Raw genomic sequence first — 57,598 nt, forward strand, 5'->3', positions numbered from 1 at the left:
GTGCCCGCCTCGCCCCCGCGCCGCCACGGAGCCGCTGGTCCAGGCGGGATCGCGACGCGCGGTGCGGGCGGCCTCGGCGCCGGGCCGGTGCTGGCTCGCGCCGGCGCGCCGGCGGGCGGCGTCGACCCCCGGATCAGGCTCCGCTCCGGCGGCGCCGGCCGGCTGACCCACTAGCGTTTTCTCCCGGACCGGTCCCGGCGTACATGTCGGGACCGGTCTGACGCGTCCGGCCGCCGTCCGGCGACCGCCACGCCCTGACGGACGCCCTGACGGGCCCGCCCGGTACGCCGCACCACCGATGACGGCCCCCGACCGGCCCGCGGGCCACTCGACGCCGGCCCGCCCGGCCACCGCGCCACTCGATGCGTTTGGTTCCCGTTGTTTTTCTGGGCGGCGTTGGTGGTCGCGCCGGTCGGGTCCGGGTCCGCCGGTCCGACCCGCTCCGGTCGGCCCGCGTGGTTCCGGTAGTTCTTCTGTTGTGATTTTTTGGCGGCTCGGCCCGGCGGTCCGGGGGGTGTGGCCCGGCGCTCGTGTTACCTCTTGTTACCGGCCGCCGATGTCGAGGAATGCACTTCTTTCGCCCTGCTGCCTTTCCGGTCCGATATTCCTCCCGGGCATACGGTGAATTCTCTTGTCGTTGATGCGCTCGCGGGAGCGTTCACCGTCGGGACGCCGTCCCGGCGAGTTTTCTGCGGATTTTCTCGGAGTCGGGGGTCCGGGACTCCTTCCGGAGGCCCGCGCAACTGCGCTGCCCAATCATCTGGGCGGATGCTCGGCATACGGATCGATCAGTCCCCCGCACCCGGTGCCGCGCGCCGGGTGCAGGCCCGACAGCGGGGGTCCGTAGGCTGGACGGGTGCTCGTCCTGGCGCTCGACACCTCGACGGCGGCCTGCGCGGTCGCGCTGGTCGAGCTCGGCGCGCCGCCCGCCGGGCCGTTGGTCCGTGCCTCCCGGGTGGTCTGGGACGCCCGCCGCCACGGTGAGCTGCTGGCGCCGATGATGCGCGACGTGCTCGCCGCGGCCGGCGTCCGCCCGCCCGAGGTGCGCGCCGTCGTCGTCGGGGCCGGCCCGGGCCCGTTCACCAGCCTGCGGGTGGGCATGGTCACCGGGGCCGCGTTCGCCGCCGCGCTCGGCGTCCCGGCCTACGGCGTCTGCTCCCTGGACGGCATCGGGGCCGCGACGACCGGCCCGGTCGGCGTCATCACCGACGCACGGCGCCGTGAGGTGTTCTGGGCCCGCTACCAGGACGGAACGCGTGTCGGCGAGCCCGGTGTGGGAGCCCCGGCGACCGTCGCCGCGGATCTGCGCGCCGCCGGCGTCGAACGGGTGACAGGGCCCGGGGCCGGTCTGTACCCGGACGCGTTCGCCGGCTTCGGCACCCCGCCCGCCGGCGGTCCGGGCGAGCTGACCGGTTCGGGCGAGCAGAGCGGCTCGGACGCCCAGGGTGGTTCAGGCGCCCAGAGTGGTTCGGGCGAGCCGAGTGGTTCGGGTGGGTTGAGTGGAGCCGAGCCGGAGTATCCGGCGCCGGAGGTGCTCGCCCGCCTCGTCGCCGCGGACATCGTTGCCGGGCGTGATCCCGGGCCGCTCACCCCCCGCTACCTGCGGCGGCCCGACGCCGCCGAGCCCCGGGGCCCCAAAGCCGTCACCGCCTCGCGCCCGGAGCCGGCGCGGTCGGCCACGGCCGCCACCGGAACAGCGCCGGCCGGAACAGCGCCGGCCGGAACAGCGCCGGCCGGAACAGCGCCGGCCGGAACAGCGCCGGCCGGAACAGCGCCGGCCGGAACAGCGCCGGCCGGGACGATGCCGGTATGAGCGCCGCTGCCGTGGACCCGACGCCGAGCGCGGGCGACGTCGACCTCGTGCCGATGCGCTGGTGGCACCTGGGCGAGATCGCGACCCTGGAGCGGCAGGTCTTCGACGTGGACCCCTGGTCTGCCGAGCTCTTCTGGTCGGAGCTCGCGCAGGGCGACAACCGGCACTACCTGGTAGCGGTCGCGGGCGGCTCGATCGTCGGCTACGCCGGGCTGGCGCTGCAGGGCGACGAGTCCTACATCCAGACGATCGGGGTCGTCCCGGCCATGCGCGGGCGTCACCTCGGATCGCGGCTGATGATCGCCCAGCTCCGGGAGGCGCGGCGGCGTGGCGCCCGCAGCTGCGGGCTCGAGGTGCGCACCGACAACCGGCCGGCGCGGGCCCTCTACACCCGGCTCGGGTTCGTCGATCTCGGCGTCCGTCGCGGCTACTACCAGCCGTCGGGCGGCGACGCCTACGTGATGCGCGTGCGGCCGATCGACACCGTTGGTTACGGGACGCTGCTGGACCGGGTCGAGGCGGCCGTCCTGCGGGACGCCAGGGCCGCCTCGTGAGGGCCCTCGGCACCGTCGTGAGGGCCGCCGGCGCCGCGGCGGGGGGTTGGACATGAGGACACCGGCCCGACCGCTGGTGCTGGGCATCGAGACCTCGTGCGACGAGACCGGCGTCGGCCTCGTCCGTGGCGGCGAGTTGCTCGCCGACGCGCTCGCCTCCTCGGTCGACGAGCACGCCCGGTACGGCGGCGTGGTGCCCGAGATCGCCGCGCGGGCGCACCTGGAGGCGATGGTCCCGACGATCGAGCTGGCGTTGGACCGCGCCGGCCTGCGCCCCCGGGACGTCGACGCCGTCGCGGTGACGTCCGGCCCGGGGCTGGCCGGCGCGCTGTTGGTCGGGGTCGCCGCGGCGAAGGCGTACGCGCTGGCGCTGGGCGTCCCGCTGCACGGGGTGCACCATCTCGCCGCGCATGTCGCCGTTGACACGCTTGAGCACGGCCCGCTGCCGCGCCCGGCGGTGGCGCTGCTGGTCTCCGGTGGGCACAGCTCGTTGCTGCTGGTCCCCGATCTCGCGGCCGAGCCGGTCGAGTCGCTGGGGGCCACGGTGGACGACGCCGCGGGGGAGGCCTACGACAAGGTCGCCCGGTTGCTCGGCATGCCGTTCCCGGGTGGCCCGCCGATCGACGCGGCGGCCCGCGAGGGCAGCCCGCACATCCCGTTCCCGCGCGCCAAGGCGGGGGACGGCACGTTCGACTTCTCCTTCTCCGGGCTCAAGACCGCGGTCGCCCGCTGGGTGGAGGCCCGGCGGCGGGCCGGCGAGCCCGTGCCGGTCGCGGATGTCGCGGCGTCGTTCCAGGAGGCCGTGGCGGACGTGCTCACCGCGAAGGCGGTCGCGGCCTGCCGGGCGCACGGCGTGGACACCCTGGTGGTCGGGGGCGGTGTCGCGGCCAACAGCCGGCTGCGCGCGCTCGCCGCGCTGCGCTGCGAGGCGGCGGGCATCACGCTGCGGATCCCGCGGCCGGGGCTGTGCACCGACAACGGCGCGATGGTCGCGGCGCTCGGGTCGCTGCGGGTCGAGGCCGGCGTCGAGCCCTCGCCGCTGGACCTTCCCGCGTCCTCCACGCTCGCCCTCTGACCGTCTCCACCCGCCGACGTCTCCACCCGCCGACCGTCTCCGTCCGCTGACGGCCTTCGTCCGCTGACCACCTTCTGACCGCCTTCGCCGGCCCGGGACCCGTCACGGGTCCCGGGCCGGGCGGCGCTCAGGCGGCGGCGCGGTCGCGGGCCGCCTGCTCCGCGGCCGTCCGGGAGGCCTCGAACACGTCGGTGAACGCGGCGAGCGCCGGGTTCACCTTCGACAGCGTCATCACGACGGTGATGAACTCGATGTTGTCTGCGCCGAGTACCTCGAAGGCGTGGCGCAGGTAGGGGACCTGGTGGTCCCAGCCCTCCTTGGGGGCGCCGGGGGCGTAGGAGCCCCCCTGCGCGGTGATGACGGTGACCTTCCTGCCCGCCAGCACGCCGTCGCCGGCCGTCCCGCCGGCCGTGCGGCCCATGACGATGACCTGGTCCAGCCAGGCCTTGATCGTCGACGGGTAGGCGTAGTTGTACATCGGCACCGAGATCACGTACTCGTCGGCGCTCTCGACCTCCTCGAGGTACTCCTCGCGGATCTTCACGGCCTCGGCCTGCTCGGGTGTGCGCTGCTCGGGGGGTGTCTGGCCGCCGGACACCAGCGCCCAGTTCAGGTGCGGCGGCGGGCTGGTGGCCAGGTCGCGGTGGGTCAGCGTCCCGTCCGGGTGGTGCTTGCGCCAGGACTCGGCGTAGGCCTCGGCGACCCCGCGGGAGACGGAGCCCTCCGGGGCGAGGCTGGAGTCGATGTGCAGCAGGTGGGGCATCGGAGCTCTCCTTGATCACGATCGGGAGGCGGGTGCCGGTCTCGGCGCGCGCCGCGGGAGGGAGGGTGCCGATCCGGCCGATCCGGCGCTGGCGCCGTGTGCGTCCCGTCGACTCCCCGTCGACTCCGGTGATTTTGGTGTGCGAACAGATGGTCGTACTGAGCAATAATCTCTGTCAACACCTATCTGTTTCGCAGATTAGTTCATGATGATCGGGGTACTGTGTTCGGGTGGAGCGGTCCTCGGGCGCGTCGCCGATGCCGGCCTCCGTCGTGCTCCGGCCCGCCTCCCCGGCGGCGGAGCGACAGGATGAGCCGTCGGCCGCCGCTGGCCCGTCTGCCGCCGGCTGTCCGTCCGTCGCCGCCGACGCGGAGCTCGAACTGCCCGACGAGGTCCGCGACGACCTGTGCTGGATCGTCGGTCAGATCCAGCACGGGTACCTGGCCGCGTCCGCGAGCGCCGTCGGTGGCCTGCCCGGTGGTCTCAAGGGTTTCTACGTGCTGGACGCCGCGGTCGGAGGAACGGCTCACAACCAGATCGAGGTCGCCCGCCGTTTCTCCATCGACCGGACCGTGATGGTCCGGCTGGTCGACGAGATGGAGCGCGCCGGCCTGGTCGAGCGCCGGCCGGACCCGGCGGACCGCCGGGCGCGAATGATCATCGCCACCGAGCGGGGAATCCAGGAGCACGAGCGGGTGCGGCGGCAGCTGCGCGCCGTCGACGACCACGTCCTGGCGCCGCTGGCGCCCGCGGACCGGGAGGTCTTCACCGGGCTGGCGCGGCTCGTCGCGGCACACCTGGTCGCGATGGATCCGACCAGGGGTGCCGCCGCGTGCGCCACGGCCGAGGTCACGCTGCAGAGTGCCACCACCGGTTGTGACGGCCCCGGTGCCTGCGCGGGTGTCGCCGACGCCACCGACGTCACCGGCGGGCCCGGTGCCGGCCGCGCCGAGCCGGGCTGCTGACCGGGCGGGTCGGGCCGCGATGACGGTCACGTGGATGTGGGAGGCGAAGGCGGCCCCCGGCCAGGCCGCGGAGCTGGAGCGATGGGCCCGAGCGGCGGTGCGCGGGCGGGATGCCGAGATCTATCTCGGCCGTGGGCCGTCCACGGGCCTCGTGGTGGTCCTCCTGCACCTCGGCGTCGAGGAGTCCACGAGTGCCGCCGGCGACCCGCCGCTCCCGGACCCCCCGGATGGGCTCATTGCCGGATCCGCGCATGCCTGGCAGTTCGAGCGTGCGTCGAACCGTCTTGACAGATCCGACCTTCTTGGTTGACGTGTGTGGTGCGGGTGCTAGGTTGGCACTCGGCACTTGAGAGTGCCAGCGACAGGCGCCTGTTCACCCGCGACGGCAGGCCGCCAGGGTCGCTCTCTCATCCAGCGAAGGAAGGGGGAGGTCGATCGTGACGACCGCCACCAAGGTTGCAATCAAGCCGCTCGAGGACCGGATCGTCGTCCAGCCCTCGGACGCCGAGACGACCACCGCGTCCGGCATCGTGATCCCGGACACCGCCAAGGAGAAGCCCCAGGAGGGCACCGTCCTTGCCGTCGGCCCGGGTCGGTTCGAGGACGGCAAGCGCGTCCCGCTCGACGTCAAGGTCGGCGACGTGGTGCTCTACAGCAAGTACGGCGGCACCGAGGTCAAGTACGCCGGCGAGGAGTACCTGGTGCTCTCCGCTCGGGACGTCCTGGCGATCATCGAGAAGTAGACCGGACGCCGGTAGCAGCAGGCAGGGCGTGTCCCACCGGTGGTCCCCTGGTTTCCGCCGGGGGGCCGCGGTGGGGCGCGCCCTTCTTGTTTCGCCGGGCCGCGGTGTCGGGAGGACACACAGGTATGCCGAAGATTCTCACGTTCAACGAGGACGCCCGCCGCTCGCTCGAGCGGGGCGTGAACGCCCTCGCGGACGCGGTCAAGGTGACGATCGGCCCGCGCGGCCGCAACGTCGTCATCAGCAAGTCGTACGGCGCGCCGACGATCACCAACGACGGTGTGACGATCGCGCGTGAGGTCGAGCTGGACGACCCCTACCAGAACCTGGGGGCGCAGCTCGCCAAGGAGGTCGCCACCAAGACCAACGACGTCGCCGGCGACGGGACGACGACGGCCACGGTGCTGGCGCAGGAGATGGTGCGCCAGGGCCTGCGGCAGGTGACGGCCGGGGCCGCCCCGCTCTCGCTCAAGATCGGCATCGAGGCGGCGGTCGTCGCTGTCTCGTCGGCGCTGCTGGAAGCCGCGATCGAGATCGGCTCGAAGGAGACCATCGCGCAGGTCGCCGCGATCTCGGCGCAGGACGTCCAGGTCGGCGAACTCATCGCAGAGGCGATGGACAAGATCGGCAAGGACGGTGTGATCACCATCGAGGAGAGCCAGACCATGGGTCTGGACCTCGAGCTCACCGAGGGGATGCAGTTCGACAAGGGCTACATCTCGCCGTACTTCGTGACCGACCAGGAGAGCATGGAGGCCGTCCTCGAGGACGCCTACGTGCTGCTGCACCCTGGCAAGATCAGCGCGCTGAACGACATCCTGCCGATCCTCGAGCAGGTGGTGCAGGAGCGTAAGCCGCTGCTGATCATCGCTGAGGACGTCGAGGGCGAGGCGCTGTCGACCCTGGTCGTCAACGCGGTGCGCAAGACCTTCCAGGTCGTCGCGGTGAAGGCCCCCGGCTTCGGTGACCGCCGCAAGGCGATGCTGCAGGACCTCGCGGTCCTGACCGGTGGCCAGGTCGTCGCCACCGAGGTGGGTCTCAAGCTCGACTCGATCACGCTCGCCGAGCTCGGTCGGGCGCGGCGGATCGTCGTCGACAAGGACCTCACCACGATCGTCGACGGTGCCGGCGACGCCGACGCGGTCGCCGAGCGCGTCCGGCAGATGAAGGCGGAGATCGAACTCTCCGACTCGGACTGGGACCGCGAGAAGCTCCAGGAGCGCCTGGCCAAGCTGGCCGGCGGGGTCGCCGTCATCCGCGTCGGCGCCGCCACCGAGGTCGAGCTCAAGGAGAAGAAGCACCGTCTCGAGGACGCCGTGTCGGCGACCCGGGCCGCGGTCGAGGAGGGCATCGTGGCGGGCGGCGGCAGCGCGCTCGTCCACGCGGCCAAGGTCCTCGACGGTGACCTCGGCCTGACCGGCGACGAGCGTTCCGGGGTGCGGGTCGTGCGCGCGGCGCTCGACGCGCCGCTCACCTGGATCGCGCGCAACGCCGGCCTCGAGGGCGCGGTGATCGTGTCCAAGGTCCGCGAGGGCGACGTCGGCCGGGGCTTCAACGCGGCCACCGGCGAGTACGTCGACCTGGTCGCGGCCGGCGTGGTCGACCCCGTGAAGGTCACCCGCTCCGCGGTGGCGAACGCGGCCTCCATCGCCGCGCTGCTCATCACCACCGAGAGCCTGGTGGCGGAGAAGCCCGAGGAGGCCGAGGCCGGCCACGGCCACGACCACTCGCACGGCGGCCACGGCCACGGCCACTCGCACGGGCCGGGTTTCTGAGCCGTCGGGTGAGCAGAGCCGTCTGAGTGAGCTGAGCCGTCGGGTGACCGGCGGTGCACTGCCCGGCACCTGTGGCGGGTAGTGCGGTGATTCGGCAGGTGAGGCCCGGTCGGTCCGCGGACCGACCGGGCTTTGTCGTGCCCGGGGCCGTGACCCGCCCTGGCCCGGGGTGCGGGTATCGCCGGCGCGCGCGGCGCCACCCGAGGTCAGGGATCCGACAGCGGCCCCGGGGCGCTCACCCGTCGCGGGTGGTCGCCGGGGATGGGGAGACATGCCCGCATACGGCTGCGCGAACCGGCCTGCTGGCGGGAGCGGCGCCGGCGGGGAGACACCGGGAACACGAGCCCCGGTGCTCGGCCGGCGGCGCGCGTACTCCAGGCAAAAGAAAAGATCCCCGGGCCCGTACGTCCCGGAGCGGGAGTACGGGCCGGGGGATCTTCGCATCCGGCGGCCGGTTTCAGCAGGCCGGGGCGAGCCCCGGCCGGGCGGGCGTGTGACGGGCGGTGCCCCTGCGGGTGCGCCCGGTGAGGACCGCCTCCCGCTCGGACTCGCTCATTCCGCCCCACACGCCGTACGGTTCCCGGGCGGCGAGGGCATGTTCCCCACACGCCCGGATTACCGGGCAGCGTGCGCAGATCGCCTTCGCCGCCGCCTCCCGCGCGGCTCTGGCCGGGCCGCGTTCGCCCTCGGGATGGAAGAACAGCTCGGTGCTCTCACCTCGACAGGCGCCGTGGAGCTGCCACTCCCACTTCTCCGCGCCGGGGCCTGGAAGTCGTCGGACGTCGGTCATCGGCCTGACCCCCCCTTTCGACCTGAGCGGCTGGCGCCGCGACTACCCGGTCACCGTAGCCGCTCGCCATCGACTGGAGATCTTGGAATTTCACCCGGTCGACCGGCGCCGCCTCCCCGGTGAGGTCCCTGCCGCCCGGTAGGTTCACCGAGAGGCCGGGACACCGTGGATGCCGTCCACCGCTGACGGACCGCGCTACCGGCGCAGGCTCGCGCAGACAGCGGGCGGGACGGCGCGACCAGATGGAACCGTGGACGTCCGACCGCCGGTGTCGACGCGTGCGGATCACCGCCGGTCACGGGTGGTGCGCGTCCCGCCGACAGTCCCTCGCCTACCCGCCGCCGGTGCGGGTCACACGAACCGACATCGAGTTTCCCCACACGCTCGCCGCGGCGGGCTGTGCGGGGCGGGGCGAACGGCCGCCTCCGGCGCCGGCCCCGGCGTCGGTCGCCGGAGCCGCGGGCGGGCAGGGGTGCCCGGCCCGTGTCGGCCGGGCCGGGTTGTAACGGCTGGTGAGAGCCGGTCGGTCAGCGGGTGTCCGCCTCGGAGGCGGCTGAGGCCTCGTACACCCCGTCGGCGAAGCCGCGGGCGTACTCCCAGCTCACGTAGCACGCCGGATCCGGGGCGAAGGCAGGCTCGTGCACCCGTGTACGGCCCTCGTCCAGGAGGTGCCGTAGGTTGCCGGCCAGCAGGTCCCAGTCGAAGTAGTGCGGCTCGGCGCACCCCTCGCAGTCGACGACGAGACCCCGGTAACCACGTGGTTCGAGCAGGGTCCGGAAGACGTCGAGGTCGCCCAGCTCGGCGAGGATCTCTTCCCGCTCGCGTAGGGACAGCGGTTCGAGTAGTTCCAGATCCTCGGCGGAGTCGAGCTGCGCGAGCTCGGCCGCCGGGTCCTCGGGGTCGCCCGCGAAGGGGTCGAGGGGCTCGTTGCTCACGAGGAACACGCTACGCTCGCGGCCCAAGCTTAGTGGTCCCGATACGGAGTCCGGCACTGACGTGCGGGGCTTTCGCTCCAGCATGCCCCAATCTGTCCCAGCCTGGACGGCTTCCCTTCGTGCCGGGTCAGCTCGTCTGGTGTGGCAGTGACGGGTCGCGCGCATGGTCCGTGCTCCACGCGCCGGTTGTCTGTGACCCATTTATGTGATTCCGGATCCGCGACGCCGGCCCTCGTGGTAGCAGCTGGTCCGTTTTGCACCTTTGGTGAGCGTTGTTTGGACGGGGTGCCCACGGACGGGTGCGCCCCCGGCCCCGGCGCCCGTCCTGTGGCATGCGTGGTGCTCTCGGTCACGCCGGGGAGTTCGGAGCCGTTGCCGGGCCTCTACGATGGAGTATCACCGTCGCCCGACCGGCGGGCCGCGCGGAGCCCAGCATGCTTCACCCGCCTGCCCGGGCAGACCGGCTCGCGCCGGTTCCCGGGCGCGGGACTCCCCGGACATCGCGGGGACGCTCCCGCCGGCGCCGGGCCGATGCGAACGGAAGGTGCCATGGACGGTTCCCCCGCCAACCCGACGACCTCGATCACGCGCGCGACCGGGGAACCCGACCTCGACCAGTCGCCCGGCCGGCCCGGCGCCGTTCGGCACGTTGCTGACAGCCTGGGCGCCGAGGGGCCGGCGCTCCCGCCGAAGCTCGCGATGCTCGGCCTCACCTTCGACGACGTCCTGCTGCTGCCGGCGGCGTCCGAGGTGGCGCCGTCGGGCGTTGACACGACCACGCGGCTGTCCCGCAACATCTCGCTGGCGGTCCCGCTGGTGTCCTCCGCGATGGACACCGTGACCGAGGCGCGGATGGCGATCGCGATGGCCCGCCAGGGCGGCGTCGGCGTGCTGCACCGCAACCTGTCCGTCGACGACCAGGCACAGCAGGTCGACATGGTGAAGCGGTCCGAGTCTGGGATGATCACCTCCCCGATCACCTGCGGGCCGGACGCCACCATCGAAGAGGCGAACGTGCTCATGGCGCGTTACCGCATCTCCGGCGTCCCGGTGACCGAGCCGGACGGCCGCCTCGTCGGGATCGTGACCAACCGCGACATCCGCTTCGAGCGGGACTACACCCGCCGCGTCCACGAAGTGATGACCCGCATGCCGCTGATCACGGCACCGGTCGGGGTCTCGGCGGACGACGCGCTCGCTCTGCTGCGGCACAACAAGGTCGAGAAGCTGCCCATCGTCGACGGGCACGACCGGCTGTGCGGGCTGATCACGGTCAAGGACTTCACCAAGCGCGAGCAGTACCCGCGGGCGACCAAGGACGCGGACGGCCGCCTCGTGGTCGGCGCCGCGGTCGGCGTCGGCGAGGACGCGCTGAAGCGTGCCCAGGTCCTCGTCGCCGCCGGGGTGGACTTCCTCGTCGTCGACACCGCGCACGGCCACCACCATGCCGTCCCCGACATGATCGCCCGGATCAAGGCCGACATGCCCGCCGGGGTGGACGGCCGTCCGCTCGACGTCATCGGTGGCAACATCGCCACCGCGGCCGGGGCCGCCGCGCTCATCGCGGCCGGCGCGGACGCCGTCAAGGTCGGGGTCGGGCCGGGCTCGATCTGCACGACCCGGGTGGTCACCGGCGTGGGCGTTCCGCAGGTCACCGCGATCTACGAGGCGGCGCGGGCGGCGCGGGCCGCCGGCGTGCCGGTCATCGGCGACGGCGGGCTGCAGTACTCCGGTGACATCGCCAAGGCGATCGCCGTCGGAGCCGACACCGTGATGCTCGGCAGCCTGCTCGCCGGTGTCGACGAGAGCCCCGGAGAGCTCATCTTCATCAACGGCAAGCAGTACAAGTCCTACCGGGGGATGGGCTCGCTCGGCGCCATGCGCAGCCGCGGCGACACCCGCTCCTACTCCAAGGACCGCTACTTCCAGGACGACGTCCTCTCCGACGACAAGCTCGTCCCCCAGGGCGTCGAGGGCCAGGTGCCCTACCGGGGCTCGCTGGCCGGGATGGCCCACCAGCTGATCGGCGGCCTGCAGGCCGCGATGGGGTACACGGGTGCCGCGACCATCCGTGATCTCCAGGAGAACAGCCAGCTGGTGCGGATCACGTCGGCCGGCCTGACCGAGAGCCACGCGCACGACGTCCAGATGACGGTCGAGGCGCCGAACTACACCCGGTGAGCCGTGGTCGGTGGTCGGGAGGTCTCTCTCCGCCACCGGCCGCCAGCCGTTCCAGCGGCCGCGCGGCGCTCGTCGTTCCGTATCCCCGCCGCCGGACGCCGACGTACCAGGCAGGATGGTCGGCGGGACCAAACGGGCTGACCAGGAGGCCGGGACACGGTGGCAGACGTCGAAATCGGTATCGGGAAGAACGTGCGAGTGGGCTACGGCCTTGACGCCGTTGGCATCGTTCCCTCGCGGCGCACCCGGGACCCAGCCGACGTGTCACTCGCCTGGGAGATCGACGCCTATCACTTCGATCTGCCGATCGTCGCGGCGCCGGCCGACGCGGTGACCTCGCCGGAGTCCGCGATCGCCGTCGGGCGCCAGGGTGGGCTCGGTGTGCTGCACCTCGAGGGGCTGTGGACCAGGCACGAGGACCCCGAGCCGCTGCTCGACGAGGTCGCGGAGCTGGGCGCGCGTTCCGGTGCGGTCGCGGCGACCCGGCGCCTGCGTGAGCTCTACGCGGCGCCGGTGCAGCCCGAGCTCATCGGGGCGCGGCTGGCGCGGATGCGGGAGGCCGGCGTGGTCACCGCCGCCGCGCTGCGCCCGCAGAAGGTCCGGGCACTGTGCCCGCACGTGCTGGCCGCGGGCGTGGACCTCCTCGTCATCCATGGCACGGCGGTGTCGGCCGAGCACCAGTCCAGGCGCACCGAGCCGCTGAATCTCAAACAGTTCATAGGACAGCTCGACATCCCGGTGATCGTCGGTGGCTGTGCATCCTTCTCCACGGCACTGCATCTCATGCGGACGGGCGCGGCCGGCGTGATCGTCGGAGTCGGTGCCGGCCTCGGCGACGACACGGCCGAGACCCTCGGAATTGGTGTTCCGCTGGCGACCGCGATCGCCGACGCGGCCGGCGCCCGGATGCGGTACCTCGACGAGTCCGGCGGCCGGTACGTCCACGTCATCGCGCATGGCGACCTGCGCACCGGCGGGGACGCGGCGAAGGCCGTGGCCTGCGGAGCCGACGCCGTGATGGTGGATTCGCCGCTCGCGCAGGCGGTGGACGCCCCTGGGCGGGGCTCGGTCTGGTCGATGGAGATCCTGCACTCGGACCTGCCGCGCGGGCGGTGGGCGCCGGTCGAGACGTCACGTACCGTCGCCGAGATCCTCACCGGGGGCGAGGTCGCGGCCGAGGACGGTGTGGCGAACATCGCCGGGGCCCTGCGGGCGGCGATGGCCACAACGGGCTACGCGACGTTGAAGGAGTTCCAGAAGGCGGAGATCATGATCGCTGCCGGGCGCTAGCGGAACGGGCCCGGAGAGCCAGCGGTGTGCGTCGGTCGTGCTGCCGACCCGGACGCCTTGGGTGTAAGTCCGCCGTGGCACCCTTGGAGCCGTCCGTCTCCGGATCGAAGGATGACCGATGCGCCTCGACGAGAACGGCCGCTGGGTCAGCGACGACGGCGCCTATGTCTGGGATGACGCGGCCCAGACCTGGCGGCTGGCGAATGCCACGTCGCCGTCCGCCATGCCCGCGACCGGCTCGAGCCGGACGGCCTCGGGTCAGACCGGTCCGGGCCACACCGGTTCGGGCCAGGCGGGCCCGGGGCAGGCGGGCTCCGGCCAGACCAGCTCCGGCCAGGCGGGTTGGACACCGCCGCACACGGGTCCGCTGGCCCCGAGCTCCGGCGGCTCCGCCGGCACCGGGGCGACCGGGCCGATCTACACCGGGCAGGCGTACGCGGGGCCGGCCGACACAGACTCCTCCTACGGCGGCCGCCCCGGCTCCGGCTACCCGGACCCGGCACGGTCAGACCCGGGAAGGTCAGACCCGGCGCGGTCAGATCCGGCATGGACGGGCCCGGTGCGGGCGGGCCAGACGCCGGCCGCGCGGGAATCGGGCCGGCCCACAACGACCGGCCCGTTTTCGACCGGCCCGTTTCCAGCTGGGCAGCTTCAGACCGGGCCGATGCCCACGGGGCCGATGCCCACGGGGCCGATGGCCACCGGGCCGATGGCCACCGGGCCGATTCCGACGGGGCCGATGCCAACCGCCCGGACAGCCACGGGCGCGTCCGGGAGCCGGGCGGACTCCGCCGTGGCGCCGAGCGATCCTGCGGAGAACACGACGGGCATCCCTCGCCGGATGACGCGGCCGCGGCGGCCCCGGCCGGCCGGGCAGCTCGACGTGGCCGACACCGATCTCGACGACGCCGATCTTGACGACGCCGATCTCGATGACACCGACCTGGACGGCCCGCACCTGGACGACGCCGACCCGGACCGCTGGGCCGGTGACGATGACGAGGATGAGGCGGGCCTCCGGGGCCGCGGTGCCAGGCCGGGCGACGGCCACGGCCCCGAGGGCGGGGGAGCGCGGCGGTTCGTCAGCGGGCTGCGGGCGTCCGCACTGGATCCCCGGGCGCGCTGGGGCGTGGCGGGCCCGGGCGGGACGTCCGACAACGGCGGCAGGCCCGACGGCTACCCGGCGGCCGAGGACCCCGCCCGCGGGATCGCCGCGATGCTGCGCCGGCCGACCGTGCTCGCGGTGGCCACGGCGTTCGCTCTGGTGGTCGCGCTCGGCGTGGCCGGGTTCCTCGTTCTCGGCAGGGGCGACGACAGCGGTTCGGCCGCCTCCGCGTCGTCCGCCGGGGTGGGCAGGTACGACGCGGCCGTCCGGAAGGACTACATCGACGCCTGCCTCGGCGTGAGCGACGGCAACGAGCGCTACTGCACCTGCACGCTGGAGAAACTCGAGGCTGACTACACCCAGGAGCAGTATCTGGCCTTCAACAGCGACGTCGAGTCCGACAACTCCCAGCGCATCGTGCGCGAGATTTACGCGGCCTGCCGCAATCTCCGGTGAGAGCCCCCGTGTACAGTGGGATGATCCCGTTTGCGACCGATTCGTGCTTTCCGCCCGCAAGGGCCAGGGCAACGGCAACGGCGAGGCTGCCGTTGCGAACGGGGAGACGGGCGCATCCAGATCGGACTCGTCCGGAGCGTGTGCGTCGCGCACGGGTTTCGTGCGGGGTGCCCGGATCGGTCGGTCACCCGCCGGCCGGCGCGTGGTGTGTCCGCAGCGGCGGGTCCGGTCCCGGTGAGCGGTCTCGTGTTCGGGTGGCGTCGACTTTTAACGGCGCGACAGGAAGCGGCCAGCGTGAATTCGGCCAGTACGTTCATGGCCGGTACATTCAGACGGCTGACCGCCTTGGGACGCTGATCAGAGAGGCGGGCGATGCTCACCGGCGAGTGTGGTCGATGAGCATGGTCGACGTCCCGGCGGCAGCGCGACGTGGGTTCGGTGCCGGGACGTGGGCATCCGGCTACCTCGGCGGCAGGTGGGTGATCGCTCCGTGACCGTGGACGGCACCGACCGACCCACTGGCGGTCGTCGTGACGACGACTTCTTCGCGGTCGAACGGGTCGGCGAACCCGACGACACCGCGGTCTCCCGCCCGGCCCCCGCGGCCGACGGCGGCTGGGACGTCACCCCGTGGCCGGCCTCCGACCTGGACGTGAGCGCCGGCAGTGGTCCGGCCCGTGGCGTCGTGGGTGGTCCGCTGGTGGACGGCCCAGTGCTGGGCGGCCCGGCCGTCGGCGGTCCGACCGTGGGCGGCGGGCCGTCGGTTGGCGACGATCCGTTCGACGTCAGCTCGACCTGGAACGGGCCCGCCCCGGTCATCGGGGGGCCGCCGTCCGACCTGGGCCGCGCCGCACCCGACGTCCAGCCCGCGCCGCACTCCCCGGCACCGCACTCCTCAGGGCCCTACTCCCCAGGGCCGCACACGCCGGCGCCGCACCCCGCGGCACCACACACGCCCGTCCCGCCCGCCTCGGCGCCGCAGGTGGGCCTACCGCCGGCGGGCCCGTCGGTGACGGGCGGCTTCCGGGTCCCGACGGGGTACGAGTCGGCCCCGCCCGCGTCCCCGCGCTCCTACGTGGAGCCGACACCGCCGCCGAGGTTCCCGACCGAACGCGGGTCCGCCCCGCCGGGCCGCGCCGGGGGCCCGGACACCGGTTCGGTCCGCATCGGCGGCCCGGATACCGGCTCGGCGCCCGGCTGGGGCCCCGCGAGCCCGGGCGCGGGCGCGCCCGGCATCAACCCGGTGACCGGCAGCTTCCCACTGCCACCGACGAGCCGGACGCAGCCGCCCGCCGCGAGATCCGGGGGTGCTCCCGGGCCCAGCGCCTACCAGGGTTATGACCCGGCGCGTCCGCAGAGCACGCCCCCGCCGCCGCAGTCGGGCGCCGGCCATCCGGGTGGCTCCGGTCTGCCGCGCCCGGACCAGACCGGCGGGTTCGCGCGCCCCGGCGCCGCCTACCCGAGCCGGCCCGGCGAGCCCGAGCGGCCGGCTCCGCGGCCGGTCGACCCGTGGAACGGCCACAGCACGGGCTCCGGGCCACGCCCCGACCTGTCGCTGCCTCCCCGGGCAGGCACGCCGTCCACCGACCGCGGCCGGGACGACCAGCGGCGCAACGGCTACGACTCCCATGGGCACAGTGGCTACGAGGTCCGTCCGGACCAGTCCCGTGGCGACCACGGCGCGGCACGCGCCCCGGACGGCTACGGGGCGAGCGGCCCGACCACCGGCGGCTACCGCGTCGGTGACCCCGGCAGCGGCCCAGCACCTCTCGGCGGCGCTGGTTCTCCCGGCGGGCCAAGTTCTCCTGGTGGGCCTGGTGCTCTTGGCGGTATGTCGGCACCCGGTGGTGGCGCGACCCCGGGCGCGGCCGCGCTGCCGCCCGGCTCCTGGTCCGGGTCCCCGAGCGGGGCGCTTCCGATCGACGGGCGTCTGAACAGCGGTCGGCACGCAGCGGACCGGCCCGGTTCCCCGAACGGCGACGCGTCCGGCCCGTGGCGGTCGCCGCACCGGGATGATCCCGCGGCCTTTCCGCCCGATCGCCCTCGCGGCGCCGGCCTCCCGCCGCTGGCGAACGATCCGCTCTCCGGTCCGCTGCCGGTCGCCGCTCTGCCGCCGGGACGTCCCGAGCCCGGACGCCCCGGTGGCCGTCCGGAACTGGGCCGTCCGGAACTGGGCCGTCCGGAACTGGGCCGTCCGGAACTGGGCCGTCCGGAACTGGGCCGTCCGGAACTGGGCCGTCCGGAACTGGGCCAGCCGGAGCTGGGTCGACCCGAGCTGGGCCGAGCTGAGCCGGGCGGCCGAACCGGCCCTGCCGGGGCCGCGCGCGCGGAGCCGCTCGCCCCGGGGACGGCGCCGTCCGGGCCGTGGCGTTCTCCGTCGCCCCGCGCGGCTGTCGAGGACACCATGACCACCACGCGCTCGCCGTTCCGCGGGTCGGGGGCCCTGCCGGCGCTGCCCCCGGGCCGTTCGGCGGCGCCGGGCGCCCCGGGCGCCGACCAGGCACCGGTTCCAGGCACGCCGCCACCGGCGCCCGGTGCCGGGACGGGCCCGCGCACCGCGACCGGCCCGCGCGCGCTGCCCGGACCGGCCGCGGCGGGTGCCGCGCCGGGTCGGCCCAGACGTCCTGAGAGCGCGGCGGAGATGACCTCCCTGGTCACCCGCCGGGGCCGGGCGGGTGCCGCCGGCGCGGCCGACCGGGGAGACGACTCCGGCTGGCAGCCGTCCCGGGGGGCTCGCCGGACGGGTGCCCGTGGGGTGCCCGCGGACCGCAGGCGCACCCCGAACCCGACCACGGACACGAACAGCCTCCAGGCCGTCTCCGCGCCGTCGGCGCGGCGCACCACGCCACGGCCCGCCGACGCCCCCGAGGACACCGGCTCGACTGGCCGGTCGAGCCGGTCGAGCCGGTCCCGCGCGGACCGGCCGGGCCGGGGAGGCACGGACGTCGAGGACCTGCACCCGGAGAACCGCCGGTCGGCGGCGCGTGGCGCTGGCCTGGCCGGGTCAGGCGGCGGGGGCGGAGCCCGTGGTAACGGCGGCGGCGCCGGTGGCCGCGGCGGGCGTGGCCGGGGTGCCGGGGACGACCGCCCGTCGACCCGCGCGGTCGGGGTGCTCGAGCCGGCCGAGGTGGACGACGAGGCGGACGACCAGCCGTCCACCCCGGACCGGCTGGCCTGGCTCAAGGAGGGCTGGATCGGCCCGCTGGCCATCGCGCTGGTGGTCTCCCTGTTCGTGGTCGGCGCCTACACCCTGCTGACGGGGGACGGCGGCGACAAGCCCCCGACCGAGCCCACGGTCACGCAGTCCGAGCCGCCGACGCCGACCAATCCGGAGGCTCTCGCGGGCAAGGCGCTGGTCAACGGCACCTGGCGCTGCCGAATTATGGTGGTGGAGGGGGGGGACACCCGCACCGGTGACCTTCTTCCCGACAAGCTCGTCGTCGATCCGACGGGCCTGACGTATCGCTGGAACGACGGTCAGGGCGTCTACACCATCACGCCGAAGCAAGGCGACGCCGCGGCGGCGGTGATCGCCGAGGTCCAGTTCACCAGCGGTCCGCTGCAAGGAGTCACCGGCAAGAGCCTTACCACCGCCAAGGAAAACAGTGGTATTGCGAGTGGCACGCTGCTGCTCGACGCCATGCCGAACGTGTCCGCCCGGAGTTGCTTCGTGAACTGAACCACTTCGCGTAATCCCCCGCGGGACAGCGGCGGTTGCGCATGAGCGCTGTCAGCGCGACGGATCTGGTTCACTGCGCTCCGTGAGCATGTATCGCTAGAATTCCGGCAAATGGTGTCGGAGAAGATCCGGCTCGCTTCCGCGGGGCGCGGTGTTGGTGGACCCGGTGAGATGGTTTTATTGGCCATGCGGCAGGATCGGGTGTCATGTTCTGGTCTGACCGTGTTGCGGGTACCAGGCGGCGGCAGGCCGCCCACGAGGTCTCGAACCACGGAGGCCGCGGCCTCCTTCATCCGGTTCGGCCCGACCCGGTAACGGCGGCGCAGAGCTCTCCGGAGGCATCGGATTCCGTGGCCGCGGCGAGCTCCCCGGTAGCGCGGGGCCCCCTGGGCCCGCGGGTGGAGACGCGGCCGGAGGGGTGGCGCCTGGTGGATCGCCGCGGCCTGCTGAAGGCCGCCGGGATGGCCGCCGTCGCGGCGCCCGCCACGAGCCTGCTGGCGGCCTGCGGGGGCGGTGGCTCCGGTGGTTCCGGCGCACGCTCGGTGCGCATCGGCATGGTCAGCCCGCGCACGGGCTCGCTGCGGCTCTATTCCGAGGTCGACGCGCATGTCGTCGAGACAATGCGCACGATCTTCAAGGATGGCATCCGGGTCGGCCGGAGCACCCTGCCGGTGGAGATCTTCGTTCGGGACGGCCAGTCCGACCGCAACCGGGCCGCGGCCGCCGCGACCGACCTCATCTTCACCGACCAGGTGGATGTCGTCCTGGTCGGCGGCACCTCGGACAACGCCAACCCGGTGTCCGACGCGTGCGAGGCCAACGGCGTCCCGTGTATCTCCACCGAGGCTCCGTGGGAGTCGTGGTTCTACGGGCGCGGCGGCAACGCCCAGGCGCCGTTCTCCTGGACCTACCACTTCTACTGGGGCATGGGCGACCTGCGGGGCGCCTACACGACCATGTGGGGGCAGCTGGACGTACCCCGCGTGGTCGCCCTGCTGCTTCCCAATGACCAGGACGGCGTCACCTTCTCCAACGGCGTGTTCGGCCTGCCCGCGCTGGCCCAGGCCGGCTTCCAGATACTTTCCGACGTCCCGCCCTATTCGGTCGGTGAACGTGACTTCAGTGCACAGGTCCAGAAGATCATCGATAACGACGTGGAGATCGTCGCGGGTGTACCCAATCCGGACGACTTCGCCGTGTTCTGGCGGACGCTGAACGACCGGAACTACCTCCCGAAGGCCGTCACCATGTCGAAGGCGCTGGCCTTCGAGCGGGACGTGGAGAACCTCGGTGCGACCGCGAACGGTTTCACCACCGAGGTCAGCTGGTCGCCGAAGCACCAGTTCCGCAGCTACCTCACGAACCGCACCGCGGAGGAGCTGGCCAGCGAGTACGTCGACCAGACAGGACGGCCCTGGGCCCCGTCCCTGGGCTTCACCCACGCGCTGTACGAGGTGCTGGCCCAGGCGCTGGTGAACGTCGACTCCATCGACAACGCGCGCGGCATCGCCGACGCCATCGCCCGGGTGAAGGCGAACACGATCGTGGGCACCGTCACCTTCGGTGGGGCCCAGAACGTCCCCAAGAACGTGGGGAGCATCCCGCTGGTGGGCGGCCAGTGGCGTCAGCAGAACAACACCTTCAACCTGCGCGTCGTCGCCAACAACGGCAGCAACATCGCGCCCGACGGGCCGGTCGAGGACCTGCAGACGGTGCAGAACCGCTGATCCGAGGTACGAAACAGGGCCGGGGCCGGGGCCGGGAACGGCGGCCCCGGCCCCCGGTGGCGGAAGCGGAGGTATCCGGAGCCGGTAGCGGCGCGGGACAGTCCGGAAAAGCCAAAGGCGTGGGGGGTGCTCCGGTTTCGGAGCACCCCCCACGCCTTTCCGACCGGGAGATCCCGGAACGGCGATGCCTCAGGTCCGCGCCGCCGCGCGGGACATCGTGTGCTCGACGACGGCGATCAGCGCGCTCTTCGTGGAGTCGCGGTTACGGGCGTCGCAGGTGATGATCGGGACGGCCTGGTTGATCTGCAGGGCCTCGCGGACATCCTCGATCGAGTGGCGCAGGATCCCGTCGAAGCAGTTCACGCCGACGACGAACGGCAGCTGACGCTGCTCGAAGTAGTCGACCGCCGCGAAGCAGTCCGCCAGCCGTCGGGTGTCCGCCAGTACGATCGCGTCGATGGCACCGCGCACGATGTCGTCCCACATGAACCAGAACCGGTACTGCCCGGGCGTGCCGAACAGGTACAGGATCAGGTCCTCGTCCAGCGAGACGCGGCCGAAGTCCATGGCGACCGTCGTGGTGGTCTTGTCCACGAGGTGGGTGAGGTCGTCGACGTGCGCGCCGGCCTCGGTCATGACGGCCTCGGTGCGCAGCGGGACGATCTCGGACACGGAGCCCACGAACGTCGTCTTGCCGGCGCCGAATCCGCCCGCCACCACGATCTTCACCGAGGTCGTGGCGACGGCGGAGTTGACCCGTCTGTGGTCAGAGCTTTCGAAGGCCACTGAGAACCCTTTCGAGCAACGCGAGATCCGGTGCCTCATCGCGGTCCGGCTGCTGGTGGACGCGGACGAAGCCTTCGTCCGCCATGTCGCCTACCAGGACGCGGGCGACTCCGAGAGGCACCCTCAGACCGGCGGCGATCTCGGCGATGGATCGCACCTGCCGGCACATGGCGGCGATGGTCTGCTGCTCCAGGTTGAGGCTTAGCGCCCGCTCCTCGCCGAGCGGTGTCGTGAAAACGAGTGCCTCGATGGCGAGCTCGTAACGTGACCGAGTCCGCCCGCCGGTCATCGCATAGGGGCGGACGACCGGTCCGGGCGCGTTCTCGGGATCGATGCTCACCCTGACTCCCTGGACCTACCCATGTTCACCGCGGAAGCGTTCCCTGCAGCTCGGCTCGCAGAGCCGGTGTGAGGACGTCCTTGGCACGGGTGACGAGCAGTGCCATCTCGTAACCGACCAGTCCGATGTCGCAGGACGGTGCGGCGAGTACCGCCATGCTGGCCCCGTCGCTGATGGCCATGATGAAAAGGAATCCGAGCTCCATCTCCACGACGGTCTGGGTGACGGCGCCGGCCTCGAAGACCCGGGCGGCTCCGCCGGTGAGGCTCACCAGCCCGGAGGCCACCGCGGCGAGCTGGTCGGCGCGGTCGCGGGGGAATCCGTCCGAGACCGCCAGCAGCAGTCCGTCGGCGGAGACCACCACGGTGTGGGCGACGCCCGGAACCCGGTCGACAAAGTTATTGATCAACCAGTTGAGGTTCTGGGCTTCGGAACTCACGGGTGTCACCGTTCCTCCTGCGCGTCACGTCGGGGGTTCCTCGTGGTGTCCGTTCCGACATCACGTCCCTGCCGCACGCCCTGGTAGAAGCTGGCGAGCCGACCACCGACAACCTCTGGGGAGCGTGTCGTCGGCTCTACTGGGGGACGCCGGCTAGCCGCTGGTTCGGCGCTGCCGGGCACGAGATGGGTCATGGGAACTCGAACCGGAAGTCCGGACCGTGTGGTGCCGCCGGCGCTGGGCTGCCGGAGCTGCTCCGCGGCCTTCCAGCCGGCATCGCCGGCGGACGACCAGGAGCCCTCCGGCGACTGCCCTCCGGCGACCACAGGCTGCGGTCCTGTTTGCGGAGCCTGCCGCGGTGCCTGCGCCGCGCCGGCCGGAACCGGTGCCCCTGGGATCTGTGCCCCGGGAATCGGAGCGCCGAGACCGGGACGGCGGATCCCCCGCGCGGGGGACTCGACGACCGGTTCCCCCCGGGCCGGTGTACGCGGTATCGCGGGAGGCTGCGTGGTGCGGTGCACCGGCGCCGACGGCTGGGGCCGCTGGGGCAGTGGCGTGACCTGGTGGATGGGCTGCTGCGCGGGCGGAGCCTGCCGGGTCGCCGGCGGCTGCTGCCCGGCGCCCTGGGCCCGTACCGGGCCGCGGGTGGGTCGCTGCCCACGCCGCTCACCCTGCCCGTTCGCCGAGCCGTTCGAGGGCGCCGGCGACCTGCGCTGGAACCACGCCGAGACGGAGTCGAAGATCGGCGTGGTGTCGACGTCCTCGCCCTGCTCGGCGGCGGCCAGCTCGCCGGTGTCCTCGGCCTGAGGCTGGACGGGCCGCTCGAGGGGGCCCGTCTCCCTGGGCGTGCGGAACGCGGCGGCCAGGTTGGGGCCGGTCCGCGGGAAGGGCCCGGTCTGGTCGGGACTGGGCCGGGTGGGCGCCCGGTTGAACACCCCGCCCGGCCGGGAGAGCGCGTCCGTCTCCGGCTCGGCGTACATCGAGGTCGGGCCGGTCGGCGGGCCGACCTGCGCCGAGTACTCGTCCTGCTCCGCCTGGGTGTCGGGCAGGAGGTACCCGCCGGTGTCGGCGCGCTCCGGGTCGGGCTCGTCGCCCTCGCCGCCGCGGCCGATCGCCATCGGGTAGGTGTACGGGTGCTCCCCGGTGTGCGGGTCGACGTCGTTCTGGCCGTCCAGGCGCTGGGGCAGCGGGCCCGAGTCGAACGCCTCGAGCGCGAACTCGGCGGAGTCCTCGGGACCGGTCTGGCCCTGGGTCGGGAACGGGCCGCTCTCCTCGCGCCGGGACTGCCCCGACCCGTTGAGCATGCGCTCGTCGGGGCCGTCGCCGGGGTGGTGCCCGTTGCGGGCGGGCCCGTCCGCCTGGCCCCCGCCTCCACCGAACAGGGACACGGGGCCGCTGTCGGGGGAGCCTCCGGAGGATGGTCCCTGCCCGAAGCCCTGACCCTGCCCGAAGCCCTGCCTCTGCCCGAAGGCCTGCCCGAGGCCCTGACCCTGGCCGAACCCGGAGCCCTGTCCGGGACCCTGGCCGAAGCCCTGCCCGAACCCGGGACCCGTCCCGGTGCCGTTGCTGCCCGGCGCCAGCGAGGATCCGCCGGCGGCGGCGGACGCGGCCGGGTCGACCGTGGGACTGAAGTTGGTGGTCGGCAGGCCACTCCCTGCGCCGTTGCGGTCGCTGCCGCGGGGCAGGGCGAGCCCGCTGGAGCCGCCGCGGGCGACGGCCTCCCGGCCACCGGGCTGGCCGCCCGGCCCTCCGCTGCCCGGCCCGCCACTGCCCGGCCCGATCGCCGCGGCCGGGCGGGGGGCGCTGGGGATCGCGCCGCCGTCGCCCGTGACCAGCTTCGCGGGCAGCCGGACGACCGCGGTGATACCGCCGGACGCCGACTCGCGGAGCTGGACGCGGATCCCGTGCCGGCCGGCCAGGCGACCGACGGCGAACAGACCCATGGTCCGGGAGACGGAGACGTCGACGATCGGCGGGTTCGCGAGCCGGTCGTTGACCCGCTCGAGCTCCTTGGCCGGCATGCCGATGCCCTGGTCCTCGATCTCGATCATCGCGCCGGCACCCGGGCCCAGCGAGTGGCTGGACACCATGACATCGGTGACCGGTGGCGAGTAGGAGGTGGCGTTCTCGAGCAGCTCGGCGATCAGGTGGACGACGTCGCTGACACCGCTGCCGGCGATGGACACCGAGGCCGCCCCGGTCTGCTTGACCCGGGTGTACTGCTCGACCTCGGAGATCGCGGCCAGGACGACCTCGTTGACCGGGACGGGGTGCGTCCAGCGGCGGGCGGTGTCGGTGCCGGCGAGGACCAGCAGGGACTCGTTGTTCCGCCGCATACGGGTGGCGAGGTGGTCGAGCTTGAACAGGTTCGCCAGCTGGTCCGGGTCCTGCTCGCGGTTCTCCAGGTCGTCGATCAGGCGGAGCTGCCGTTCGACGAGGCCCTGGCTTCGGCGGGAGAGGTTCACGAACATCGCGTTGACGTTGTTCCGCAGGACGGCCTGCTCGGACGCGAGCCGGACCGCCTCGCGGTGGACCGCGTCGAAGGCCCGCGCGACTTCGCCGATCTCCTCGTCGGAGTCGATACCGATCGGTTCGACGTCGTCCGAGATGTCCTGATCGCTGGAATCTCGCAGCCGGCGGACCGCCTCGGGCAGTCGCCGGCCGGCGACGTCGAGGGCCGCGGTCCGCAGCGCGAGCAGTGGCCGGACCAGCGAGCGGGCGACGACCACGGCGGCGAGCAGGGCGCTGGCGAGGATGACGACGATCAGCAGACCGGACAGGAGCGCGCCGCGCTGGATCTGGCCGCGCAGCTCGCCGACCCGGTCGTCGGTGATACCCAGCAGGCTGCCGGTGACCTCGGTGCCGAGGTCGATCGTCTCCTTGGTGGCACGCAGCCACTTCTCGGAGTCGATGACCTCCAGGGGCTGCCCGACGGGAGCGTTGAGGACCTGCTCCGTGTACAGAGCGGTGTTCTCGATGTCGTTGTTCTCGTCGGAGTTCAGCTTGTCCCGGTAAATGGTGAGCTCGGCGGGAGTCGCGTCTTCCTCGAACGCTCGGAGCAGTTCCACGCGCTGTGAGTAGGTGCTCAGGAACTCTCGGTAGTCCTCGGTGGTGAATGGACGCCCACTGATCGCCACTCCGTGTACCAGTGCCTGCTCCACGGCGAGTTCCTCGTTCGCCCGGACGAGATGGTCCGTGGCGGTGACGCTCGTGAGGAGTTGCTGGTCGTCGTTGCCCTGAGGGATCCGGACGACGAGATCGATCAACGAGTCGATGAGGGGTTTGTAGACCGCCCGCACCGAGCTCGGGTCCACCATCCGCACGGAGGCCTGGCGCAGCGAGTCCAGGCGGCTCAGCCGGTTGTCGGCCGCCTCCAGAGCCTCCCGGACCTCGGGGCCGAACGACTCCGCGCGCCCCTTGGTGACGTTCTGGTAGGCGGTGTAGGCGTCGTTCACCGCCGCCCGCCGGGACTCGACCGCGGGCAGCGACCCGGTGCGGGCCACGAGGCCCGTGGTGAACGTGCGCTCCTGCTGCAGGGAGTAGACCAGCGTGGACGCCGACCTGCTGATCTCGATCAGATCCCGTACCCGGTTCACGTCACGGGTGCTGGTCAGCACCGATGCCGCCTGGATCGACGAGTTGACCAGGATGGCCACGATCGGCACGGCGAGAATGGCGATCAGCTTGGTGCGCACCCGCCAGTTGGTGGGGTCGGTCACCGCATGACGAAGACTCCGACCACCGGACCGCTCGGGCCGGGGCGGCGTCGGGGGCCGGTCGTCGTGGTGGCCCTCGTCTTCCACGGACGAACCAGCCGCCGTCATCGGCGGCCGGTCTGCGGCCATGCCCGTGCTGCTGGCCATCGGTTGTCTGCGCACGTACCTTCGCAACCTCTCCGCCAGCCTCCCGGAACAGGGTCGTACCAGGATGGCTCGGTATCGGGCCCGGATGTCCCTCACAACGCACCTTAGCGGTACGTACTGAGCACCCGAAAGGCGCCCACCGTACGCCCGTTGTCGGGCTGAGGCCAGTTGTGGGCGGTTTGCGCCGAGTTAGTCACGGATGACCTCCTCGGTGAGCACTGTCGGTCGGTCTGTCCATCGTCATCAGTGACGTTCAAGGAGCCTTAACGATGGCATCTGGGGGTTCATCGCGTTCGGTGGCCCGTTCGATCGATCGAACGGTTCGTCCGATCGAACGGTTCGTCGGTTCGGCGGTCGTTCGTCAGCGGTTCGCCGCGATGGCCGAAGGCGGCCCCAATGGGGGGGCGAGTGCACGGCCATGCCGCCTGACGCTCGGGTCCACCGTCCTCCGTAGGCTTGATGGGTGAACGAGTCACCTCGCGCCAGCTATGGCTCCACCGGCGCACATCCCGGTTACGATCCGGTTCTCGTGATCGACTTCGGCGCCCAGTACGCCCAGTTGATCGCTCGGCGCGTTCGCGAGTGCCATGTGTACTCGGAGATCGTCCCGTGGGATATGCCGGTAGCCGAGATCCTGGCCCGGCGCCCGGCCGCGCTCATCCTCTCTGGCGGGCCGAAGTCCGTCTACTCCCCGGGTGCCCCCCGGGTCGACCCCGCGCTGTTCGCCGCCGGGGTGCCCGTCCTGGGCATCTGCTACGGCCACCAGGTGATGGCGCAGGCGCTGGACGGCACGGTCGCCCGCACCGGCACCGCCGAGTACGGAGCCACCCGGCTGCGGGTGGCCGACCCCGGGGTGCTCTTCGACGGCCTCCCCACCAGCCAGCAGGTCTGGATGTCGCACGGCGACTCGGTGACCGCCGCGCCCCCCGGTTTCCGGGTGACCGCGTCGACGCCGTCCACCCCGGTCGCGGCGTTCGAGGACCCCACCCGCAGGCTCTACGGCGTGCAGTTCCACCCCGAGGTCGTGCACAGCGAGCGCGGGATGGACGTCCTGCGGCACTTCCTGCTGGTCGGCGCGGGCTGCCGGCCGTCCTGGACGATGATCAACATCGTCGAGGAGGCCGTGACCGCGGTGCGGGCACAGGTCGGCAACGGCCGGCTGATCTGCGGCCTGTCCGGCGGGGTCGATTCGGCGGTGGCCGCCGCGCTGGTGCAGCGAGCCGTCGGTGACACCCTGACCTGCGTGTTCGTCGACCACGGGCTGTTGCGGGCGGGCGAGGCGGAACAGGTCGAACGCGACTTCGTCGCCTCCACCGGCGTCGACCTCGTCCACGTGAAGGCGGCGGACCGCTTCGCCTCCGCGCTGGCCGGGGTGACGGATCCGGAGCAGAAGCGGAAGATCATCGGTCGGGAGTTCATCCGCGTCTTCGAGGAGTCCGCGCGTGAGCTCGACGCCCGCGCGGAGGCGGAGGGAACGCACATCGGTTTCCTCGTCCAGGGCACTCTCTACCCGGACGTCATCGAGTCCGGCTCGCCCACCGCCGCCAAGATCAAGTCTCATCACAATGTCGGCGGGCTGCCGGACGACCTGCAGTTCGACCTGGTCGAGCCGCTGCGCACCCTGTTCAAGGACGAGGTCCGCCGGCTCGGCGAGGAGCTCGGCCTGCCCGAGGACATCGTCTGGCGCCAGCCGTTCCCGGGCCCGGGGCTGGCCGTCCGCATCATCGGTGAGGTCACCCCCGAGCGGCTCGAGATCGTCCGGGCCGCCGACGCGGTCGTCCGGGACGAGATCCGCCGGGCGGGGCTCGACCGGGAGATCTGGCAGGTCTTCGCCGTGCTGCTGGCGGACGTCCGGTCGGTCGGCGTCCAGGGCGACGAGCGGACCTACGGCTTCCCGGTGGTGCTGCGCGCGGTGACCAGCGAGGACGCGATGACCGCCGACTGGGCTCGGCTGCCCTACGACCTGCTGGAACGCATCAGCAACCGGGTCGTCAACGAGGTTGGGCAGGTCAACCGGGTCGTCTACGACATCACCTCGAAGCCGCCGGGCACGATCGAGTGGGAGTAGCCCCCCACGGGTGAGGCTGGCGCCGCGGCCGCGGCGCCGTGCCGTGCTACGGGCCGTCCGCGCTACGGGGCGGGCGGCCCGGCCGGCGTCCGTCGTCGGCCGTCCGCCAGGGCGTCAGCCGCCTGCCGGAGCGTCCGCCGGGACGTCCTACCAGGCTCTCCGTCGCCCGTCGGGGTGGCGTTGCGTGATTCGTGTCCGGGTATTGCCGTCAAATGGTGTCGGGTGCTGATTCGCCTCCTGGGGAATCGCGTCAGCCACCCGTCGGAAAGTTGCCAGTGCCTGCGCGGGGCGGGTCGTATTGCGCCCGCCGGCGGTTGTCCGCGCACGCCGGCGCCCTTCCCGTGGACCGGCCCGGCGGCATCGAGATGCGCCGCCCGTTCCGGGCGGACATGTCGCCACATCTGGCCGGACTTCGCGCTCCCGCATCTCGCCAGACGCCATTCGTCGCCGTTCCCGGCGGCACCGCGCCGGTGACTTCCCAGGCGACTTCCGTACCCGTCGAGATCTCTTGCGAGACATTCTTGTTGGCGGGTTGTGGGCCGTACGTCTTGTTTGTGGAGCAAAAAGACGGCGAATGCTGCCCGAATCGGGGCATTTAGGGTGTTCCCGTGCGCGGTTGACGGGTCGTCGGCGCCGCGCCCGTCGGTGATCTCCCCGGCGCCGCGGACCGTGGAAGCCGGGCGGCCGGTGCGCCCGCACACCTGCCGCTGCGGTGGTTCCCCGGTGGAGGGGCCGGTTTGACTACGCCCGAGCCGCGGAGCACGCTGGATGAGTGCCGCAGCACCTCATGGTGATTACGTAGGCGCGTGACCGTCCTCGAACGGGTCGCGCGCCCAGCCCTTCCGCCCTACGGCGGGGGGCTTTTTTGTTTGCCGCGGCCACAGCGAGGTGGCCGCCGAGCCACCCAGGAGATCTTCGATGACATCACCATCCGTGAGCGGGCCCTCGGCTACCGGCGCCTCGCCGTCCCGGGTGGGCGACACGGCTGACGCTGACGACACGGGAGATCGCGAGGCCGTGGCAGCTCCGGCCGTAACTCCGGTCACCCCGGCCGCCGCCCGGGTCGGAGCGCGGCCGGGGCTGCTGCGGCCAGGCAGCGCGCGCAGGGCGTCCACGCGACGTACGTTCGGCCCCCGAGCGGCCGCGTCCGGCCGGGAAGCAGGATGCCGCCCAGGCAACGGCACCCCGCTGCCGCCCGATGCCACGGTGCCGGCAGGAACGCTGGCTGCTGAGGCGCTGGCTGCAGAGGCGCTGTCGGTCGGCGCGCTGGCGGTCGACGTCGCCGACGTGGTGGCCGCCGCCGACGGGCTGCGGGGGGTCGCCCGGCGCACCCGGGTCGTGGCCGACGCCGACCTGACCCGGCTCACCGGCTCGCCGGTCTGGCTCAAGTGCGAACACGAGCAGCACACCGGTTCGTTCAAGCTGCGCGGCGCATATCACCGGATCGCGGCCGCTGGCCCGCACGCCCGCGAGCGGGGGGTCGTGGCCGCGAGCGCGGGTAACCACGCGCAGGGCGTCGCCTTCGCCGCGGCCCGGTTCGGCGTCGAAGCGACGATCTTCGTGCCGGAGAGCGCCAACCCGTCGAAGGTCGCCAGCACCCGGCGTTGGGGCGCCCGGGTCGAGTACGTCCCGGGCGGGGTCGACGCGGCGCTCGCGGCGGCGGCCGCGTTCGCGAACGAGGGCGGCCGGCTGCTGGTCCATCCCTTCGACGACGCCGCCGTCATCGCCGGGCAGGGGACGATCGGGCTGGAACTGCTCGAGCAGGTCCCGAACCTCTCCACCGTCATCGTCGGAGTTGGCGGTGGTGGTCTCCTGTGTGGCCTTGCCGTAGCGATCAAGGGCCTGCGCCCGGACGTCCGCGTCATCGGCGTCCAGTCCGCCGCCGCGCCGGCCTTCGCCACATCCTTCCGCGCCGGTCGCCGCGTCACGGTGCCCCCGGGCAGCGCCGGCACGACGGAGACGGTCGGCCAGCCGGGAACCGCCGCCGGCACCATCGCCGACGGGATGGCCGTGGCCGCGCCCGGGCGGCTCACCCTCGAGCTCGCCACCCGTCTCGTCGACGACGTCGTCACGGTCGACGAGAGTGCGTTCTGGGAGGCGATGGTCCTGCTGCGCCGGGCGGGCCAGCGGGTGGAGCCCGCGGGCGCGGCGGGTGTCGCCGCGTTGCTGCGGACCCCCCGGCTCGCGGTCGGGCCCACCGCGGTGGTGATCTCCGGCGGCAACCTTGACCCGGCCGTCGACGCCAGGGTCGCCGCACTCGCCGGCGCCGGTGCTCTCAGCGCTGCCGGTACCGGCAGCGTCGGTGCCGACCCGGCCGGCTCGGCCGCGGGCCGTCGAACGGTTGCCTGACCGCCCGCGGCGCCGACCGGCGGGCCTGTGCCCGGAGGTTGGGGCAGGCGAGACCCGGCCGCGAGGGCTCGGGCGGGGCATGGAAGTGTCGGACCCGCCCGGCAGCATGGCGTGGCGGTCGGCGTGGCCGCGGCGCCGGGTGGTTGGCCCGTCGAACGTACGATCGAGGTCTGATGAGCACTCTTTTCGACGACACCTTCGGCCCCGGGGCCCTGGTCGACGGCGGTGCCCCGGCCGGCTCCGGCGACGGCCACGAGCCGCACGGTGATCTTCCCGGTGGCGGTCGGGCGTCCCGTGGGGCCTTCGGCCCGGCGGTGCTCGAGCAGGGCGGAGCCACCCGCGCCCGGGCGCCCAGGCTCGACCCGGACGAGCTGCTCGAGGGGCTCAACCCGCAGCAGCGTGCCGCGGTGGTGCATGCCGGCTCGCCGTTGCTGGTCGTCGCGGGTGCCGGGTCCGGCAAGACCCGCGTGCTCACGCACCGGATCGCGTACCTGCTCGCGGCGCGCGGCGCGCGGCCCGGCGAGATCCTCGCGATCACCTTCACCAACAAGGCCGCCGGCGAGATGAAGGAGCGCGTCGAGGCGATCGTGGGCGGCCGCGCCCGGGCGATGTGGGTGAGCACCTTCCACTCCGCCTGCGTGCGCATCCTGCGCTCGGAGGCGAGCCGGCTTGGCTTCGGCTCCTCCTTCTCGATCTACGACGCGGCGGACGCCCAGCGCCTCATCACGCTGGTCACCAGGGATCTCGACCTCGATCCGAAGCGGCACACGGCCCGTGGGCTCGCCGCGGCGATCAGTGCGCTGAAGAACGAGCTGGTCGACTGGGAGACGGCCCGGGACAGGGCCACGAACCACATCGAGCGCACGGTCGCCGAGGTCTACGCCGCCTACCAGCAGCGCCTGACCCAGGCGAACGCGCTGGACTTCGACGACCTGATCATGACCACGGTCAACCTGCTACAGGCGTTCCCGGACGTCGCCGAGCACTACAGGCGCCGGTTCCGCCACGTCCTGGTGGACGAGTACCAGGACACCAACCACGCCCAGTACGTGCTCATCCGTGAGCTCGTGGGCCGCTCGGCGTCCTCGGCTGACGAGCCGGCTGCGGGCTCCGGCGAGGCTGTGTACTCCGGCGGTTCCGCGGAGCCCGACGGTTCCTCGGAGTACGGCGGTTCCGCTGAGCCCGACGGGGCGGGGTGGCCCGCGAAGGCGGTGCCGCCGTCGGGTGCCGTTCCGCCCGCGGAGCTGTGTGTCGTCGGTGACGCGGACCAGTCGATCTACGCCTTCCGTGGCGCGAACATCCGCAACATCGTCGAGTTCGAGCAGGACTTCCCGAACGCGGCGGTCATCCTGCTGGAGCAGAACTACCGCTCCACGCAGACGATCCTCTCCGCGGCGAACGCGGTCATCGCCCGCAACGCCCAGCGCAAGCCCAAGCGCCTGTGGTCGGACGCCGGTGACGGCGAGCGGATCGTCGGCTTCGTCGCCGACAACGAGCACGACGAGGCCGCGTTCGTCGCGGAGGAGATCGACCGCCTCGGCGACGAGAACCTGGCCAGGCCGGCGGACGTCGCCGTCTTCTACCGGACGAACGCGCAGAGCCGCGTGTTCGAGGAGATCTTCATCCGGGTCGGCCTGCCGTACCGGGTCGTCGGCGGCGTCCGGTTCTACGAGCGCCGCGAGATCCGTGATCTTCTCGCCTACCTGCGGGTGCTGGTGAACCCGACGGACACGGTGAACCTGCGGCGCATCCTGAACGTTCCGCGGCGCGGCATCGGTGACCGCGCGGAGGCGATGGTCTCGGCCTTCGCCGAGCGGGAGCGGATCGCCTTCTCCGAGGCGCTCACCCGGGTGGACGAGGTACCCGGCGTGGCGACCAGGTCGGCCCGCTCGATCCGAGATTTCGTCGCCCTCCTGGAGGGCCTGCGCGAGCAGCTGCCCGCTGGCCCGCTGGCCGTGATCGAGGCGACGCTGGAACGGACGGGCTACCTCTCGGAGCTGGTCGCGGAGGACACCATCGAGGCACAGGGCCGGGTGGAGAACCTGCGCGAACTCGTCGGGGTCGTCCAGGAGTTCACCGAGCGGCGCCCGGACGGCACCCTCGCCGAGTTCCTGGAGCAGGTGGCGCTCGTCGCCGACGCCGACCAGATACCCGACGACGACGGCTCGGACGGCGTGGTCACGCTGATGACCCTGCACAGCGCGAAGGGCCTCGAGTTCCCCGTCGTGTTCCTGACCGGGCTCGAGGACGGCGTCTTCCCGCACATGCGCACGCTTGGTGACCCGACCGGGCTGGAGGAGGAGCGCCGGCTCGCCTACGTGGGCGTCACCCGGGCCCGTGCGAGGCTGTACCTCACCAGGTCCCAGGTACGCAGCGCCTGGGGGCAGCCGGCCTACAACCCGCCGTCCCGGTTCCTGGGGGAGGTGCCGGACTCGCTCGTGGAGTGGCGGCGGCTGCCCGAGCCTGCCCCGGCCGCGGGCGGTGGGCGGTTCTCCGGCGGTGGGTCGGCGGGCGCGGGCAACGGTTCCGGTGGGTCCGGCGGGAAGCTGCCGAGCTCCCCGTTCGGGGCGAAGCCCAGCCGCCCGGCGGCGCGTCCGATCATCGAGCTGACCCCCGGCGACCGTGTCACCCACGACACGTTCGGTCTCGGTGTGGTCGTCACGACGAGCGGGGTGGGGGACTCGCGCCAGGCCAAGGTCGACTTCGGCGCCGAGACCGGCACGAAGGACCTCCTCCTGCGCTACGCCCCGGTCGAGAAGCTCTAGCCCGGAGGTCTGGCGGCGCGGCGGCGTGGGGCGTGGGGCGAGGTCAGCCCGCGTCGGCTGTCGCCGACGCCGCGGTCGGCAGGGCACCGAGGTCGTAGTCGTAGAGCCAGCCGGTCGCCCGTTCGTACATCCGCGGGAAGACGATCGGCATGATCAGGTCACGCAGCCGGGCGGCCACCGGGCCCGCGGTCTTGGCATCGCGGTTCGCGATGGCGGCCTTCACCATTTTCCCGAGCCGGTCGCCGCGCAGCCGGTCGTAGACCGCCAGCGCGTCGCTCGTAGTGGTCCGCCGGCCGAGCTCCCGCGCGAGGACGACGGCGTCCTCCAGCGCCATCGACGCGCCCTGCCCGGCGCCCACCGGATGGGCCGCGTCGCCGATCAGGACGATCCGGCCGTCATGGTGACCACGCACGAGCGGCAGGGTGTGCAGGAGCGTGCCGCCGTGCACGCGGGTCGTCGCGCGCAGGACGGCGACGGCCCGCTGAAGGAGAACCTGCTGCAGGCCCTGCTGGCCGACATGCACGGGCAGGCGGGCGAGGCGATGGCGGACGGGGCGATGCCGGGCGCGGGGGAGGAACCGGGGGATGGCACGGAGCATCCCCGCGAGCACGACCTCACCGACCGCGCGCAGATGCGTGCGCACCTGGCCGTGGCCTGGCGAGTGATGCGGGCCAACCTGCCGGTCGTGGTCGCGCTGTACGAGTCGGCCATCACCCGGGGGGTCCGGTCGGATGCCCTGTGGGAGCAGCTCGTCCAGGACACGGCCGTGCTGCGCGAGCACCTGGAGTACCTGCGGGACCGCGGCCACCGGCTGCCCGGCGAGCCGGTTCTCGTCGCCGCGGCGATGGGGGCGCTGCTGTCGACGCTGGCCTACGCCCTGCTTCCGTCGAACGAGGCCGGCTTCTCCGACGAGGAAGTCGTCGGCACGCTCACCGAGCTGTTGCTCGCCGGTGTGCGGGGCGAGTCGCCGGAGGCCGGTGACCCGAGCTAGCGGCTCGGCCTCGGCGACTCGGTCGCACCAGGCTCGGTCTCAGTAGTGGACGCCGTGACCGGCGAGCCAGGTCAGCGGGTCGACCTTCGTCCCGTACTGGCCGTTGAGGCGGACCTCGAAGTGCAGGTGCGGACCGGTGGACTTGCCGGTGTTGCCCTCCAGGCCGATCTGCTCGCCGGTGGCGACCTCCTGCCCGAGTCGCACGTCGATGCGCGACAGGTGGCCGTAGCTGGTCACCACGTTGTTCTCGTGCATGATCTGCACAAAATTGCCGTATCCCGACTCCCAGCCGGCGTAGATGACGGTGCCGCGGTGCGCCGCGTGGATCGGCGTCCCGTGCGCCGCGCCGAAGTCCACGCCGATGTGACGGTTGGCGCCGCCGAATCCCTGGGTGATCCGTGCCTCGATCGGGCGGACCCACCGGGCGGCCTCCAGCCGCTCGGTCTCGGCGGCGGTCGCCGCGGCGTGCTGGCTCAACGTGGCCGCGGCCTCGCGGGCCACGATCTGGTCGGTGACCTGCAGGTAGGCGCTCAGCCGGCGCTGGGCCTCGGCGGCCTCGCCGTCGGGGGCCCCGGCGGAGAGATCGTCCGTTCCGTCGGCGGAGATGACGTTGACCGTTCCCGGCGCGGTACCGCTCGGGCCGGCGGACGCGCCGAGCACAGTGCCGGTCGGTCGGATCTCGGGCGACGGGGAGGTCTCCGAGTGCGCCACCCCGGTACTGTTGATCATGACAAGCCCGATGGTGGACGCCACCGCGGTGGCGACACCCGTGCGCCGTAGCTGGATGGCGGTGAAACCCGATCTACCGAACGCGGACGAGTCCTGCTCGTCGGAGGATCCAGCATTCCGGCGGCGGCGTGCTCCGTGTTCGGATCTCGGGAACTGCGGTCGCATCAACACGCACTCCCATGGTCGCAAGGCATCCGCCGGACAAACCGGTCGGGGAGGGGGACCTCTAAACCGATGAGGAGGCTACACCGTGCGATTCGGACAGATACCCCTAGCTAGCCACAAAGATGTGGCACTTTCGTGGTGGTCTGTGACGGTTGGCGACCGCCGGCGGAGTCCGTGGCCAGCCTGCGGGCGATCATGTGCGCCACCCCGCTGCTGAACGGCAGGCCGTGGTGCCCCGCCCCCTCGACGACCACGTTCTCGGTCACCAGGTCGGGATGGGTGAGCGCCGCCTCGCCCGGGCGGACCACCGTGTCGAGGCCGCCGGCGACGGCGATGAAGCGGGTCCGGACGCCGGGAGCCGGCTCGACGAGCTCCCTCAGCAGCGGTGAACCGGGGCGAAGCTGGCTGACGAGCCGGTAGGAGACGGCCTTCGGAACCAGGCAGGCCAGCCGGGTGCCGTTGTGTGGCGTCGCCAGCGTGACCAGGGTCTGCACGTGGTCGCCGCCGCCGAGCCGCTGCACGTAGTAGCGGGCCACCAGGCCGCCGAGCGAGTGGGCGACGATGTGCACGCCGGTGTCGCCGTGGCGGCCGGCGACCTGCTCGACGGTCTCGGCGAGCTGCGCCGCGGCCGCCTGGACGCTCGTCGCGAACAGCGGGATGTCCACCGAGGTCACAGTCGTGAAGCCGCGGCGGCGCAGGGAGCGTTCCAGCCGGGCGAACACGGACCGGTTGTCGACGAGGCCGTGTACCAGCAGGATCGGCGTCCCGGCCGCCATCGGGTCGCCGATGAGCAGGCCGCGTTGCAATGGTGTCAGGCCGGCGAGCCGGTAGCGGTCGGCGAGTCCGTCGTCGTCGCGGCGCCGGCGCGGCAGTGCCGCGGCCGGGTAGAGCGCGGCGTGGGTGGCCAGGCAGGCGGCCTCGACCACGAGGCCCTTCACGCCGTCGAGCTGGGCGCCGCCGATTCGGGTGAACAGCCGAGTGCCGATGACCGTCCCCTTCGTGACGACCTGTCTCCCGTGGCAGGTTGGGTTAACGACGTTACAGAAAGCCACCCAATCCTGTCGACCATTTTGCCCTTCGTTGGCGAAGGCGGACATCACTGTCGCGCATCGTCAGCTCGGTCAGCACCTCGGTCACCCGGTGTGCCAGGCCGGGCGGACCGGTGTCGCGCGGCGTGAGGACGCCGTCGGCGAAACCCAGGCTGACCAGGTCCGACGGGCGCAGCCCCGCGGTGTCCGCGGCCTGCTCGACGCTGATCCGGAGCGTGGTGGCCGTGCCCTCGGGTGACAGCGCCGTGACGTAACTGTCCGGCGACATCAGGACCACATCGGTACAGCACGCCGCCAGCGCCCCACCCGAGCCGCCCTCACCGACGATCACGGAGAGCGTCGGCGACGCGCAGCCGAGCACCTCCGCCATCGCCGCGCCGATCTCGGCCGCGATGCCACCCGCCTCGGCCGCTGGCCCGCACTCCGCCCCCGGGGTGTCGACCAGCGTGACGAGTGGCAGGCCGAGCCGGCTGGCGAGGCCCGCGGCCCGCACGAGCAGCCGGTACCCGGCCGGCCCCGGCGCGCCGCCGCGTTCGACCGCCAGCGCGACCCCCACGGCGCGCGGCCCGAGCCCGCCTGCGCCGGGTTCACCGCCTGCGCTCAATTCCCCGTCGGCGCTGTGTTCCCCGTCGGTGACGGGCGTCCCGGCCAGCCGGCCGACCCGGGCGCGCACCGTGCGGTCCGGGCCGGTCAGGTCCACCCCGGCGGGGAACAGGCCGTCCAGGATGTCGCCCGCATGCCTGCGCTGGCCGGTGCGGGCGGCGAGGACCTGTTCCCACCCGCCGCGGGCCGGTGCCGGCCCACTCCCCGCCCGGCTGGCGTCGGCCCGGCTGGCGTCGGCCCGGCTGGCGTCGGCCCGGCTGTTGTCGGCGATGCCGGCCCGGTCGCCGTCGGCGTCTGTCCTGGCGGGCCGGTCGGGTGCGCGCGCGGCGGGCAGGACACGGGCGGGAACGGCGACCGCGTCCAGCGCGCGCCGCAGCCACGAGGCGACGGCGGCTGGCGCGACGGCCGCGTCCACCAGCCCGGCGGCGTGGGCGGCCGCCGCCGTGTGGCTGGCGCCGGCCGGGGGAGCCTCGCCGGTGACCGCGGCCACCACCCGGGGCCCGGCGAACCCCACCGTCGCGCCCAGCACGGCGCACCGCAGATCGGCGCGGGAGCCCACGGTGACCCACATCCCGCCGGTGGTCGGCTGGTCCGAGACGGCGACATGGGGGAGGCCCGCCGCGGCGACCTCGGCGAGCGCGAGGGACACCCGGGCCAGCCCCACCAGCCCGGCCACGCCCTCCTGCAGCCGCGTCCCACCGCTGCGCACGAGTGACACCAGCGGAAGCCGCCCGGCGACGGCCGCGCCCGCCGCGTCCGCGAACGCGCCCGCGTCGGCCTCCCCGAAGCTGCCCCCGTTGACCGCGAAGTCCCAGACCGCGACGACGGCGTCCACGCCCTCGACCGGGCCGGTGCCCCACCACAGCGCGGGACGTCCGTCGTAGCCCGGCCAGCCGAGGCGGTTGGGCGCGCCGGCGACGGCGGGCCGGCGGATGACATCGGCCAGGACGGCGGCCCGCCAGTCCCGGGCCGTGGCGGTGGAATCGCGCTCAGCCATGCCTACAGATCCTCGCCGCGATCGGCTCCGGCAGTGCTGTGACGTGTGGGATCGCTCGTCCGCCCGCCCCCGGTCACCGTCGGCCCGCCACGGCCGGCCGGTCTGCCCGTTCCCGCCGGGGTCCTGAATCGTCCGGCGCCGGCACGCCGTCCCGCGGCCGGGGCGCCGCAGGTGGGATGCCGCGGCTGGGATGAGGCGGGCGAGGCAGGCTCGGAAATCGTCCTGGACGCCGGCAGGGTGCGGTTACGTTGTCGCCCGCTGTCGCTGACCCGTCGGCCGTGCGTCATAAGGTGCGGAATAGTCTTGTGTGCTCTGTTCGTGGAGCGGTCACACGGCGCCCGGCCGGCCGAGGGGAGTCATGCTCACACCGCTGACGGACGACGACCCGAGGCAGGTCGGCCGGTACCGGCTCCACAACCGGATCGGTGCCGGCGGGATGGGCACCGTCTACCTCGGCTTCACCCCTGGCTCCGAACCGGTCGCGGTGAAGGTGGCCGCCGCCGAGTTGTCCGAGGACGACGAGTTCCGGTCCCGCTTCGAGCGCGAGGTCCGGGCCGCGCTGCGGGTCCGGGGCGGTGCCGTGGCCAGCGTGCTGGACGCGGACACGAGCGCCGCCCAGCCGTGGATGGTGACCGAGTACGTCGAGGGCGTCAGCCTGGCCGACGCCGTCCGCCGCCGGGGGCGGCTGGAGGCGCACCTCGTGCGCGGGCTGGCTGTCGGCCTCGCCGACGCGCTGGTCGCGATCCACGCGGCGGGCGTCGTCCACCGCGACCTGAAGCCGTCGAACATCCTGCTCGCCTGGGACGGCCCCAAGGTCATCGACTTCGGCATCGCGCAGCTCACCGACAGCGCCACCCTGACCAGGACCGGTCATGTCATCGGCACCCTGGCGTGGATGGCGCCGGAGCAGATGCGCGGCGAACCGGCCGGCACCGCGGCGGACGTCTTCGCCTGGGCGAGCTGCGTCACCTACGCCACGACCGGTCGCCACCCGTTCCACGCCGACGCCCCCGACCTGCTGGCGCAGCGCGTCCAGCGCGACGAGCCCGACCTCGACGCGGTTCCGCCCTACCTGCGCGGCCTGGTCGGCCAGGCGCTGGCCAAGGCACCGCGCGAGCGACCGGGGGCGTCCGGTCTGCTGGCCGCGCTCGTCGGGCATGAGGTACACGGCGTCACCGACGCCGACGCGGCCGCGGGGTCCGTCCTCGAGCAGACCTGGACGGGGCCGTCGCCGGCGTTCGGCACGCCGCCGGCCGTGGCCGCGCGCCCTCCCGCCCGGCCGGCTTCGAGTGGGCCGTCGCGTTCCAGCCCGTCCGGATGGGCCAACTCGCCGGGGGCCGCCTGGCTGCCGGGGGTCTCTCCGGCGCCGGGACCGCCCGCGGCGCCCACCCCGTCGTCGACGCCCGGGTCGTCGTCGGCACCGGGGCCGTCGTTGCCGTCGCCACCCACCGCGTCGGGCCCGCTGGGTCCACCGCCGCCGGCCTCGGCGTTCCGCGCGACCTCCGGTCCCGGTCTCGCGCGGCGCGGCCCGGGCGGCCCCGGCGGCGAATCCACGTACCGCCCGGCTGACCCGATGCCGCCGGCCGCTCCGCCCGACCCGCGATCGTGGCCGGCGCGGGGAGCGGCGGCGTCCGGGCGGCCGGCGGCCGGCGCTGATCCGGCGCAGCCGCCCTACCAGCCCGGACGTACCTCCGCGGGGCCGGCGCCGTTCCCGGTACCGAGCGGGTACGCCCAGGCGCGGCCGGGCGGGCCCGTCGCGCCCGCGGCCGTGCCGGAGGCGCCCGCCGGGTACCCGCCGCCCGTCGGGCCGGCCGGGCACCACGGGCCGGCGGGACAGGCGGGACAGGCGGCCCGGCCGCCGGCCCCCGGCGGCCGCGCGTCGCCCGCCCGCCGCGCCGGTCAGGGCCCTGGGCCCTTCGAGCGGTGGAACACCTGCGCGCTGCTGTCGCTGGCCCTGGGCATCCTGTGGATCTTTGGCCTCGGCAGCGTCGCGGCGGTGGCGCTGGGCCATGTCGGGCGGCTGCAGATCCGCCGCCGGGGCCAGCGGGGCTCGCTCGCCGCGACGGTGGGCATCGGCCTGGGGTGGCTCGGCATCGCCACGAGCGCGGTGATCGCGGCCCTGGTGCGGCTCATTCTCTGAGGAACTTCTCTGCGGAGCGGAAGGGCTCTCGCGGCGCGTATCTCCTCCGTGAGCTGATCAGTGTTCCCCATGGTTGTGTGAGATCGGACATATCCGAGTGTGCCGTCGCGGTGGGAAACCGAGGCCGGTGCGCCCGCGCGCGGGCCTGGTAACGGTCCGCCACGGGGCGTGTTGCCCCGCGGTGTCCCTGCGGTTGCCGGTCTCGCGGGCCGTCCCGGACACGAAATGAAGCGAAACCCGCACTCCTGACGAGGGTTCCGCGCGAAGCGCCGCTGGCACGAAAGCGCGCCGGCCGGCCCGGCGGACGGGTGCGCGGCGGGGGTGCGGGGCCGGGCGGTGCCCGTGGAGGAGGTGACGGGGATCAACTCTGGGTCACCGGCCGGCGCCGAGCGTCCCAACGGCCTCGTCAGTAGGCTCGCAGGCGTTCTGTGCATCCCCTGACCGACCGCATCCGACTGGACGGACCGTGGATCTCTTCGAATACCAGGCGAAGAAGCTTTTCGCCGAACATGGCGTACCGGTACCCACCGGGAAGATTGCCACAACCCCCCAACAGGCACGTGAGATCGCGACCGAGCTCGGCGGCAAGGTGGTCGTCAAGGCTCAGGTCAAGGCCGGAGGCCGAGGCAAGGCCGGCGGTGTGAAGGTCGCCGACGGGCCCGACGACGCGTTCGAGAAGGCGTCGGCGATCCTGGGGATGGACATCAAGGGCCACACGGTCCACTCCGTCCTCGTCGAGCAGGCCAGCAACATCGCGGAGGAGTACTACGCCTCCTTCCTGCTCGACCGGGCGAACCGCACGTTCCTCGCCATGGCCTCCCGTGAGGGCGGCATGGAGATCGAGGAGGTCGCGGCCACCAACCCGGAGGCGCTCGCGCGCATCCACATCGACCCGCTGACCGGCGTGGACGCGGCCAAGGCCCGCGAGATCGCCGTCGCCGCCAAGCTGCCCGAGGCCGCCCTCGAGGGTGCGTCCGTGCTGCTGGTGAAGCTGTGGGAGGTGTTCGTCAAGGCCGACGCCACGCTGGTCGAGGTGAACCCGCTCATCCTGACCGGCGACGGCAAGGTCATCGCGCTCGACGGCAAGGTGACCCTGGACGAGAACGCGGATTTCCGGCACCCGGAGAACGCCGAGCTCGTCGACGTCGCCGCGGTCGACCCGCTGGAGCAGAAGGCCAAGGAGAAGGGCCTCAACTACGTCAAGCTCGAGGGCCAGGTCGGGATCATCGGCAACGGTGCCGGCCTCGTCATGTCGACGCTGGACGTCGTGACCTACGCCGGTGAGGAGTTCGGTGGCCAGCGGCCGGCGAACTTCCTCGACATCGGCGGTGGCGCCTCGGCCGAGGTGATGGCGAACGGCCTGTCGATCATCCTGAGCGACCCGTCCGTGAAGAGCGTCTTCGTCAACATCTTCGGCGGGATCACGGCCTGTGACGCCGTCGCGAACGGCATCGTCCAGGCGCTCGCCATCGTCGGGGACGTCAGCACCCCGCTGGTGGTGCGTCTCGACGGCAACAACGCCGAGGAGGGCCGCCGGATCCTGAAGGAGGCCAACCTCCCGGTGGTCAAGCCGGTGGACACGATGGACGGCGCAGCGAAGCTCGCCGCCGAGCTCGCCGCGGCCGCGGCCTGACCTGGGTCGGAGGACACAACCGATGGCTATCTGGCTTGACGAGAACAGCCGCGTGGTGGTGCAGGGCATCACCGGTGGCGAGGGCAGCAAGCACACCCGGCGGATGCTGGCGGCGGGCACCAAGGTCGTCGCCGGCGTGAACGCGCGCAAGGTCGGCCAGCAGGTCGAGGGGGTCCCGGTCTTCGGCTCGGTGGCCGACGCCATGGCCGAGACCGGCGCCAACGTCTCGGTGATCTTCGTTCCGCCGAGGTTCACCAAGGATGCCGCGATCGAGGCGGTCGACGCCGCGATCCCGCTCGCCGTCGTCATCACCGAGGGCGTGCCGGTGCACGACACGACCGAGTTCTTCGCCTACTCGCAGTCCAAGGGCACGACCCGGATCATCGGGCCGAACTGCCCCGGAATCGCCAGCCCGGGCGTCTCCAACGCCGGCATCATCCCCGCCGACATCACGCCGGGCGGGCGGATCGGCCTGGTCAGCAAGAGCGGCACGCTGACCTACCAGATGATGTACGAGCTGCGTGAGTTCGGTTTCTCCACCTGCGTCGGCATCGGCGGTGACCCGGTCATCGGGACCACGCACATCGACGCCCTCGACGCGTTCCAGGCCGACCCGGGCACCGACGCGATCGTCATGATCGGTGAGATCGGCGGTGACGCGGAGGAGCGTGCCGCGGCCCACATCGACGCGCACGTGACGAAGCCCGTCGTGGGTTACGTCGCCGGGTTCACCGCCCCGGAAGGCAAGACCATGGGCCACGCCGGCGCGATCGTCTCGGGCTCCTCGGGTACCGCGCAGGCCAAGAAGGAGGCCCTCGAGAAGGCCGGTGTGCGTGTCGGCAAGACCCCAACCGAAACGGCGCGACTGATGGCTGACATCATGCGTTCGTTGTAGCTCTGTTCGCGGGGGGTCTTCCTCTGACCTGGGGGAAGGCCCCCGCGTCGGGCGGTCCAGGGGTTCTTTGGGTCGTTGGGGCGGGGACGCGGACGCGAACGCTTTCCGTCTTGCGGCGTTGCTGTAAGACTCCTGATGTGGTCAGGGTGGGCTGTGGGACGATGGTCGGCCCACCCGACCGACCGACCTGACGAAGTGGGGATTGTTGTCGTGGTACAGATTGGTGGTCGTAACGTCGCGACCAACGACGTCGGGATCATGGCCGCCGGCGCCGTAGCGTTCATCTTCAGCTTCCTGGCGTGGTTCTCGCTCAAGGGCGACTTCTTCGGCTCGTCCTATTCCGACAGCGCGAGCGCGTGGAACACCGACGTCGGTGGCTGGTTCTGGGGATGGCTCGCCATCCTCCTCCTCCTCGCGGTCGCGGGGCTGACCGCGGCCCTCACGTTCGTCGCCAATCTCCGCCTCCCGACGCTCCCGGTCCCGCTCCCGCTGGTCCTGGCCGGTGCCTCCGGGCTCGCCGTGCTGCTGATTCTGATCCGTTGGATCGCCTACCCCAAGATTCCTGAAGGCTTTGAGGGCGGCGCTTCGTACGGCCTGTTCATCGGGCTGATCGCGGCCATCGCGCAGACGGTGTTCGGGGTACTGAACATCCGTTCCGGTTCTGGTGTCACGGGCCAGCCGCCGCAGCCCGGTGGCTGGCCGGGCCAGGGCCAGCCACCGTACGGCCAGCCGCCCGCCGGGTACGGCCAGCCCTACGGCCAGCAGCCGCCCGCCGGGTACGGCCAGCAGCCGCCGGCCGGTTACGGGCAGCAGCCGCCGGCCGGTGGTTACGGGCAGCAGCCGCCCACGGGCGGGTACGGCCAGCCGCCGCAGGGCGGTTATGGCCAGCAGCAGGGCGGCTATGGTCAGCAGCCCGGTTACGGACAGCAGCCGCCGGCCGGTGGTTACGGCCAGCAGCCGCCCACGGGCGGGTACGGCCAGCCGCCCACGGGCGGGTACGGCCAGCCGCCGCAGGGCGGTTACGGCCAGCCGCCGTCGGATCGCTAGATCCCCTCACCGGACGACGTCCGGTGACGGAGGGAGAGAGCCAGTGGCGCCACCCGCTGGCCGGTTCGCCGGCCGCCCGGTCACGTACGGGCTTGCGGCTGGTGGCGCGCTGGTCCTCATCTCCGGGTTCCGCCCCTGGTTCGCCCCGGCGGACGCCGCCTACGGGACGTCGTCCGCCGGCTGGGACGCCGGTCCGGCCGGGCGCCTCGCGCTGGTCCTCGGCCTGCTGCTGACCGCCGGCGTTCTCCTTCCCCTGATCATCCGACGTCTCCCGGTTTTGTCTCGTGCCGAGGACCGGATGCTCGGCTGGGCCCACCGCCGTCACCACGACGTACGCGGATGGGCCACGGCGCGACTCGCGCGCGCGCCGCGCGGTTCCGATGGCGCCGACGGATTCGGCGGCCTCGCGGCCCGGGTGGCGCTGCGGGTCGCCGACACGCCGCCCGCCCGGCTGACCGCCGCCGTCGCCGTTGCCGTCGCCGGCGCGGCCGTGATGGCGATCCTGATCGGGTGGATGACGGCGCCGGCCATGGCCGATCCCGTCCTGCCGGCCGGCGGCCATCCGGCGATGCCCGGTGTGGCCAGGGACGGGCTGTTCGCCGGGCTCGCGGGCACGACGGTCGAACTCGTCGCCTGTGCGTGGGCGCTGCGCCGCGCGCGGGCCGAGGGTTAGCGCTCAGGTGGGGGCGGCGGCGGTCGGGATCGTACCGGCCTGGCCGGCCGGAGCGGTGCGACCGGCGTGTCCTGTTACCGACCTGGGTCGTTCTCGTATATCTCGGCGTGTTGTCCCGGAAGTGGTCCTCCGTCCGTGCGAGCCTGCCGAGCGTGGGTGCTCCCGTGCGAAACTCCGGCGCGTTCACCGGGGCCGTCCGCGGGCGTGAGCCCGCCGCGGACGCAGCCGGCACCGCCGACGCCGAGCAGGCCGCCGGCGGGCCGCCGCGGGCCTGGCGGCGACTCGGCCGCCCGGTCGTCAGCGCCGTCACGACCAGCGCCGTGGGGCTGGTCGTCATCGAGCTCGTCGTGCTCGTCGTGTGGGGAACGGACACCAGCTCGTCCGCCGGCCCGGACACCGCGGCACGGGTCGGCGCGGATCTGTGGCTGCTCGCGCACGGCGCCACCATCCACCTGCCCGGCGGGACCGTCGACTTCCTCCCGGTGGGGCTGGCGCTGCTTCCCCTCCTCGCGGCGACGACCGCCGCGCACCGCCTGGCGACCGGCAATCTCGAGCGGCTGCCGCCCGCGCGGGGTTTGCGCCCGGCCGGCCTGCGTCCGTCGAGCCTGCGCCCGGGCCGGTCAGCGCGGGCCGGGACACCGCCGCCCTGGCGAGCGCTGGGCCGCGATGTCGCACTCGTCGCCGTCACCCAGACGGTCTTCGTCCTGCTGGTCGCGCTCGTCGTGTCGGCGCCGGCCGCGCGCCCGGATCTGCTCACCGTCGTCGTTGGCGCGCTGTCGTTCAGCGTGACCGGCGCGTCGGTCGGAGCCCTCTCCGGCTACGGCGCGCTGCGGTCGGTCTGGCGTGCCCTGCCCGGCATGGTCAGGGTGCCCGTCACGGCCGCGTTCACCTCGTTCACCGCGCTGCTGGGCGCGTCCGCCTTCGGGGTCGCGCTGGTCCTGGCCGCGACCCTGCCCGAGATCGCCGCGGCCGACCGCGGCCTGGGCACCGGCGTGGTCGGCGGCGTCGGGCTGGCCGCCGTCCAGCTCGCGGTGCTTCCCAACCTGGTCATCTGGGCGCTGGCGTACACGCTCGGCCCGGGTTTCGGCACCGGCGGCGGCTTCGTCCGGCCGGACGCGGTGCACCCGGCGATGCTGCCTGACCTGCCGGTCTTCGCCGCGCTGCCGCCCGGCCCGCTGCCACGGCCCGGCTGGCTCGTGCTGGCGCTGGTGCCCGTCGTCGCCGGGATCATGCTCGCGGTGTCGGTGCGCCGCTGCGCCGGGCAGATCAGCCACCGGCGCCGGCTGGCGGCGGTGCTTGCCGCGGCGGGGCTCAGCGGGGTGCTGATGATGTTCACCGCGCACCTGTCGGCCGGCCGGCTGGGCGACGCGTCCGGCCGTTTCGGGCCGACGGGATGGTCGGTGGGGCTGGCGGCCGCGGGAGAGCTGGCCGTGGTGGGCGTCGTGGTGTGCTGCCTGGCCGAGATGGTGGCGCGGCGTGCCGGTCAGCCGTTCGAGGTCGGCTCGGTGCGCAGCGCTTCGCTGAAGCGGCGGCTGCACTCGTCGAGCGCCTGGGGCGACCGGGCCTCGCGCCGGCATTCCTGATAGCGGTGCAGGTCGTCGCCGTGCCGTTCGTAGAAGGCCCACGTCCCGCCGGCGACGGTGACCGCGACCAGCAGTGAGAGGGCGCCGAGCGCCAGCCCGGCCGTGCCCATGCCGCCGCCGGTCCCGCCTCGGCGGGCGTGGGCGCGGGCCCGCATTCCCGTCACGATGGCGGCGATCCCGACGGCGCCGCCGACGACCGCGATGCTGGTGACCAGCGCGACCACCCCGAGGGTCAGCGAGATCCGCCCGGTTCGGAGCCCGGGCACCGGCTCCCGGCCGGGCCGGCCGGCACCGCGGCCGTACCGAGCGGCCAGGCGGTCCGCGAACGGGCCGGCCGGTGCCGGCCCTGTTGCCTCGCTGTGACCCGACGGAGGGTGTGCGGCTGGCTCGGTGAAGCCGGCGGAGTCCCGGGCACGGTCCTGGCGGGAGCCCTGGTCGGAGTCCTGGTGGGAGTGGTCGGACACGGTTCCTGCGCCTCCCGGCCGCCTGCCGGCCGGCTCCGGACTCGGTTCCGCGGCCGGCCGTGGATGTTCTCGGACGACATCGTAGGAGTCGGGCGGGCGTGATCCGTGCCGGACCGGAATGTCGGCCCCGTCCGTTACGGTCTCCCCGATTGATCAACCGTGGGAGGGTGCATGCCGAGCACGTCGAAGGCGCTGCGGGTCGAGGCGACCCGGCTGCGCGCCCTGGGCTGGACATACCAGCGCATCGCCCTGGAGCTGCGCCTACGTCATCGCCTCAACGCGCGCGTCGCGTACCGCCTGGCCCATGGCTGGACGCAGGAGGAGGTCGCTCGGCGCTGGAACGAGCGCTGGCCCGGGCCGGGCGCGACCAAGACGGGCAAGACGATCTCGTACTGGGAGATCTGGCCGGCCCGCGGCGGCCGAGCCCCCTCGGCGCGCACACTGGCCAGGCTCGCGGCGCTCTACCATTGCCGCCCCGGCGACCTGCTCGACGGAACGGATCACGACGACCTGGACGAGCTCCCCGGGCGGGTGCCGTCCGAGCGTGGCCCCCGCCGTGGTCTGAGTCGGTATCGCCACCAGGATCAGGGCTCCTTCGCCCCCGCGGGCGAGGAACGGGAGCCGCTGGCCGCGCCGACCGGCGGCTCCACCGAGCCGGCCGGCGCCCCGCGCCCCGCATCGCCGTGCGCCGCATCCCCGTCCCTCGGGTCCCCGTGCGCCGGCGAGTGTGCCGATCCCTTCTGCGGTGGGTGCCACGGCGGCGACGACGGGAACACCGACTGTGTGCGCGCGCCGGTCATGGTGATGATGCATCAGGACGCCCCCGGGGCGCCCCTCGTCCCGAGCCGCGCGGCATGACACCCGGTCCGGTCCGGGCCGCGGGCGAGCGTGGTGCGCGCCGTGCTTGTCCGGCGTGTCGTGAGCCACCGGGTCAGTACATTCGGACAGTTGCCGCCGTGGGTCGTGTCCGCGCGCGGCCGAGTTCTCGACCGGTCCGGTGCCGGCCGGCCGACCACCCACGGAGGGTCCTGTGCCCGCTCGCCTAGTCGTCCTCGCCTCGGGGGCCGGCACCACCCTGCAGGCTGTCCTCGAAGCCTGCGCGGACCCGGCCTTCGGCGCGCGGGTCGTCGCGGTCGGCACCGACCGGCCGGACACGGGTGCGCAGCGGCGCGCGGAGGCGGTCGGGGTACCGGTGTTCACGGTGCGGCTCGAGGAGTGCGCCGATCGCGCCGCCTTCAACGACGCGACCGCCGCGCGGATCGCCGAGCACACGCCGGACCTGCTCGTCCTCGCCGGGTACATGAAGGTTCTCGGCAGCCAGGTGATCGGCCGGTTCCCCACGGTGAACACCCATCCCTCGCTGCTCCCGGCCTTCCCGGGCGCCCACGCCGTGCGCGACGCGCTCGCCGCCGGCGTCCGGGTCAGCGGAGTGACCGTGCACTGGGTCGACGAGGGCGTCGACACCGGTCCGGTGATCGACCAGGCGGCCGTCCCGGTCGAGCCCACGGATGACGAGGACGCGCTGCGGGCACGCATCCAGGCGGTGGAACGGCGGCTGTTCGTGGCCGTCATCGGTCGTGTCGTCCGGCGGGAGCTCCCGCCGGCGGGCGCACGCGCGGGTAGTGCGGGTAGTACAGGAACGGGGGAGGCGGCGATCGGCCCGGTGCTCGCTGCCGGCCCGAGCGCCGGCCGTGATCAGGTGGAACCCGCCCGCGCGGGCGGTGGGCCGGCACTCGCCGGCCCTGCCGGCGGGAGCCATTCCGGTGGGGTCCACGCAGAGAAACATCATGCCGACGGAGGCATCGTGGAAGGTTCAGGAGGGGTCATGGCGGGGGAGTCGAGCACGGGCGCGGGGCCTGGTGACACGAGCGGGGTCGCGGGTGTGGCAGGTGCGGCGGGCGCGGCAGGCGCCGGCCCGGCCGGCGGCCGGCCGGCCGAGGGCTCGGCGGAGCTGGTGGCGACGGGCCACCGGAGGTTGCGCCGGGCCCTGGTGAGCGTCTACGACAAGGCCGGTCTGGAGGAGCTCGCCGCCGCGTTCGTCGAGGCGGGGGTCGAGGTGGTCTCCACCGGTTCGACGGCCGAGGTCCTGGCCCGCCACGGTGTGGCGGTCACCCCGGTCAGCACGGTCACCGGCTTCCCGGAGGTGCTCGGCGGCCGGGTCAAGACGCTGCACCCGCGAGTGCACGCCGGTCTGCTGGCGGACCTGCGCAACGCCGAGCACGCCGCCGTCCTGGCGGAGCTCGACATCGAGCCGTTCGACCTGCTCGTCGTAAACCTCTATCCGTTCCGCGAGACCGTCGCCTCGGGCGCGACCGAGGACGAGGCGATCGAGCAGATCGACATCGGCGGGCCGGCCATGCTGCGGGCGGCGGCGAAGAACCACGCCTCGGTCGCCGTGGTGGTGTCGCCGCAGGACTACGGCGACCTGGCCGCGGCCGTTCGCGGGTCCGGCTACGACCTCCCCGCCCGGCGCCGGCTGGCGGCCCGCGCCTTCGCGCACACCGCGTCCTACGACGCGGCGGTCGCCTCCTGGTTCGCCAGCGCGCTGGCCCCCGACGACACCGCCCGTGAGACGGGCTGGCCGGACGTCCTCGCGGCCCAGTGGCACCGGTCCAGCGTCCTGCGGTATGGCGAGAACCCGCACCAGCGCGCCGCGCTGTACGTGGGCGAGGACGGCAGCCCCGGGCTCGCGTCCGCGCGCCAGCTCCACGGCAAGCCGATGTCCTACAACAACTACACCGACACCGACGCGGCCTGGCGGTCGGTGTTCGACTTCGCGGACCCGGCCGTCGCGGTGATCAAGCATGCCAACCCGTGTGGCATCGCCGTCGGTGCCACCGTCGCCGAGGCGCACCGCAAGGCCCACGCCTGCGACCCGGTGTCGGCGTTCGGCGGCGTGATCGCGGTGAACCGCCCGGTGAGTGTGGAGCTCGCCGAGCAGATCGCGGAGATCTTCACCGAGGTCGTCGTGGCGCCCGACTACGAGCCCGGGGCCGTCGAGATCCTCGCCCGCAAGCCGTCGATCCGCCTGCTCGTCTGCGCGCCGCCGACCCACTCGCGCGGGGTCGAGATGCGCCAGGTCAGCGGTGGGATGCTGCTGCAGTCACGGGACGCGCTCGACACCCCCGGCGACCACCCGTCGGGCTGGACGCTCGAGGCCGGTGCCCCGGTCGACGACAGCACCCTCGCCGACCTCGGCTTCGCCTGGCGCGCGGTTCGCTCGGTGAAGTCGAACGCGATCCTGCTCGCCGCGGACAACGCGACCGTCGGGGTCGGCATGGGGCAGGTCAACCGGGTGGACGCGGCGCGCCTCGCCGTGACCCGCGCCGGCGACCGGGCGAAGGGCTCGGTGGCCGCCAGCGACGCGTTCTTCCCGTTCCCCGACGGCTTCCAGGTTCTCGCCGACGCGGGAGTGCGGGCGGTTGTCGAGCCGGGTGGCTCGGTGCGCGACGATCTCGTGATCGCGGCCGCGCGGGAGTCCGGTGTCGCGCTGTACTTCACCGGTGTCCGGCACTTCGCCCACTGAGCGCCGCCCACTGAGCGTGGCCCACCGCGTCGTCCGCGGAGCGTCGCCCACCGGGCGTGGTCCGCTCGCACGTCGCACGTCGCACGTCGCACGTCGCACGTCGCACGTCGCACGTCGCACGTCGCACGTCGCACGTCGCACGTCGCACGTCGCACGTCGCACGTCGCACGTCGCACGTCGCACGTCGCACGTCGCACGGGAGCGTCGGCGCTGACGCCCGGCGCACCGGCGCCGTCACCCCGCGGGGATCGACATCGGTCCCCGCGGGGTGATCAGGTTGCGCTGCCCACCCCGGTCAGGAGGTGGAGCCGACCTCCGCCGCGGCGGTACCGCGGCGGCTGACGGTCGGGCTGCCGTTCGCGGCGGCGCCGTTCGGTGACACCGGGGTCGTGCCGCCCGGCAGGTCCGCGGTCGGCACGTACCGCTGCGCGACCCAGTCGAGCGCCTCTCGCCAGCTCGCTCCGTAGAGGACGGAGATCCGGTCGGCGGTCTGGCGCGCGAGCGCCTGCACGAAGACCCGGTCGTCGCTGTCGAGATGACGCGCGTCGCCGAAGGTCTCCCACGCCCGGAACATCAGTTCCTGAAGCTTCTTGCTGTGCGGCGAATCGTCTGCCACGTCGAACTCCCTACCATTTGGGGACCGCGGCGGCAGTCTCCCCCAGTCGCGCACGACGTGTGCACTCGGGGGGTCTATCCCGTTGGTGGTGGAGTGTGTCGATACCCTCCAGTGTGGATTCTCCGGGATGTGTCCGTAGTGTTGGCGGTCCGGGGTTCGGAGGGAGAAGTCCTTGTGGCAAGGGGTATCCTCCGATTCCGTGGCCAGCAGGGTCGGTTTCGAGGCAGAGTGATCCCGTTGTGTCTCAGGTGTCCGGCTCGATCGCGGGGTGCCTCGAACGGGTCAGCCCGGTGGAGCCATCGCATCGTCCATCGGCCGCACCACACCGAGCCGGACGGCCTCGTTGGCGAGGCGCCCGCGGCGGTTCGGTCCGGGCGCGATCCCGAACTTGCGGTACAGGCGGAGCAGGTGCTGTTTGACCGCCCCCTCGGTGACGACAAGGTCCCGGGCGATCTCCCGCGCCGAGCGGGGCATCACGAAGACCCCCGGCTCGGTCAGCGGCCGGCACAGGGCGCGCAGCACATCCCACTCGCGGCGCGTCAGGTCGGGCGGGTCGGGGATGCGCATCCCGGCGGTGGTGCCGGCCAGGCCCTCCAGGCCGGTGAGGCCCGGTGGCTCCTCGTCCCGGACGCCGTTTCCGCTCGGCGACAGCCTCTGGTCCGCGAGGCGGGCAGGCTCCTCCGGCACCAGGGCGGGCCGCTCGTCCAGGACCCGCACCCCCGCCGCCCCGAACCGGACGACGTCGCCGTCCGCGAGCACCTTGCGGCCGACGAGGCGCCCGTTCACCCGGGTGCCGTTGCGCGACAGCCCGAGATCGGCCACATACACGTACGGCCCGCGGCGGACGATCTCGGCATGCAACCGGGAGACGCTGGCGTCCGGGAGCGAGACGTGCACGCCCGGCCCGCGACCCACGGTGGTCACATCCTCGGTCAGCTCGACGACCTCACCTGTCCGTTCGATCCGCAGACTCGGCCCGTCCACTGTCGGTTACCTCCCCCTTCCAATGCCGGAGCACGCGGCTGCGCAGCTCCGGCCGGTTGTCCAGAACTCCTCGATCAATCCCCGGTGGCGAGCCTGATAACACCACCAGGCGATGTGGCCCTTCACCGGCCACGATGTCCCCGGTCGTCCCGGCTCCGTACGGGATGAGCGCGGCGGTGCCCGCGGGCCCGCGGGCGACCCCGTGGACCGGCGGTCCGGGCCGGCCCGGGCGGCGGGCGGCTGCCCGCCGGGTGACGGCCGGCGCCTACTGTGTGGCCTCAGTAGCCCGCGCGCGGGGGATACGCGCGCGGGGGCGGGCCTGAGGAGGCGGAGAGCAGGTGACCGAGACGGTCCCGGGTGCGTGGGGTCGGCCTGATCGGGAGCGCGGCGCGCGCGCCGGCGGCGCCCGGCGGGCCGAGGGGCGGCACTCCGAGTGGCCTTCCGAGATCCAGGCCGGGGAACCGTCCGAACCGGACTCCGGGCGGTGGCGCTCCGAGGAGGCCGCCAACCCCGGCTCCGAGCGGGACACCGGGCAGTGGCCCCCGCCCGCGTGGCCACCGCAGGCGTGGCGCCCGGAGCCCGCGGCCCCGCGGCGCGGCCGCCCGGACCACGAGCGCCTGGATCACGAGCGCCTGGACCACGAACGGCCGGATCACGGATGGCCGGAGCGTGGGCGACCGGACCATGGCAGGCCAGGGCGCGGCCGCCAGGCCGGCGAGCGACCGGGCCATGAAGGGCCGGGCTGGGGACGTCCGGCGGACGGCGGCGCGGACCGGGGCTCGGACCGGCGGCAGCGGCGGGAGCCCTCGCAGGGCTGGCCGCCGCCGGGAGAGGGCCCGCCGGCGGGCCCATGGGCGCAGCCGCACCACACCGACGGCCCCGGCGTCGTGGACCATCGCCTCGACCACTCACGTGCTGGCGATCCGCTCACTGAACGTCAGCTCGTCAGCTCCGCTGATCCCGCGGGTGCCGAAGGTCGGCCCGTCCCTGAGCCGGGAGCCGGTGGTGGCGCGGGCCGGCCGTCCCGCCGCCGGTCGGCGGGATCGGCGACCGGCGGCCGCCTCGGCCGGATCGTCTTCGGCGGCATCCTCGGCGGTGTCGCGCTGGGCCTGCTCTTCGTCTCACAGGACCACTGGCGGCGGGGGTTGCTCACCGCGGGCGGTGTCCTTCTTGTGGCCGCCCTACTGCGGCTGTGCCTTCCCACCCGGCAGGTGGGGATGCTCGCCGTGCGGGGCCGGGTCTTCGACACCGTGACCCTCGTCGTGCTGGGCACGGCTGTGATCGTGCTCACCTCCACCGTGCCGTACAGCGGTGGCTGACCCGACCCGTCCACCGAAAGCGGCTGTTGGGGTCACGGTCTGGCACGACGCCGCCGGCGAACGCCGTGCGCGGCTGCGCACGGCCGGCCCGAGCGGGCGTGGCGCACGTCGCCGACCCGTGCCCTGGATCCGACTCGCGCGATAGCCTCGGCTGGTCATCGGACAACCGTGCACAGATGAGCGGGGCGAAGCGCGCCTATGGCGAACCGTCACGTAGCCCTGATCCTCGGCGGCGGCACCGGGCCCGAGCTGACCGATGCTCCCCTGTGGGGTGGCCAGCCCGTCGCCGAAGAGATCGCCAGGAGGGCACGTCGGTCACCTGCGACCACTACGCCGGCGCCTGAAGACCCCGCCGTGGGCACCGCCGAGATCGTCGACGCGATCATCGCGATACTGGGGAGCTGATCAGTCCAATGCCCGGAAAAGTCACTGTCGTCGGGGCCGGTTTCTACGGTTCGACGACCGCGCAGCGACTTGCTGAGTACAACATCTTCGACACGGTCGTCATCATCGACATCGTCGAGGGCAAGCCGCAGGGCCAGGCGCTCGACCTCAATCAGTCCCGGTCGATCGAGGGCTTCGAGACCAAGGTCGTCGGGACCAACGACTACGCCGACACCGCCGGTTCCGACGTGGTCGTCATCACCGCCGGCCTGCCCCGTAAGCCGGGCATGAGCCGGATGGACCTCATCGAGGTCAATGCCAAGATCGTCCGTCAGGTGTCGGAGAGCATCGCGAAGACGTCGCCGGACGCGGTCGTCGTCGTGGTCTCCAACCCGCTCGACGAGATGACCGCGCTCGCCGCGAACGTGCTGGGCTTCCCGCGCTCGCGGGTGCTCGGCCAGGCGGGCATGCTCGACACCGCCCGCTTCACCGACTTCGTCGCGGAGACGCTGAACGTGCCGGTCGCGTCGGTGAAGACCCTGACGCTGGGCTCGCACGGCGACACGATGGTCCCGGTGCCCTCGCAGTGCACCGTCGACGGCAAGCCGTTGAGCGACCTCCTCCCGGCGGACAAGATCGAGGAGCTGGTCAACCGGACCCGCAACGGAGGCGCGGAGGTCGTCGCGCTGCTCAAGACCGGTTCGGCCTACTACGCGCCGTCCGCGGCGGCGGCCCGCATGGTCAAGGCGGTCGCCGAGGACTCCGGCGCCGTCATGCCGGTCTGTGCCTGGGTACAGGGCGAGTTCGGTATCTCCGACGTCTACCTCGGCGTGCCCGCGCAGATCGGCGCCGGGGGCGTGAAGAAGGTTGTCGAGATCGACCTGACCGGCTCCGAGCTCGCCGCGCTCAAGACGGCCGCCGAGGCCGTGCGCGCCAAGCAGGCGGACGTCGCCAGCCTGTAGCGGCGGCGACCAGCCGACAGCTGACCAGCCGGTAGCTTTCGCTCCGCCGGCCCACGCACCCACAGGACGCGCTCGGACCCCGGGAACCTCCGGGACCACCGACCCTGCGGGCCCGCTGGGCCGGCGGGTGAGCATGGGCCGGTGGGTGAGTGAGGTCCGGTGGGTGAGTGAGGGCGAGCGTGGGCGAGTTCGGGTGGGCTCAGCGCGCCGCGGTGAACACACGCCGCAGCCCGAGCCGGGCCAGTGACCCGGCCGGGATCGTTCCCTTACCCAGCCCGATCTCGACGAGGCTGTCGTACAGCTCGGTGCGGCGGCTGGCGGAGCGGACCGCGGCGTCCATCAGCGGGCGGTGGCGGCCGGCGAGCCCGGCGAGCAGCGACGTGTGCCGCAGGTGCCTGCCCAGCTCGCCGTCCAGGGCGCGTCGGTAGGCCCGCCCGGCGGCCGGGCCCGGGTCGGTGATCGCCGCCTGGCCGGCCAGCGATCCCGACAGCAGCGCGTAGTAGATGCCCTCACCGGTCAACGGATTGATCAGCGACGCGGCGTCCCCGGCGAGGAGCACGGGGCCGTCCGGCAGCCGTGGGCGGTGCGTGGACAGCGGCAGGTGGTGTGCGCGCAGGGTGCCCTCGTAGGCCGGGGTGTCCGGCAGCAGCCGGGCCAGCGTCCCGTGCAGGACGGCCTTCGGTGTCGTGCCCGCCGCGCGCAGCCGCGAGCGGAGCATGCCGTACCCGATGTTGGCCCGGCCGTCCCCGATCGGGAACGACCAGGCGTACGCCGGCCAGCCCTCGTCCGTCATCTCGATGAGCTGCTCGGGCGGGCGGTCGTCCTTGGGTGCGTCCGCGTAGGCACGGACGGCGATCGCCAGACCCTCGGGCGGGTTCGGTGCGATGCCCAGCGCCCGGCGCACGGTCGAGTTCGCGCCGTCCGCGCCGACGACGACCCGTGCGCGCAGCACGCCGCCGTCCACGGTGACCACCGGCTCGCCCCCGCCGCCGGCGGTGACCTCCAGCGAGCGCACCCGCCGCCGGAGGAACTCGGCGCCGCGGGCGCGCGCGGCGGCGACGAGGCGGGCGTCGAAGACCTCCCGCGGGATCACGTGCGTCGCCCGCTCGGACGGCGTGGCGACCTCGGCACCGCCAGGTGTGCGCAGGCGCATCCGGTCCACCGGGCGGTACCCGCTGGTCGCGTCGGTGATGCCCAGTGCGCGCAGGACGTCCACGCCGTGCGGTGCGATGCCGTCCCCGCAGGTCTTGTCGCGGGGGAAGTCCGCGGCGTCGACGATCACGACCCGGGCGTCGGGCCGCAGTTGCAGCGCCCGCAGCGCAGCCGCGCTGCCCGCCGGGCCGCCGCCCACCACGAGCAGGTCTACCGGCGGCCCGTTCCCGGTGCCGGGAACGGCGGCGTGGACGGGGCTGGGTGCGTGGATGGGCACGCCAGCCAGTGTGGCAGCCGGCGTCCCGGCACCGGTCGGCCGGCAGTTCGTAGAGTGCCGGACATGGATGCGCTCAGGCAGCTGGACACGTGGCCCGTGCGGACGGCTGCGGCCGTCGTGCTGCGGTCGCCGGGCACGGGCGGTGCCGGTGGTGCGGCCGGTGCCGGTGGCCCCCGGGCCGTGGCCACCCAGGTCGGCGTGGCAGGCGATCCGACGGTCCGGTTCCGGCTCGCGTCGGTCTCCAAGCTGATGAGCGCCTACGCGGTGCTCGTCGCGATCGAGGAGGGTGCCCTGGCGCTGGACGAGCCGGCCGGCCCGGAGTCGTCGACGGTGGCGCATCTGCTCGCGCACGCCTCCGGTCTCGCGTTCTCGGGCGATCGGGTGATGGCCCGCCCGGGCACCCGCCGCATCTACTCGAACACCGGTTTCGAGGAGCTCGGGCGTCATCTCGAGCGGGTCACGGACATCCCCTTCGATGTTTACCTGGCGGAGGCCGTTTTCCGGCCGCTGGGAATGGGGACGGCCGTCCTCGAAGGTTCGCCGGCGCATGCGGTGACGGCGACGCTGGCGGATGTAGGCGCGTTCGCCGCGGAACTGCTGGCGCCGAGCCTGGTCTCCGCGGCCACGTTCGCCGCGGCGACCTCGGTCGCCTTTCCGGGCCTTGCGGGGGTGCTTCCGGGTTTCGGCGCGCAGCACCCGAACGACTGGGGCCTCGGGTTTGAGATACGCGGAACCAAGAGCCCGCATTGGACGGCTGCCACCAACAGCCCTGCGACTTTCGGCCATTTCGGGCGCTCGGGAACCTTCGTCTGGGTCGACCCAGCGGTGAACGTCGCGTGCGTAGTACTGACCGATCGGGATTTCGGCGACTGGGCGGGCGCGGCCTGGCCGGTTCTCTCCGCGGACGTCCTGGCTGAGCTGGAGGTGGCCCGGACGGCCTGAGCGCCACAGGCCCGCCGGCTGGATTCGTCCTGTGATCGGGTGACCGCCTCGGGTGCCCGCCGGGTGCGGCCGCCGCGATGCCTGTTCTGTCCTCGGGCGGTCGCGCACTGATGTCAACCCTGGTCCGGAGAAGACAGCGTGGTCTCGTGGGCCATGATGGCGCCATGGTTGGTCGGCAGAGCTCGTCCCGCGACCGCTGGTCGGCCCTTCCGTGGCCCGGCCGGATCCGCGTGACGTGAAGGACTCCGTGCGGTCCATAGGCGTGGCGATCGGTGTTCCGGAACCTTTCCGGACCGAGCTCCAGGACTGGCGGGAACGGCTCGGTGATCCGAATGCGGCCCTCATCGTGCCGCATGTCACGCTGCTCGGCCCGACCGAAGTGCCCGCCTCCCAGCTCCCCGCCGTCGAGCGTCACCTGACGGAGGTCGCCGGAGGCGCCGAGCCGTTCGTGATCCATCTGCGTGGTTCCGGCACCTTCCGGCCGCTGTCCGCGGTGGTGTTCGTGACCCTCGCCATGGGAATCTCCTGCTGCGAACTTCTGGAGAAGGCCGTCCGGTCTGGTCCGTTGGACCGTCCCGTGCGCTTCTCGTACCACCCGCATGTCACGGTCGCGCACGATGTCGACGAGGAGTCGCTGGACCGTGCCTTTGAGTTGCTGGCCGAATATCGGGCGCAGTTCGAGGTGACAGGTTTCGGGCTCTACGAACGCGGCGATGACTGCGCCTGGCGCCAGCTGCGTCATTTTCCCTTCGCGGGCGGGGGTGGCAGACCGAGGTGACAGGACCACGGGAAGCGGTGAAGGCGGGCGTGGGAACGGTGAGCGGCGCCGCGGGCGCGGTGCGGCGCCGTCGCCCGTTCATTGACCACACGGTGCGTGCGTACGGTCGCTATACGTCGGACGGCGGTGACCGGCTCGCCGCGTCCACGACATATTTCGCTTTCCTGTCCTTCTTCCCGATCGTGGCGCTGGTCTTCTCGATCGCCGGGTTCGTCGTGGACGCCTATCCCGACGCCCAGGCCAAGCTCACCGAACAGATCAACGACTATCTGCCCGGCCTGGCCGACAGACTGGACGTCTCGACCATCGGCCATGCGAAGGTCGGCGCCGGCCTGATCGGTCTCGCCGGTCTCCTCCTGGCCGGGCTGGCCTGGGTCTCGGCGCTGCGCGACAGCATCCGGCTCGTCTGGCACCAGAGCCTGGAGACCGGCAACTTCATCGTGCAGCGCCTGCGGGACATCGCGATCCTCACCGGTCTCGGCCTGACCCTGCTCGCCTCGCTCGTCGTCACCAGCCTGGCGACGTCCGCGACCGGGGTGTTCCTGCGCTGGGTCGGGCTGGAGGGGAGCACGGCCGCCGCCTGGGCCACCGGGCTGCTCGCGCTCGTGGTCGCGCTCGCCATCGACGCCGCCGTGTTCGTCTACATCTTCTGGCGGTTGCCGGAGCGCACCAACCGGCAGCGGGTGCTGCGCGCGGCCGCGCTGGGCGCGGTGGGCATCGAGCTGCTCAAGCTGCTCGGGACCTGGCTGGTCGGTCAGACCACGTCCAACCCGGTCTACGGCATCTTCGCGGTCATGGTCGGCCTGCTCATCTGGATCAACATCGTGATGCGCTGGATGCTGTTCGTCGCCGCCTGGGCGGTGACGGCACCGTACGCGTCGGACGTCCACCCGTCCGGTACCGCCCCGGCCGACCCGGCGGGCCCCGACCTTGCCGGGGCGGACGGGCCCGGGCCGGAGGGGGACCGCGTTGCCCCCGAGCCGCCGGCCGTCCGGTCCGCGCGATCCTGGCGTGACGACCGGAGCACCCACGACGATCACGATGGCCACGATGGCCACGCCGGCGAGGACGACGAGGACGGCCGCTCCTGGCGACCGCGATGGCCCTGGCGGCGCGGCGCGGCGCGCCCGGCGGACCGGGCGCCGGTCGGGCGCTGACCGGCGCGCCACGCCTCAGGGACCAGGCGGCCTCAGAGCGGGCGGCCTCAGGGCTGGGGGAGCTCGAGGAC

The 57,598-nt window shown here is 73.2% G+C and carries 45 protein-coding genes; 30 read left to right on the forward strand and 15 right to left on the reverse strand.

Going from position 1 to position 57,598, the window contains the following annotated elements; genetic code table 11:
- Positions 1–856 precede the first annotated feature (856 nt).
- The 3 genes from tsaB to tsaD are packed head-to-tail and all read left to right on the forward strand — an operon-like array spanning position 857 to position 3,442.
- Entirely contained in the window at positions 857–1,813 is a 957-nt protein-coding gene (tsaB, locus tag FMEAI12_RS15155) for a tRNA (adenosine(37)-N6)-threonylcarbamoyltransferase complex dimerization subunit type 1 TsaB (RefSeq protein ID WP_368672076.1), read from the forward strand.
- Positions 1,810–2,367, forward strand: a complete 558-nt coding sequence (rimI, locus tag FMEAI12_RS15160; RefSeq protein ID WP_071066121.1) for a ribosomal protein S18-alanine N-acetyltransferase — start codon at positions 1,810–1,812, stop codon at positions 2,365–2,367. Before tsaB ends, rimI begins: the two co-directional genes overlap by 4 nt.
- A gap of 52 nt (positions 2,368–2,419) precedes the next feature.
- Positions 2,420–3,442, forward strand: coding sequence for a tRNA (adenosine(37)-N6)-threonylcarbamoyltransferase complex transferase subunit TsaD (tsaD, locus tag FMEAI12_RS15165; RefSeq protein ID WP_112106528.1), 1,023 nt, complete (start codon positions 2,420–2,422; stop codon positions 3,440–3,442).
- 127 nt (positions 3,443–3,569) lie between these two features.
- Here tsaD and FMEAI12_RS15170 read toward each other — a convergent pair whose 3' ends face one another.
- A complete protein-coding gene (locus tag FMEAI12_RS15170; protein WP_112106529.1) occupies positions 3,570–4,205 on the reverse strand; it encodes an FMN-dependent NADH-azoreductase in 636 nt (211 codons plus the stop codon).
- A gap of 230 nt (positions 4,206–4,435) precedes the next feature.
- Here FMEAI12_RS15170 and FMEAI12_RS15175 point away from each other — a divergent pair, with 230 nt between their 5' ends.
- From FMEAI12_RS15175 to groL, 4 genes are all read left to right on the forward strand, one after another.
- Positions 4,436–5,170 (forward strand): MarR family winged helix-turn-helix transcriptional regulator, encoded by a 735-nt coding sequence (locus tag FMEAI12_RS15175; protein ID WP_112106530.1) that lies wholly within the window; start codon positions 4,436–4,438, stop codon positions 5,168–5,170.
- Between the two features lie 19 nt (positions 5,171–5,189).
- Entirely contained in the window at positions 5,190–5,480 is a 291-nt protein-coding gene (locus FMEAI12_RS15180) for a hypothetical protein (RefSeq protein ID WP_112106548.1), read from the forward strand.
- A 124-nt stretch (positions 5,481–5,604) separates the two neighbouring features.
- Positions 5,605–5,913 carry a co-chaperone GroES gene (groES, locus tag FMEAI12_RS15185; RefSeq protein WP_026240216.1) on the forward strand — a complete coding sequence of 103 codons (309 nt, stop codon included), beginning with the start codon at positions 5,605–5,607 and terminating at the stop codon, positions 5,911–5,913.
- A gap of 125 nt (positions 5,914–6,038) precedes the next feature.
- Positions 6,039–7,688, forward strand: a complete 1,650-nt coding sequence (gene groL, locus FMEAI12_RS15190; protein ID WP_112106531.1) for a chaperonin GroEL — start codon at positions 6,039–6,041, stop codon at positions 7,686–7,688.
- Between the two features lie 457 nt (positions 7,689–8,145).
- On the opposite strand, the gene FMEAI12_RS15195 is transcribed toward groL, so the two are convergent.
- On the reverse strand, positions 8,146–8,478 hold the full coding sequence (locus FMEAI12_RS15195) for a WhiB family transcriptional regulator (RefSeq protein ID WP_083391293.1): 333 nt from the start codon (positions 8,476–8,478) through the stop codon (positions 8,146–8,148).
- Between the two features lie 527 nt (positions 8,479–9,005).
- Positions 9,006–9,422: a DUF5319 domain-containing protein gene (locus FMEAI12_RS15205; protein ID WP_018505081.1), complete on the reverse strand. Its 417-nt coding sequence runs from the start codon at positions 9,420–9,422 to the stop codon at positions 9,006–9,008.
- 540 nt (positions 9,423–9,962) lie between these two features.
- Here FMEAI12_RS15205 and guaB point away from each other — a divergent pair.
- The 5 genes from guaB (at position 9,963) to FMEAI12_RS15230 (ending at position 19,851) form a co-directional block, all read left to right on the forward strand.
- A complete protein-coding gene (gene guaB / locus FMEAI12_RS15210; RefSeq protein WP_071066115.1) occupies positions 9,963–11,594 on the forward strand; it encodes an IMP dehydrogenase in 1,632 nt (543 codons plus the stop codon).
- A 159-nt stretch (positions 11,595–11,753) separates the two neighbouring features.
- Positions 11,754–12,884, forward strand: a complete 1,131-nt coding sequence (locus FMEAI12_RS15215; RefSeq protein ID WP_071066114.1) for a GuaB3 family IMP dehydrogenase-related protein — start codon at positions 11,754–11,756, stop codon at positions 12,882–12,884.
- A 118-nt stretch (positions 12,885–13,002) separates the two neighbouring features.
- Positions 13,003–14,445 carry a hypothetical protein gene (locus tag FMEAI12_RS15220; protein ID WP_112106533.1) on the forward strand — a complete coding sequence of 481 codons (1,443 nt, stop codon included), beginning with the start codon at positions 13,003–13,005 and terminating at the stop codon, positions 14,443–14,445.
- Positions 14,446–14,935: 490 nt separating this feature from the next.
- A complete protein-coding gene (locus FMEAI12_RS37175; protein WP_200835296.1) occupies positions 14,936–18,124 on the forward strand; it encodes a hypothetical protein in 3,189 nt (1,062 codons plus the stop codon).
- Positions 18,125–18,552: 428 nt separating this feature from the next.
- Positions 18,553–19,851 (forward strand): ABC transporter substrate-binding protein, encoded by a 1,299-nt coding sequence (locus tag FMEAI12_RS15230; protein ID WP_235014023.1) that lies wholly within the window; start codon positions 18,553–18,555, stop codon positions 19,849–19,851.
- 189 nt (positions 19,852–20,040) lie between these two features.
- On the opposite strand, the gene FMEAI12_RS15235 is transcribed toward FMEAI12_RS15230, so the two are convergent.
- The 4 genes from FMEAI12_RS15235 to FMEAI12_RS15250 are packed head-to-tail and all read right to left on the reverse strand — an operon-like array spanning position 20,041 to position 25,135.
- Positions 20,041–20,637: an ATP/GTP-binding protein gene (locus FMEAI12_RS15235; RefSeq protein WP_112106535.1), complete on the reverse strand. Its 597-nt coding sequence runs from the start codon at positions 20,635–20,637 to the stop codon at positions 20,041–20,043.
- The gene (locus FMEAI12_RS15240; protein WP_006541596.1) at positions 20,618–20,977 is read right to left on the reverse strand and encodes a DUF742 domain-containing protein; all 360 of its coding nucleotides are present in this window, start codon (positions 20,975–20,977) and stop codon (positions 20,618–20,620) included. The genes FMEAI12_RS15235 and FMEAI12_RS15240 overlap by 20 nt, the downstream gene beginning before the upstream one ends.
- A gap of 25 nt (positions 20,978–21,002) precedes the next feature.
- Positions 21,003–21,425 carry a roadblock/LC7 domain-containing protein gene (locus FMEAI12_RS15245; protein WP_020463433.1) on the reverse strand — a complete coding sequence of 141 codons (423 nt, stop codon included), beginning with the start codon at positions 21,423–21,425 and terminating at the stop codon, positions 21,003–21,005.
- Complete coding sequence (locus FMEAI12_RS15250) at positions 21,422–25,135, reverse strand: nitrate- and nitrite sensing domain-containing protein (RefSeq protein ID WP_235014024.1); 3,714 nt, start codon at positions 25,133–25,135, stop codon at positions 21,422–21,424. The genes FMEAI12_RS15245 and FMEAI12_RS15250 overlap by 4 nt, the downstream gene beginning before the upstream one ends.
- A gap of 607 nt (positions 25,136–25,742) precedes the next feature.
- Between FMEAI12_RS15250 and guaA the strand changes: the two genes are divergently transcribed.
- The 3 genes from guaA to pcrA all read left to right on the forward strand — a co-directional run bounded on the left by guaA (position 25,743) and on the right by pcrA (position 32,461).
- Positions 25,743–27,347, forward strand: coding sequence for a glutamine-hydrolyzing GMP synthase (gene guaA, locus FMEAI12_RS15255; RefSeq protein ID WP_071066107.1), 1,605 nt, complete (start codon positions 25,743–25,745; stop codon positions 27,345–27,347).
- Between the two features lie 918 nt (positions 27,348–28,265).
- Entirely contained in the window at positions 28,266–29,696 is a 1,431-nt protein-coding gene (locus tag FMEAI12_RS15260) for a pyridoxal-phosphate dependent enzyme (protein WP_112106537.1), read from the forward strand.
- 173 nt (positions 29,697–29,869) lie between these two features.
- Positions 29,870–32,461, forward strand: a complete 2,592-nt coding sequence (gene pcrA, locus FMEAI12_RS15265; protein WP_112106538.1) for a DNA helicase PcrA — start codon at positions 29,870–29,872, stop codon at positions 32,459–32,461.
- Between the two features lie 43 nt (positions 32,462–32,504).
- Here the strand turns inward: pcrA and FMEAI12_RS15270 are convergent, their stop codons facing one another.
- The gene (locus FMEAI12_RS15270; protein ID WP_304598624.1) at positions 32,505–32,909 is read right to left on the reverse strand and encodes an FAD-dependent monooxygenase; all 405 of its coding nucleotides are present in this window, start codon (positions 32,907–32,909) and stop codon (positions 32,505–32,507) included.
- On the opposite strand from FMEAI12_RS15270, the gene FMEAI12_RS15275 reads away from it, so the two are divergent.
- Entirely contained in the window at positions 32,904–33,452 is a 549-nt protein-coding gene (locus tag FMEAI12_RS15275; protein ID WP_200835300.1) for a TetR/AcrR family transcriptional regulator, read from the forward strand. The two genes, FMEAI12_RS15270 and FMEAI12_RS15275, sit on opposite strands and share 6 nt — an antisense overlap.
- Before the next feature lie 39 nt (positions 33,453–33,491).
- On the opposite strand, the gene FMEAI12_RS15280 is transcribed toward FMEAI12_RS15275, so the two are convergent.
- The 3 genes from FMEAI12_RS15280 to FMEAI12_RS15290 form a co-directional block, all read right to left on the reverse strand.
- Complete coding sequence (locus tag FMEAI12_RS15280) at positions 33,492–34,346, reverse strand: M23 family metallopeptidase (RefSeq protein WP_235014025.1); 855 nt, start codon at positions 34,344–34,346, stop codon at positions 33,492–33,494.
- Positions 34,347–34,456: 110 nt separating this feature from the next.
- Positions 34,457–35,398: an alpha/beta fold hydrolase gene (locus tag FMEAI12_RS15285; RefSeq protein ID WP_071066103.1), complete on the reverse strand. Its 942-nt coding sequence runs from the start codon at positions 35,396–35,398 to the stop codon at positions 34,457–34,459.
- Positions 35,385–36,995, reverse strand: coding sequence for a carboxyl transferase domain-containing protein (locus tag FMEAI12_RS15290; RefSeq protein ID WP_112106539.1), 1,611 nt, complete (start codon positions 36,993–36,995; stop codon positions 35,385–35,387). Before FMEAI12_RS15290 ends, FMEAI12_RS15285 begins: the two co-directional genes overlap by 14 nt.
- Positions 36,996–37,353: 358 nt before the next feature.
- Between FMEAI12_RS15290 and FMEAI12_RS15295 the strand changes: the two genes are divergently transcribed.
- The 6 genes from FMEAI12_RS15295 (at position 37,354) to FMEAI12_RS15320 (ending at position 44,966) form a co-directional block, all read left to right on the forward strand.
- A complete protein-coding gene (locus FMEAI12_RS15295; protein WP_112106540.1) occupies positions 37,354–39,135 on the forward strand; it encodes a protein kinase in 1,782 nt (593 codons plus the stop codon).
- 466 nt (positions 39,136–39,601) lie between these two features.
- Entirely contained in the window at positions 39,602–40,768 is a 1,167-nt protein-coding gene (gene sucC, locus FMEAI12_RS15300) for an ADP-forming succinate--CoA ligase subunit beta (RefSeq protein WP_071066100.1), read from the forward strand.
- 22 nt (positions 40,769–40,790) lie between these two features.
- Positions 40,791–41,663: a succinate--CoA ligase subunit alpha gene (gene sucD, locus FMEAI12_RS15305; protein ID WP_020463421.1), complete on the forward strand. Its 873-nt coding sequence runs from the start codon at positions 40,791–40,793 to the stop codon at positions 41,661–41,663.
- Positions 41,664–41,858: 195 nt separating this feature from the next.
- On the forward strand, positions 41,859–42,710 hold the full coding sequence (locus FMEAI12_RS15310) for a hypothetical protein (RefSeq protein ID WP_235014026.1): 852 nt from the start codon (positions 41,859–41,861) through the stop codon (positions 42,708–42,710).
- Positions 42,711–42,753: 43 nt separating this feature from the next.
- Positions 42,754–43,383 carry a hypothetical protein gene (locus FMEAI12_RS15315; protein ID WP_112106542.1) on the forward strand — a complete coding sequence of 210 codons (630 nt, stop codon included), beginning with the start codon at positions 42,754–42,756 and terminating at the stop codon, positions 43,381–43,383.
- 164 nt (positions 43,384–43,547) lie between these two features.
- Positions 43,548–44,966 (forward strand): DUF6350 family protein, encoded by a 1,419-nt coding sequence (locus FMEAI12_RS15320; RefSeq protein WP_112106543.1) that lies wholly within the window; start codon positions 43,548–43,550, stop codon positions 44,964–44,966.
- Here FMEAI12_RS15320 and FMEAI12_RS37180 read toward each other — a convergent pair.
- Complete coding sequence (locus FMEAI12_RS37180; RefSeq protein ID WP_200835298.1) at positions 44,867–45,430, reverse strand: hypothetical protein; 564 nt, start codon at positions 45,428–45,430, stop codon at positions 44,867–44,869. The two genes, FMEAI12_RS15320 and FMEAI12_RS37180, sit on opposite strands and share 100 nt — an antisense overlap.
- A gap of 171 nt (positions 45,431–45,601) precedes the next feature.
- On the opposite strand from FMEAI12_RS37180, the gene FMEAI12_RS15330 reads away from it, so the two are divergent.
- Both FMEAI12_RS15330 and purH read left to right on the forward strand, forming a co-directional pair.
- Positions 45,602–46,288, forward strand: coding sequence for a helix-turn-helix transcriptional regulator (locus FMEAI12_RS15330; RefSeq protein ID WP_071066095.1), 687 nt, complete (start codon positions 45,602–45,604; stop codon positions 46,286–46,288).
- A gap of 172 nt (positions 46,289–46,460) precedes the next feature.
- Positions 46,461–48,956 carry a bifunctional phosphoribosylaminoimidazolecarboxamide formyltransferase/IMP cyclohydrolase gene (purH, locus tag FMEAI12_RS15335; RefSeq protein ID WP_112106544.1) on the forward strand — a complete coding sequence of 832 codons (2,496 nt, stop codon included), beginning with the start codon at positions 46,461–46,463 and terminating at the stop codon, positions 48,954–48,956.
- Positions 48,957–49,251: 295 nt separating this feature from the next.
- Here purH and FMEAI12_RS15345 read toward each other — a convergent pair whose 3' ends face one another.
- The gene (locus tag FMEAI12_RS15345) at positions 49,252–49,572 is read right to left on the reverse strand and encodes a hypothetical protein (RefSeq protein WP_071066094.1); all 321 of its coding nucleotides are present in this window, start codon (positions 49,570–49,572) and stop codon (positions 49,252–49,254) included.
- A gap of 282 nt (positions 49,573–49,854) precedes the next feature.
- Positions 49,855–50,556: an FHA domain-containing protein gene (locus tag FMEAI12_RS15350; RefSeq protein ID WP_112106545.1), complete on the reverse strand. Its 702-nt coding sequence runs from the start codon at positions 50,554–50,556 to the stop codon at positions 49,855–49,857.
- A gap of 338 nt (positions 50,557–50,894) precedes the next feature.
- On the opposite strand from FMEAI12_RS15350, the gene FMEAI12_RS38190 reads away from it, so the two are divergent.
- The 3 genes from FMEAI12_RS38190 (at position 50,895) to mdh (ending at position 53,221) form a co-directional block, all read left to right on the forward strand.
- Positions 50,895–51,875: a DUF3017 domain-containing protein gene (locus FMEAI12_RS38190; RefSeq protein WP_235014027.1), complete on the forward strand. Its 981-nt coding sequence runs from the start codon at positions 50,895–50,897 to the stop codon at positions 51,873–51,875.
- Positions 51,876–52,073: 198 nt separating this feature from the next.
- The gene (locus FMEAI12_RS15365; protein WP_071066092.1) at positions 52,074–52,280 is read left to right on the forward strand and encodes a hypothetical protein; all 207 of its coding nucleotides are present in this window, start codon (positions 52,074–52,076) and stop codon (positions 52,278–52,280) included.
- Positions 52,281–52,288: 8 nt separating this feature from the next.
- Entirely contained in the window at positions 52,289–53,221 is a 933-nt protein-coding gene (mdh, locus tag FMEAI12_RS15370; RefSeq protein WP_071066091.1) for a malate dehydrogenase, read from the forward strand.
- Positions 53,222–53,420: 199 nt separating this feature from the next.
- Here the strand turns inward: mdh and FMEAI12_RS15375 are convergent, their stop codons facing one another.
- On the reverse strand, positions 53,421–54,644 hold the full coding sequence (locus tag FMEAI12_RS15375; RefSeq protein ID WP_235014029.1) for an NAD(P)/FAD-dependent oxidoreductase: 1,224 nt from the start codon (positions 54,642–54,644) through the stop codon (positions 53,421–53,423).
- A 69-nt stretch (positions 54,645–54,713) separates the two neighbouring features.
- Between FMEAI12_RS15375 and FMEAI12_RS15380 the strand changes: the two genes are divergently transcribed.
- The 3 genes from FMEAI12_RS15380 (at position 54,714) to FMEAI12_RS15390 (ending at position 57,527) form a co-directional block, all read left to right on the forward strand.
- Complete coding sequence (locus FMEAI12_RS15380) at positions 54,714–55,592, forward strand: serine hydrolase (RefSeq protein ID WP_071066090.1); 879 nt, start codon at positions 54,714–54,716, stop codon at positions 55,590–55,592.
- Positions 55,593–55,839: 247 nt separating this feature from the next.
- Positions 55,840–56,370, forward strand: coding sequence for a 2'-5' RNA ligase family protein (locus tag FMEAI12_RS15385; protein WP_020463410.1), 531 nt, complete (start codon positions 55,840–55,842; stop codon positions 56,368–56,370).
- A 29-nt stretch (positions 56,371–56,399) separates the two neighbouring features.
- Positions 56,400–57,527 (forward strand): YihY/virulence factor BrkB family protein, encoded by a 1,128-nt coding sequence (locus tag FMEAI12_RS15390; RefSeq protein WP_235014028.1) that lies wholly within the window; start codon positions 56,400–56,402, stop codon positions 57,525–57,527.
- Positions 57,528–57,598 lie beyond the last annotated feature (71 nt).

The sequence above is a fragment of the Parafrankia sp. Ea1.12 genome (assembly GCF_900465275.1).
GTDB classification, from domain to species: Bacteria; Actinomycetota; Actinomycetes; order Frankiales; family Frankiaceae; genus Parafrankia; species Parafrankia soli.

What these genes read in the sequence shown, in the direction of transcription:
- rimI (WP_071066121.1), top strand. Translation starts at nt 1,810, where the DNA reads ATGAGCGCCGCTGCCGTGGACCCGACGCCGAGCGCGGGCGACGTCGAC.
- tsaD (WP_112106528.1), top strand. Translation starts at nt 2,420, where the DNA reads ATGAGGACACCGGCCCGACCGCTGGTGCTGGGCATCGAGACCTCGTGC.
- FMEAI12_RS15170 (WP_112106529.1), bottom strand. Translation starts at nt 4,205, where the DNA reads ATGCCCCACCTGCTGCACATCGACTCCAGCCTCGCCCCGGAGGGCTCC.
- FMEAI12_RS15180 (WP_112106548.1), top strand. Translation starts at nt 5,190, where the DNA reads ATGACGGTCACGTGGATGTGGGAGGCGAAGGCGGCCCCCGGCCAGGCC.
- groL (WP_112106531.1), top strand. Translation starts at nt 6,039, where the DNA reads ATGCCGAAGATTCTCACGTTCAACGAGGACGCCCGCCGCTCGCTCGAG.
- FMEAI12_RS15195 (WP_083391293.1), bottom strand. Translation starts at nt 8,478, where the DNA reads ATGACCGACGTCCGACGACTTCCAGGCCCCGGCGCGGAGAAGTGGGAG.
- guaB (WP_071066115.1), top strand. Translation starts at nt 9,963, where the DNA reads ATGGACGGTTCCCCCGCCAACCCGACGACCTCGATCACGCGCGCGACC.
- FMEAI12_RS15220 (WP_112106533.1), top strand. Translation starts at nt 13,003, where the DNA reads ATGCGCCTCGACGAGAACGGCCGCTGGGTCAGCGACGACGGCGCCTAT.
- FMEAI12_RS15260 (WP_112106537.1), top strand. Translation starts at nt 28,266, where the DNA reads ATGACATCACCATCCGTGAGCGGGCCCTCGGCTACCGGCGCCTCGCCG.
- pcrA (WP_112106538.1), top strand. Translation starts at nt 29,870, where the DNA reads ATGAGCACTCTTTTCGACGACACCTTCGGCCCCGGGGCCCTGGTCGAC.
- FMEAI12_RS15280 (WP_235014025.1), bottom strand. Translation starts at nt 34,346, where the DNA reads ATGCGACCGCAGTTCCCGAGATCCGAACACGGAGCACGCCGCCGCCGG.
- FMEAI12_RS15290 (WP_112106539.1), bottom strand. Translation starts at nt 36,995, where the DNA reads ATGGCTGAGCGCGATTCCACCGCCACGGCCCGGGACTGGCGGGCCGCC.
- FMEAI12_RS15295 (WP_112106540.1), top strand. Translation starts at nt 37,354, where the DNA reads ATGCTCACACCGCTGACGGACGACGACCCGAGGCAGGTCGGCCGGTAC.
- sucD (WP_020463421.1), top strand. Translation starts at nt 40,791, where the DNA reads ATGGCTATCTGGCTTGACGAGAACAGCCGCGTGGTGGTGCAGGGCATC.
- FMEAI12_RS15330 (WP_071066095.1), top strand. Translation starts at nt 45,602, where the DNA reads ATGCCGAGCACGTCGAAGGCGCTGCGGGTCGAGGCGACCCGGCTGCGC.
- FMEAI12_RS15365 (WP_071066092.1), top strand. Translation starts at nt 52,074, where the DNA reads ATGGCGAACCGTCACGTAGCCCTGATCCTCGGCGGCGGCACCGGGCCC.
- mdh (WP_071066091.1), top strand. Translation starts at nt 52,289, where the DNA reads ATGCCCGGAAAAGTCACTGTCGTCGGGGCCGGTTTCTACGGTTCGACG.
- FMEAI12_RS15380 (WP_071066090.1), top strand. Translation starts at nt 54,714, where the DNA reads ATGGATGCGCTCAGGCAGCTGGACACGTGGCCCGTGCGGACGGCTGCG.